At 63.0% G+C, this 51661-nt stretch carries 55 protein-coding genes and 1 tRNA gene; 50 read left to right on the top strand and 6 right to left on the bottom strand.

Annotated elements, in window-relative coordinates:
- Window positions 1–5: 5 nt before the first annotated feature.
- From QAT43_RS01535 to QAT43_RS01525, 3 genes are all read right to left on the bottom strand, one after another.
- Window positions 6–92, bottom strand: a tRNA-Leu gene (locus tag QAT43_RS01535).
- Between the two features lie 46 nt (window positions 93–138).
- A complete protein-coding gene (locus QAT43_RS01530; RefSeq protein ID WP_305041263.1) occupies window positions 139–987 on the bottom strand; it encodes an aminotransferase class IV in 849 nt (282 codons plus the stop codon).
- Between the two features lie 2 nt (window positions 988–989).
- A complete protein-coding gene (locus QAT43_RS01525; RefSeq protein WP_305041262.1) occupies window positions 990–2351 on the bottom strand; it encodes an anthranilate synthase component I family protein in 1362 nt (453 codons plus the stop codon).
- 165 nt (window positions 2352–2516) lie between these two features.
- Here QAT43_RS01525 and aroC point away from each other — a divergent pair, with 165 nt between their 5' ends.
- The 37 genes from aroC to ahcY all read left to right on the top strand — a co-directional run bounded on the left by aroC (window position 2517) and on the right by ahcY (window position 35993).
- Window positions 2517–3605, top strand: a complete 1089-nt coding sequence (gene aroC, locus QAT43_RS01520) for a chorismate synthase (RefSeq protein WP_305041261.1) — start codon at window positions 2517–2519, stop codon at window positions 3603–3605.
- Window positions 3602–4828 (top strand): MFS transporter, encoded by a 1227-nt coding sequence (locus QAT43_RS01515; protein WP_305041260.1) that lies wholly within the window; start codon window positions 3602–3604, stop codon window positions 4826–4828. Before aroC ends, QAT43_RS01515 begins: the two co-directional genes overlap by 4 nt.
- A gap of 93 nt (window positions 4829–4921) precedes the next feature.
- Window positions 4922–6376, top strand: coding sequence for a helicase HerA-like domain-containing protein (locus tag QAT43_RS01510; RefSeq protein WP_305041259.1), 1455 nt, complete (start codon window positions 4922–4924; stop codon window positions 6374–6376).
- Window positions 6376–7719 carry an MFS transporter gene (locus tag QAT43_RS01505; protein ID WP_305041258.1) on the top strand — a complete coding sequence of 448 codons (1344 nt, stop codon included), beginning with the start codon at window positions 6376–6378 and terminating at the stop codon, window positions 7717–7719. The genes QAT43_RS01510 and QAT43_RS01505 overlap by 1 nt, the downstream gene beginning before the upstream one ends.
- A gap of 35 nt (window positions 7720–7754) precedes the next feature.
- A complete protein-coding gene (locus tag QAT43_RS01500) occupies window positions 7755–8504 on the top strand; it encodes a class I SAM-dependent methyltransferase (protein ID WP_305041257.1) in 750 nt (249 codons plus the stop codon).
- A gap of 202 nt (window positions 8505–8706) precedes the next feature.
- Window positions 8707–8946: a hypothetical protein gene (locus QAT43_RS01495; RefSeq protein ID WP_305041256.1), complete on the top strand. Its 240-nt coding sequence runs from the start codon at window positions 8707–8709 to the stop codon at window positions 8944–8946.
- Between the two features lie 124 nt (window positions 8947–9070).
- Window positions 9071–10258, top strand: a complete 1188-nt coding sequence (locus QAT43_RS01490) for a YbfB/YjiJ family MFS transporter (RefSeq protein ID WP_305041255.1) — start codon at window positions 9071–9073, stop codon at window positions 10256–10258.
- Window positions 10259–10285: 27 nt separating this feature from the next.
- On the top strand, window positions 10286–10876 hold the full coding sequence (locus QAT43_RS01485; RefSeq protein ID WP_305041254.1) for a DUF2059 domain-containing protein: 591 nt from the start codon (window positions 10286–10288) through the stop codon (window positions 10874–10876).
- Between the two features lie 296 nt (window positions 10877–11172).
- Entirely contained in the window at window positions 11173–12015 is an 843-nt protein-coding gene (locus QAT43_RS01480; protein WP_305041253.1) for a cation transporter, read from the top strand.
- Window positions 12016–12086: 71 nt separating this feature from the next.
- On the top strand, window positions 12087–12599 hold the full coding sequence (locus QAT43_RS01475; protein ID WP_305041252.1) for a DUF2318 domain-containing protein: 513 nt from the start codon (window positions 12087–12089) through the stop codon (window positions 12597–12599).
- A gap of 11 nt (window positions 12600–12610) precedes the next feature.
- Window positions 12611–13768: an ABC transporter permease gene (locus QAT43_RS01470; protein WP_305041251.1), complete on the top strand. Its 1158-nt coding sequence runs from the start codon at window positions 12611–12613 to the stop codon at window positions 13766–13768.
- A gap of 194 nt (window positions 13769–13962) precedes the next feature.
- Complete coding sequence (locus QAT43_RS01465; protein WP_305041250.1) at window positions 13963–14670, top strand: ABC transporter ATP-binding protein; 708 nt, start codon at window positions 13963–13965, stop codon at window positions 14668–14670.
- Between the two features lie 13 nt (window positions 14671–14683).
- Window positions 14684–14947 (top strand): hypothetical protein, encoded by a 264-nt coding sequence (locus QAT43_RS01460; protein ID WP_305041249.1) that lies wholly within the window; start codon window positions 14684–14686, stop codon window positions 14945–14947.
- Window positions 14944–15225: a hypothetical protein gene (locus tag QAT43_RS01455; RefSeq protein ID WP_305041248.1), complete on the top strand. Its 282-nt coding sequence runs from the start codon at window positions 14944–14946 to the stop codon at window positions 15223–15225. The genes QAT43_RS01460 and QAT43_RS01455 overlap by 4 nt, the downstream gene beginning before the upstream one ends.
- Window positions 15226–15321: 96 nt before the next feature.
- Window positions 15322–16071, top strand: coding sequence for a 3-deoxy-manno-octulosonate cytidylyltransferase (gene kdsB / locus QAT43_RS01450; RefSeq protein WP_305041247.1), 750 nt, complete (start codon window positions 15322–15324; stop codon window positions 16069–16071).
- 189 nt (window positions 16072–16260) lie between these two features.
- Window positions 16261–17865, top strand: a complete 1605-nt coding sequence (locus tag QAT43_RS01445; RefSeq protein WP_305041246.1) for a CTP synthase — start codon at window positions 16261–16263, stop codon at window positions 17863–17865.
- Between the two features lies 1 nt (window position 17866).
- Complete coding sequence (gene kdsA / locus QAT43_RS01440; protein ID WP_305041245.1) at window positions 17867–18697, top strand: 3-deoxy-8-phosphooctulonate synthase; 831 nt, start codon at window positions 17867–17869, stop codon at window positions 18695–18697.
- A gap of 1 nt (window position 18698) precedes the next feature.
- Window positions 18699–19670, top strand: coding sequence for a KpsF/GutQ family sugar-phosphate isomerase (locus QAT43_RS01435; RefSeq protein ID WP_305041244.1), 972 nt, complete (start codon window positions 18699–18701; stop codon window positions 19668–19670).
- Entirely contained in the window at window positions 19670–20197 is a 528-nt protein-coding gene (locus tag QAT43_RS01430) for a KdsC family phosphatase (protein ID WP_305041243.1), read from the top strand. The genes QAT43_RS01435 and QAT43_RS01430 overlap by 1 nt, the downstream gene beginning before the upstream one ends.
- A gap of 86 nt (window positions 20198–20283) precedes the next feature.
- Window positions 20284–20868 (top strand): LPS export ABC transporter periplasmic protein LptC, encoded by a 585-nt coding sequence (gene lptC, locus QAT43_RS01425; RefSeq protein ID WP_305041242.1) that lies wholly within the window; start codon window positions 20284–20286, stop codon window positions 20866–20868.
- A complete protein-coding gene (lptA, locus tag QAT43_RS01420) occupies window positions 20865–21350 on the top strand; it encodes a lipopolysaccharide transport periplasmic protein LptA (RefSeq protein WP_305041241.1) in 486 nt (161 codons plus the stop codon). The genes lptC and lptA overlap by 4 nt, the downstream gene beginning before the upstream one ends.
- Window positions 21347–22072: an LPS export ABC transporter ATP-binding protein gene (gene lptB / locus QAT43_RS01415; RefSeq protein ID WP_305041240.1), complete on the top strand. Its 726-nt coding sequence runs from the start codon at window positions 21347–21349 to the stop codon at window positions 22070–22072. The genes lptA and lptB overlap by 4 nt, the downstream gene beginning before the upstream one ends.
- Window positions 22073–22174: 102 nt before the next feature.
- Window positions 22175–23632, top strand: coding sequence for an RNA polymerase factor sigma-54 (gene rpoN, locus QAT43_RS01410; protein WP_305041239.1), 1458 nt, complete (start codon window positions 22175–22177; stop codon window positions 23630–23632).
- A gap of 129 nt (window positions 23633–23761) precedes the next feature.
- Window positions 23762–24310, top strand: coding sequence for a ribosome hibernation-promoting factor, HPF/YfiA family (gene hpf / locus QAT43_RS01405; RefSeq protein ID WP_305041238.1), 549 nt, complete (start codon window positions 23762–23764; stop codon window positions 24308–24310).
- 91 nt (window positions 24311–24401) lie between these two features.
- Entirely contained in the window at window positions 24402–24863 is a 462-nt protein-coding gene (locus QAT43_RS01400) for a PTS sugar transporter subunit IIA (RefSeq protein ID WP_305041237.1), read from the top strand.
- Window positions 24864–24881: 18 nt separating this feature from the next.
- Window positions 24882–25856 (top strand): HPr(Ser) kinase/phosphatase, encoded by a 975-nt coding sequence (gene hprK, locus QAT43_RS01395; protein WP_305041236.1) that lies wholly within the window; start codon window positions 24882–24884, stop codon window positions 25854–25856.
- Window positions 25853–26719: an RNase adapter RapZ gene (gene rapZ / locus QAT43_RS01390; protein WP_305041235.1), complete on the top strand. Its 867-nt coding sequence runs from the start codon at window positions 25853–25855 to the stop codon at window positions 26717–26719. The genes hprK and rapZ overlap by 4 nt, the downstream gene beginning before the upstream one ends.
- A 3-nt stretch (window positions 26720–26722) precedes the next feature.
- Window positions 26723–27124: a PTS sugar transporter subunit IIA gene (locus QAT43_RS01385; protein ID WP_305041234.1), complete on the top strand. Its 402-nt coding sequence runs from the start codon at window positions 26723–26725 to the stop codon at window positions 27122–27124.
- Window positions 27125–27178: 54 nt separating this feature from the next.
- Window positions 27179–27667: a PTS system mannose/fructose/N-acetylgalactosamine-transporter subunit IIB gene (locus QAT43_RS01380; protein ID WP_305041233.1), complete on the top strand. Its 489-nt coding sequence runs from the start codon at window positions 27179–27181 to the stop codon at window positions 27665–27667.
- 1 nt (window position 27668) lies between these two features.
- Window positions 27669–28361: a PTS sugar transporter subunit IIC gene (locus QAT43_RS01375; RefSeq protein ID WP_305041232.1), complete on the top strand. Its 693-nt coding sequence runs from the start codon at window positions 27669–27671 to the stop codon at window positions 28359–28361.
- A 47-nt stretch (window positions 28362–28408) separates the two neighbouring features.
- A complete protein-coding gene (locus tag QAT43_RS01370) occupies window positions 28409–29122 on the top strand; it encodes a PTS system mannose/fructose/sorbose family transporter subunit IID (RefSeq protein WP_305041231.1) in 714 nt (237 codons plus the stop codon).
- Window positions 29123–29138: 16 nt separating this feature from the next.
- Window positions 29139–29405, top strand: a complete 267-nt coding sequence (locus tag QAT43_RS01365) for an HPr family phosphocarrier protein (RefSeq protein ID WP_305041230.1) — start codon at window positions 29139–29141, stop codon at window positions 29403–29405.
- The gene (gene ptsP, locus QAT43_RS01360; RefSeq protein WP_305041229.1) at window positions 29383–31170 is read left to right on the top strand and encodes a phosphoenolpyruvate--protein phosphotransferase; all 1788 of its coding nucleotides are present in this window, start codon (window positions 29383–29385) and stop codon (window positions 31168–31170) included. Before QAT43_RS01365 ends, ptsP begins: the two co-directional genes overlap by 23 nt.
- Before the next feature lie 93 nt (window positions 31171–31263).
- Entirely contained in the window at window positions 31264–32433 is a 1170-nt protein-coding gene (gene metK, locus QAT43_RS01355; protein WP_442900176.1) for a methionine adenosyltransferase, read from the top strand.
- Between the two features lie 114 nt (window positions 32434–32547).
- Complete coding sequence (locus QAT43_RS01350) at window positions 32548–33630, top strand: TIGR04283 family arsenosugar biosynthesis glycosyltransferase (protein WP_305041228.1); 1083 nt, start codon at window positions 32548–32550, stop codon at window positions 33628–33630.
- Window positions 33631–33675: 45 nt separating this feature from the next.
- Window positions 33676–34407: a hypothetical protein gene (locus QAT43_RS01345; protein WP_305041227.1), complete on the top strand. Its 732-nt coding sequence runs from the start codon at window positions 33676–33678 to the stop codon at window positions 34405–34407.
- A 173-nt stretch (window positions 34408–34580) separates the two neighbouring features.
- Window positions 34581–35993 carry an adenosylhomocysteinase gene (ahcY, locus tag QAT43_RS01340; protein WP_305041226.1) on the top strand — a complete coding sequence of 471 codons (1413 nt, stop codon included), beginning with the start codon at window positions 34581–34583 and terminating at the stop codon, window positions 35991–35993.
- 75 nt (window positions 35994–36068) lie between these two features.
- Here ahcY and QAT43_RS01335 read toward each other — a convergent pair whose 3' ends face one another.
- Genes QAT43_RS01335 through lptF form a run of 3 tightly spaced genes read right to left on the bottom strand, consistent with a single transcriptional unit; the run spans window position 36069 to window position 39278 of the window.
- Complete coding sequence (locus tag QAT43_RS01335) at window positions 36069–36953, bottom strand: IPT/TIG domain-containing protein (protein WP_305041225.1); 885 nt, start codon at window positions 36951–36953, stop codon at window positions 36069–36071.
- A 46-nt stretch (window positions 36954–36999) separates the two neighbouring features.
- Window positions 37000–38085, bottom strand: coding sequence for an LPS export ABC transporter permease LptG (gene lptG, locus QAT43_RS01330; RefSeq protein ID WP_305041224.1), 1086 nt, complete (start codon window positions 38083–38085; stop codon window positions 37000–37002).
- Entirely contained in the window at window positions 38082–39278 is a 1197-nt protein-coding gene (gene lptF, locus QAT43_RS01325) for an LPS export ABC transporter permease LptF (protein WP_305041223.1), read from the bottom strand. The genes lptG and lptF overlap by 4 nt, the downstream gene beginning before the upstream one ends.
- Window positions 39279–39471: 193 nt before the next feature.
- Between lptF and rpsB the strand changes: the two genes are divergently transcribed.
- The 13 genes from rpsB to ilvB form a co-directional block, all read left to right on the top strand.
- Complete coding sequence (gene rpsB / locus QAT43_RS01320) at window positions 39472–40266, top strand: 30S ribosomal protein S2 (RefSeq protein WP_305041222.1); 795 nt, start codon at window positions 39472–39474, stop codon at window positions 40264–40266.
- 127 nt (window positions 40267–40393) lie between these two features.
- Window positions 40394–41305: a translation elongation factor Ts gene (gene tsf / locus QAT43_RS01315; RefSeq protein WP_305041221.1), complete on the top strand. Its 912-nt coding sequence runs from the start codon at window positions 40394–40396 to the stop codon at window positions 41303–41305.
- Window positions 41306–41339: 34 nt separating this feature from the next.
- Window positions 41340–42065 (top strand): UMP kinase, encoded by a 726-nt coding sequence (pyrH, locus tag QAT43_RS01310; RefSeq protein ID WP_305041220.1) that lies wholly within the window; start codon window positions 41340–41342, stop codon window positions 42063–42065.
- 4 nt (window positions 42066–42069) lie between these two features.
- Window positions 42070–42627 carry a ribosome recycling factor gene (gene frr / locus QAT43_RS01305; RefSeq protein ID WP_305041219.1) on the top strand — a complete coding sequence of 186 codons (558 nt, stop codon included), beginning with the start codon at window positions 42070–42072 and terminating at the stop codon, window positions 42625–42627.
- Window positions 42628–42680: 53 nt separating this feature from the next.
- Complete coding sequence (locus QAT43_RS01300) at window positions 42681–42845, top strand: 4Fe-4S binding protein (protein ID WP_305041218.1); 165 nt, start codon at window positions 42681–42683, stop codon at window positions 42843–42845.
- A 146-nt stretch (window positions 42846–42991) separates the two neighbouring features.
- Window positions 42992–43735 (top strand): isoprenyl transferase, encoded by a 744-nt coding sequence (locus QAT43_RS01295; protein WP_305041217.1) that lies wholly within the window; start codon window positions 42992–42994, stop codon window positions 43733–43735.
- Entirely contained in the window at window positions 43731–44531 is an 801-nt protein-coding gene (locus QAT43_RS01290) for a phosphatidate cytidylyltransferase (RefSeq protein ID WP_331517194.1), read from the top strand. Before QAT43_RS01295 ends, QAT43_RS01290 begins: the two co-directional genes overlap by 5 nt.
- A gap of 13 nt (window positions 44532–44544) precedes the next feature.
- Window positions 44545–45702, top strand: a complete 1158-nt coding sequence (locus QAT43_RS01285; RefSeq protein ID WP_305041216.1) for a 1-deoxy-D-xylulose-5-phosphate reductoisomerase — start codon at window positions 44545–44547, stop codon at window positions 45700–45702.
- A gap of 11 nt (window positions 45703–45713) precedes the next feature.
- A complete protein-coding gene (gene rseP / locus QAT43_RS01280; protein WP_305041215.1) occupies window positions 45714–47042 on the top strand; it encodes an RIP metalloprotease RseP in 1329 nt (442 codons plus the stop codon).
- Window positions 47039–47761, top strand: coding sequence for a tRNA (adenosine(37)-N6)-threonylcarbamoyltransferase complex dimerization subunit type 1 TsaB (gene tsaB / locus QAT43_RS01275; protein WP_305041214.1), 723 nt, complete (start codon window positions 47039–47041; stop codon window positions 47759–47761). Before rseP ends, tsaB begins: the two co-directional genes overlap by 4 nt.
- A gap of 86 nt (window positions 47762–47847) precedes the next feature.
- Window positions 47848–48078 (top strand): YdcH family protein, encoded by a 231-nt coding sequence (locus tag QAT43_RS01270; RefSeq protein ID WP_305041213.1) that lies wholly within the window; start codon window positions 47848–47850, stop codon window positions 48076–48078.
- A 179-nt stretch (window positions 48079–48257) separates the two neighbouring features.
- A complete protein-coding gene (ilvD, locus tag QAT43_RS01265) occupies window positions 48258–49928 on the top strand; it encodes a dihydroxy-acid dehydratase (RefSeq protein WP_305041212.1) in 1671 nt (556 codons plus the stop codon).
- Between the two features lie 84 nt (window positions 49929–50012).
- Window positions 50013–51661 (top strand): biosynthetic-type acetolactate synthase large subunit (gene ilvB / locus QAT43_RS01260; RefSeq protein WP_305041211.1); only part of this gene is annotated, 1649 nt, incomplete at its 3' end.

Genomic DNA, 51661 nt, shown 5'->3' with positions numbered 1-51661 from the left:
TTAAGTGGTGGGGGCGGTCGGAGTCGAACCGACATGGGCTTGCGCCCGCTGGATTTTGAGTCCAGTGCGTCTACCAATTTCACCACGCCCCCTTTGGGTGCGGCAGGGAACGGATTATAAAGGCAAGGGCGGGCCTGGTCAAGCAGGAGTTTTGCCAGCAGGAGTTTTGCCGGAAATCTCCGCAAGCAGGCTGCGCCACAGGCCGCCGCCGCCCACGGGCTGGTTTTCGATGCGGGTGACGGGGAGAATGTCGATGAGGCAGTTGCTGAGAAAAACTTCTTCGGCCCGCAGCAGTTCGTCGCGGCGGATGGGGGTTTCGCGCACAGCGAGGCCCATTTTATGCGCCGCAGCCAGCACTTGGCGGCGCATGATGCCCGCCAGCACCAGTTCGCCGGCGGGGGGTGTGAGGAGTTCGCCGTCGTGCACGATGAACAGGTTGCTGGTGGCGCCTTCGAGAACCTCGTCCTGGGCGCTGAGGAACAGTGCCTCGCGCGCGCCTTTTTGCCGGGCATGGTTGGCGGCGTAGAGGCAATCGGCGTAGTTGCCGCGCTTCATCTGCGGCAGGTGGGAGAGGGGGTTGACGCGGCGGTTGGGAGCGAAGACGCAGGCCGCTCCGGTTTCGCGTTCCGGGTTGCCGGGCTCCTCGTAGGGAAAAGTGAGGATGACGAAGCGCGCCGCCTTGGTGGGCGGGTAGTCCAGGCCCTCGAAACTGCCGCGGGTCAGGGTGAGGCGGATGCGTGAAACCGGCGCGGTCAGGCGCGGCAGGGTGCGTTCCAGGGCGCTTTCGATGCGCTTGCGGTCGCAGGGAAAATCAAGCAGGCGGGCGGATAGCTCCAGGCGGTCGAGATGTTCGTTGACCAGCAGCAGTTTGCGCTCGCGGGCCTTGAGGGTTTCGAACAGGGTCTCGCCGTAGAGAAAGCCGCCGTCGTCCACCGGCAGGCGTGCTTCGCCGGGTTCGAGAAATCCGCCATCGATGTTGACGATCATTGCTACCCCTCCAGGGCCTTGCGCAGGGCCGCGCCTTTGGCGAGACATTCTTCCCATTCGCGGGCCGGGTCCGAATCGGCGACGATGCCCGCGCCCGTCTGGTAGCTGAGGTGTGCGCCGCAGCGCTGAAACGTGCGGATCAGGATGTTCCAGTCCATGTCGCCGGTGGCGCTGATGTAGCCGGCACTGCCCGTGTAGGTGCCGCGGCCGACGGGTTCGAGCTCCTCGATGATCTCCATGCAGCGTTTCTTGGGCACCCCGGTGATGGTGCCGCCGGGAAACATGGCGCGCAGCAGGGCGAAGGGACCGCAATCCTCGCGCACCAGGCCGCGCACGTTGGAGACGATATGGGTGACGTGGGAGTAGCGCTCGAGCACCATGAATTCATCCACTTCGACGCTGCCGGCGGTGCAAACCTTGCCGAGATCGTTGCGCTCGAGATCGAGAAGCATGACGTGCTCGGCGCGTTCCTTGGGATGGTCGAGCAACTCGCGGCCGAGCACCGCGTCTTCCGGAGGAGTATACCCGCGCGGACGGGTTCCCGCAATCGGGCGGGTTTCGGCGAGACGTCCGCGCAGCGAAACCAAACGCTCGGGGGAGGAGGAGATGATTTCCACCTCGGGCGTGCGCAGGTAGCAGGCAAAGGGCGAGGGATTGACCCGGCGCAGGCGGGCGTAGAGGTCGGTGCCCGGCTCGTCGCTCAAGCCGTCGAAGCGGCAGGAGAGATTGGCTTGATAGATGTCGCCCGCGGCGATGTACTCCTTGGCGCGCTCCACCCGCGCCATGAACGCCTCGCGGCTGAGCACCGGGGTGAGGCTGGGGGGCACGGCCGGTCGCGGCGCGGGCAGGGGAGAGGCGAGGGCCGCCTCGATCCTCGGCACCAGGGCGTCAAGGTCAAAGTCCGCGTCGAGGGACGCCAGGGTCATGCATCGCTCCGCGTGATCGTAGACCGCCACGGTGTCGACCCAGCTCAGCCACAGGGCGGGCAGGGGCAGGTCGCGCCGGGCGCGACGCGGCAGATCCTCGATCCACCAGGCGAGGTCATATCCCAGATAGCCGAAAAAGCCGCCGGGGAAGTGCGGCGTCGCGGCGTCGCGGGGGATGCGCCGCGCGGCGAGCACCTCCTCCAGACGCACGAAGGGATCGCCCGGCAGAGGCGTGGCTTGCCCGTCGGCGATCTGCATCAGCCCTCGCGCGTCGAGGCGAAACGCATCGCGCACCCGCAGGGGCAGGATGCTGAAGCGTCCGGTGCGCGGCGTGGGGTTGAGGCTTTCGAGAAAACCCGGACCCCGTGGGCAGAGATGCAGGTAGAGGGGCAGGGGGTCGAAAAAATCGAGGGGCAGAGTCAAAAAAGTCGGCGTCATGAACCGCTGGAATTCTCATGGATTGGGTGATGCAGCCGGCAAGATACCCGAAATTTTTGAGGATGCCAAGGAGACACCGGGCGGCGGGCGAAAAAAAGTTTTCGTTTGCCGCTCTTTTTCTTTTACCATTGGCCTTCCATCTTTTTTCCCAAGGAGCCGTACACCATGTCGAGTACCTTCGGTACGCTGTTCAGAGTTTCCACCTTCGGCGAATCCCACGGCGAGGGCGTCGGCGTGATCGTCGACGGCTGCCCGCCGGGTATGGAACTGCGCGCCGCGGACATCCAGGCGCAACTGGACCGTCGGCGTCCCGGTCAGAGCAAAATGGCCACGGACCGTCAGGAGGCCGACCGGGTGCGGATTCTCTCCGGCGTGGAATTCGACAAAACCCTGGGCACCCCCATCGGCCTGCTGGTCGCCAACAAGGATCAGCGGCCCGGCGATTACGGCGAGATGAGCCAGGTGCCGCGCCCCTCTCATGCCGATTACACCTATCAGATGAAGTACGGCATCCGCGCCTCCAGCGGCGGCGGACGTTCGAGCGCCCGCGAAACCATCGGCCGAGTGGCGGCGGGCGCGGTGGCGGAAAAATACCTGCGGGAAACTTTCGGGATCGAAATCGTCGCTTGGGTGAGCGCGGTGGGCGGCGTCGAGGCTCCGGACATCGACAGCACCCAGGTGAGCCGCATGGCGGTGGATGCCAACCCGGTGCGCTGCCCGGATGCGGCGGCCGCCGCGGCCATGGAGGCCGAGATTCTGCAGGTGCGCAAGGAACAGGATTCGGTGGGCGGCGTGGTCAGCTGCGTGTGTCGCAAGGTGCCGGCGGGACTGGGTGAGCCGGTGTTCGACAAGCTCGAAGCCCTGCTGGCCCAAGCGATGCTGTCGCTGCCGGCGAGCAAAGGGTTCGAGATCGGCTCGGGCTTTGCCGGGGCGCGCATGCGCGGCTCGGTGCACAACGATCCCTTCGTGCGCAAGGGCGAGCGCCTCGGCACCCTGACCAACTACAGCGGCGGGGTGCAGGGCGGCATCAGCAACGGCGAGGCGGTCCTGTTCCGCGTGGCGTTCAAGCCGGTGGCGACCATCGGCCTGGCGCAGACCACGGTGGACATGGACGGTCGCGAGGTGGTGCTGGAGGCCAAGGGGCGCCATGATCCCTGCGTGGTGCCGCGCGCGGTGCCCATCGTCGAGGCCATGACGGCGCTGGTGCTCATGGATCTGCTGCTGCGGCAGCGGGCGCGACGGGGCCCGATTTGAGTTCCCTGGCCGAGCGGCTTTCGCCGGCGCGGCTGGTGCTGCTGCTGTGCGTGGCGGAAATCCTCAGCATGACCGGTTTTGCCACCTATCCGGCGCTGCTGCCGGTGATGCAGGCGCACTGGAGTCTGAACAATTCCCAAGCGGGATTGGTCAGCGGGGTCTTTTTCGCCGGGTACATGGTCGCCACGCCCTTTCTCGTCGGCCTGACGGATCGCATCGACACCCGCCGCATCTATCTGCTCGCCACCTCGCTGGCCCTGGTCGGCAGCCTGGGGTTCGCCCTGCTGGCCGAGGGGCTGCTCTCCGCCATGTTCTTTCAGGCCCTGGTCGGCGCCGGACTGGCCGGCACCTACATGCCGGGCCTGCGGTTGCTGACGGAGCATTTTCGCGGCGCCACCCCCAGCCGGGGGGTGGCCTTTTATACCGCCACCTTCGGCCTGGGCACCACCGGCTCGCTGCTGCTCGCCGGGGCGCTGGAGCCCCTGGGCTGGCATTGGGCGTTCGCCGCCGCCGCGATTGGCCCCGCCATCGCCGGGCCCCTGGTGTTTTTGAGTTTTCCGGCGCGGCCGCCCCAGACCAGCGGTGCGCCGCCCGGTCTGTTGTTCGATTTTCGCCCGGTGCTACGCAACCGCGAGGCCATGGGCTATATTCTCGGCTATGCCGCTCACTGCTGGGAGTTGTTCGGTCTGCGCTCCTGGCTGCCGGCCTTTTTCGCCTTCAGCCTGGGACTGTCCGCCACCCAGGGCGGCTTCTGGTTCGGCGCCGCGGCGCTCGCCGCCTGGGTCAATCTCATCGGGCCGCTGGCCAGCATCTTCGGCAACGAAGTCGCCGTGCGCCGCGGCCGCAAGCCCGTGGTGTTGGCCACCATGGCCGCCTCGGGCACCCTGGCCTGTCTGGTCGGTTTTAGCGCGCCCCTGCCGATGCTCATCGTCTTTCCCCTGGTGACCCTGTATTTTCTGTTGGTCATGGGCGATTCGGCGGCCCTCACCGCCGGCCTGGTCGCCGCCGCCGAACCCGGGCGCAAGGGCGCGGCCATGGCCCTGCATTCCCTCATGGGTTTCGGCGCCGGTTTTCTCGCGCCCCTCGCCTTCGGTCTGGTGCTGGACTTGGCGGGCGGCAACGAATCGGTGACGGCCTGGGGGTTGGCCTACGCGGCGCTGGGCGTCTGGTCGCTGCTCGCGGTGGGCGCGGCCCTGTTGCGGCGGGCACGCCCCGTGCCGTGAAGGACAGGCCAATTCTCCTATCCCCTCGGTTTGACAATCGCTCCGCGTCAATTACAGTCACTTGCAGGCAACGCTTTTCCTGGGAGGTCTTTTATGATGGCATCGAACGATATTTGGTGGTTGGGTCGAGGTGAGGAGGAAATTTCGCTGTTGCCGGTCATGGCCAATCGCCACGGACTGGTGGCGGGGGCGACGGGGACCGGCAAGACCGTGACCCTGCGTGCCTTGGCCGAATCGTTCAGTGACGGCGGGGTGCCGGTGTTTCTGGCCGACGCCAAGGGCGATCTCACGGGTCTGGCCCTGCCGGGCGGCGACCATCCCAAGGTGCGCGAGCGCGTGCAAGGCATGGAATTGGGCGATTTTGCCTTTCGCGGCTACCCCGTGGCCTTCTGGGATCTCTACGGCAGCGCCGGGCATCCGGTGCGCGCCACGGTCTCCGAAATGGGCCCGCAGCTGCTGGGGCGCATCCTGGGGCTCAACGACACGCAGAGCGGCGTGCTCAATCTGATCTTCCGCGTGGCCGACGACCAGGGATTGCTGCTGCTCGATCTCAAGGATCTGCAAGCCATGGCCGCCTTTGTCGGTGAAAACGCCGCGCAGTTTCGCACCCGCTACGGCAATGTCTCGACGGCCAGCATCGGCGCCATCCAGCGTGCGCTGCTGGCCTTGGGCGACCAGGGCGGCGCGGGTTTTTTCGGCGAGCCGGCGCTGGATCTCGATGACCTGCTGAAAACCTCGGCCGATGGGCGCGGCATCATCAACATCCTTGCCGCCGAGCGGCTGATGCGCTCGCCGCAGCTCTACGCCACCTTCCTGCTGTGGCTTCTGGCGGAGCTCTTCGAGCGGCTGCCGGAGGTGGGCGACCCGCCCAAGCCCAAGCTGATTTTTGTTTTCGACGAGGCCCACCTGTTGTTCAACGACACGCCGCCCGCCCTGGTCAGTCAGATCGAGCAGGTGGTGCGCCTGATTCGCTCCAAGGGGGTGGGCGTTTATTTCGTGACGCAGAATCCCACGGATCTGCCCGACTCGGTCCTCGGCCAGCTCGGCCTGCGCATCCAGCACGCCCTGCGCGCCTTTACCCCGCGTGATCAGAAGGCGGTGCGGGTGGCCGCGCAGACGTTTCGCCCCAACCCGGCGCTCAATGTCGAACAGGCCATCACCGAGTTGGGCGTGGGCGAGGCGCTGGTTTCCCTGCTCGACGCACGCGGCACGCCGACGCCGGTGCAGCGGACCCTGATCCGCCCGCCGCGCAGCCGCATGCAACCCCTGAGCCCCACGGAACAAATCGCGGTGATTGCCGCCTCGCCCTTTGCCGGGCGCTACGAAAAAGCCATCGACCGCGAATCGGCCCACGAAGTGCTGCTGGCTCGCGCCTCCCAGCAACCGGTGCTGGAGAAGGCCGCGCCACGTGCCGCCGCGCCGCGCGCTCGGCAGGGTGACGACGTGGTGAGCGCCCTGGCCAAGAGCGCGGCGCGTTCCATCGGCAGCAACATCGGCCGCCAGGTGGTGCGCGGCGTGCTCGGGGCGCTGTTCGGCGGAAAGCGTTGATGAAAGCATCCGTTTCCGCGCCCGGAGCCTCGAAAAAGGAGATCTTCGGCTGGGCGATGTTCGATTTCGCCAACCAAGCCTACACCCTGCTCATCATCACCGTGATCTACGGTGATCTGTTTACCCGCATCATCGTCGGCGATGCCGAAAGCGGCTACCGTTTGGGCAATCTGCTGTGGAGCCTGGCCCTGTCCCTGAGCTACCTGCTGGTGGTGCTCACCGGTCCGGTGTGCGGGGCGATCATGGATTTCTCCGCGACGCGCAAGCGCTTTCTCTTTGCCAGTTACCTGGTGACGGTGATCGCTACCTCCCTGCTGTACTTCGTGGCGCCGGGCTATGTGTTGCTCGGCGTGCTGTTGCTGATTGTGTCCAACTACGCCTATGCCATCGGCGAATCCTTCATCGCCAGCTTTCTCCCCGATCTGGGCCGCCCCGAGGATCTGGGCAAGATTTCCGGTTTCGGCTGGGCCCTGGGCTATGTCGGGGGGCTGGTGGCGACGGCCTTCGCCCTGCTGTTTCTCGGCGCGGTGAGCGAGGAAAATTTCGCGCGCATCCGCTGGGTCGGACCCTTCGCCGGAGCGTTTTTCCTGTTGGCGGCCATCCCCACTTTTCTCTGGCTCAAGGAGCGCGGGCGCCCGCGCCGCCTGAAAAATTCGCGCAACTATCTGGCCCTGGGGATGCGCCGGGTGTGGCGCACCTGCAAAAGTCTTGCGGACTATCGCGACCTGGCGATTCTCATGGGCTCGATTTTCTTCGCCATGTGCGGCATCTCCATCATCATCGCCTTTACCTTCATCTACGGCGCCCAGGTGATCCGCTGGGATGAACCGGTACGGGTGCTGATGTTCGTGGTGGTGCAGATCACCGCCACCCTGGGCGCGCTGATCTTCGGTTTTATTCAGGATCACGTCGGGGCCAAATTGACCTACGCCCTGACGTTGGGGCTCTGGATGCTGGCCATCACCCTGATCTATCTGACGCCGCAACTGGCGGTTTGGGCGCGGGAGAGTCTGGGGCTGAACTGGCAGGCGCAGTACATCTTTCTGGTGGTGGGGGTGCTGGCCGGCACCTGCCTGGGCTCGACCCAGTCGGCGGGGCGCGCCCTGGTGGGGCTCTTCTCGCCCCGGAGCAAGGCGGCCGAGCTGTTCGGTTTCTGGGGGCTGGTGAGCAAGGCCGCGGCCATTGTCGGTCTGTTGGGCCTGGGTTTGTTGCAGATGGCCTTCGGCCTGCAGGCCTCGATTTTGTTCTGCATCCTGCTCTTCGGCCTGGCGCTGCTGGTGGTGCTGAGGGTCGATGAAGGGCGTGGGCGAGGTCGCGCAAGACCCTATCGGCCGGGACGTTGAATGGGGCACGGATTCTATCACGGAAAGGGCAGGGCATGAGTTCATTCAAGGATCATTTTTCCGCGACCGCCGACCAATACCGGGTCTTTCGTCCGACCTATCCCGCCGCCTTGTTCGAGTGGCTGGCGCGGATCGCCCCGGCGCGCGAGACGGCCCTCGATTGCGGGTGCGGCAACGGGCAGGCGGCCGTGCTCCTCGCGCCGCACTTCAAGACCGTATTCGCCGTCGATCCAAGCCGCGAGCAGATTCTCAACGCCATGCCCCGGGACAATGTCGACTACCGCGTCGCGCCGGCGGAAGTCACCGGGCTGGCGGACGGCAGCATCGACCTGGCGGTGGCGGGGCAGGCCCTGCACTGGTTCGACTTCGAGCGCTTCTATGCCGAGTTGCGTCGGGTGACGCGGCCCACGGGGGGAATCTTCGCCGCCTTTACCTATGGCCTCATCCAGTTGGGTGGGGCGGTCGACGAGGTCATCGGCCAATTTTATCACGACCTGCTGGCGGACTACTGGCCGCCGGAGCGCCGTCACGTGGACAGCGGCTACCAGTCCCTGCCCTTTCCCTTCCCCGAGATGGCCGCCCCCTCCTTCGCGCTGGTTGAAACCTGGGATGTGGAGCGTTTGGTCGGCTATCTGACCACTTGGTCCGCCGTCAAGGAGTACCGGCAACGCACGGGCACCGATCCGGTGCCGGCGGTTGCCGAGGACCTGTTTCGCGCCTGGGGCGAGGGGCCGGAGCGAGAAGTGCGCTGGCCCCTGGCGCTGCGGGTGGGGCGGGTGAATTGATCCGGCGGGCGCTTTTTGTCCTGCGCGGCAAGTTGGAATCCCCCGCGGCTCGGCTAGACTAATCGCTGTTGAGGCATTGGTGGTCATGGGGCGTCCTCATGACCTTTTTCTCTCGTACCGTTGCGCATCACCGAAAGTCTGGCAAATTTATAGAAAATCGTTCTATTTTCTTTTGCGTTTGTCCAGGGGTTTTCTCAATTCCATGACCCGCCGCGACATCATTCTGCAGATTCTTGTTGAAGCGTCCGGAAAAGATCCCGAGACCGCCGAAACTTTGTTCAGCGCCATGCTGGCCGAGGACCTGATCAGCAATGTCGATCTGACGGAAGAGTTCGCCGACGCCGAGGCGCAGCGCATGTTGGGCGATTTTCGCGCGGAATTGCCCGGCATTCGCCGCTGGCTGTGCGAGGCGGGTCTTCTGGATAATTGCGGGCACGCCTGACAACGCCCCCTTCCCGGCCTCCCTCGGGTTTCCTCTGCCGAACCTTCCCCTTAGCCCTGTGCCTTTCCCGACCCATTGCTTTGCCGTCGTGCCTCTGGCATAGTCCATCCGCGGGAGGACCGACATGAACAGGACTCTGGACCTACGTTCCTTGCTGGCGGGCGGATTCCTGGTGCTGCTGCTGGCCATGGGCATCGGGCGCTTTGCCTATACGCCGCTATTGCCGCCAATGATGAGTCAGTATGGCTTCGGCGCGGAGGAGGTGGGGCTGCTGGCCTCGCTGAACTATCTCGGCTATCTGGTCGGCGCCTTCCTGGCGGCGGCCCTGTGTCGCGCCCTGGGCGAGCGCAACCTGCTGGCGTTGGGGCTGGCGCTATCGGCGGCAACCACGGCGGCGGCCGGGCTGTCCCTGGATTTTTCTTGGGTGGGCGCGGCACGCTTGCTGTCAGGGCTGGCCAGTGCCTTTTGTTTTGTCGCCGCTTCGGGGGTCGTGCTCACCGCCTTGGCGCGCGAAGGGCGCGACGGCTTGGCCGGGCTGTTTTATGGCGGAGTGGGGTGCGGCATCGTATTGTCCGGTTTGTTGGCCGTGCCCCTGGTGGAGCGCTTCGGCGCCGCCGGTTCCTGGCTTGTGCTGGGACTGTTGAGCGCCCTGCTGGCCGCCTGCGCCTGGCGGTTGCTGAGCGCGGGCTGCGCCGAGCGGCGGCCCCAGGGCGGCGGGGCGTCTTTCCCCTTGCCGCGCCACGGCCGGTTCGTGCGCCTGGTGGCCGCCTATGGACTGGAAGGGTTCGGCTATATCATCACCGGCACCTTTTTGGTGGCCGCCGCCCGCACCACCTTTGATTCCGGAGGCGCCGCCAGCGTGTGGATTCTGGCCGGCTGCGCCGCGGTTCCCTCGGCCTATCTCTGGTCGCTGGCGGCACGCCGCCACGGGGCCTTGCGTCCGCTGATCCTGGCCCACGGAATGCAAGCCGTCGGCATTGCCTTGCCGGTGTTTTTTCCGCAACCCGCCGGTGTGATCCTCGGCGCGCTCCTCTTCGGTGCCACCTTCATGGGCATCGTCGGCCTGTCCCTGTCCCTGGGCGGCAACCTGCTGCCCGCCGCCCGCGGCCGGGTCATCGGCCTGATGACCGGGGTCTACGGCATCGGCCAGATCATCGGTCCCTCGCTTGCCGGCATGCTGGCCGCGCGCACCGGCAGTTTCGACCTGTCCCTGCTCATTGCCGCGGCGGCGGTCTGCGCGGGCGGCTTGTTGCTAATGCCCGACGCCCTGTCTGCCCGGAGCGAATCTTCTAGCAGGGCCGGTGGTTTATGATGGCAAAAAGAACCCTGTGGCATTAGAATGACCGCGCTTTTCACCACGGGTTCCGGCGTCGCCGAGGGGCGCTTCGTGGCGCTGACCCAACTCTTATCCCCAAAGGAGATTCGCATGCGGCACATCGTCATCCTCGCCCTGTCTGTATTTTTTTACACAACCACCGCGGGTGCCCAGGCCCAACCCGAGCCGCGCGCCCTGGCGGCGGAACTGTTGACCATCAACAACGTGCAGCAGAATGTCGAGCGCGTGTTCGCGCAGGTCAAGCAGATTCAGATCCAACAATTGGAGAGCCTCGAATTGCCGCCGGAGCGTGCCGAGGAGGCCGAGCAACTGCAGGAGAAGCTTCTGGCGGTGCTGGGTGAGGAACTGAGCTGGGAGAGCATGAAGGAGGAGTACATCGCGGCCTATACCGAGGTGTTCACGCCCGAGGAATTGCAGGCCCTGCTTGATTTCAGCCGCAGCGAGGCGGGACGCGGCATCAATGCCAAGATGCCGCGGCTCATGGAAAAAACCATGCAGATCGGGCAACGGCGCGCCCAACAGGCGTTGCCGCGCATGCAGGAGATCCTGAACGATTTCTTTGCCGACGAATCCGCCGACCAAGACCAACGCTGACCTTCCTGCGGGAGCCGGCGGTTCGTTGCCGGCTCCCGTCCTTCGCCCTTTATCTCGCCCGTCTGTTTGAAGAATATTCCACAGCACCTACAGGATTTTCCACACTTTCCGCGTTCCGCCGGATTTCTTCCCTAAACTGAAGTTCGAGTGATTTTCAGGTCTTGAGCGAATCGGGACGGATTGGCACAAAAACTGATAGGAATAGTTCCGCGCGGGCTGGTCCGTGATTGTTCATCCCTTCCCGCCGCAAGATCAAATCCTGATCCCTGACGTTGATGAAGAAAGGCTGTGGCTGCATGAAATCGCGCATGATCGTATCGGCTCTGGTTCTGGTGGCGGCGGTGGCCGTGGGAAGTACCCTGTTTGGGCAGCGTGCCCCGGACGCGGCGGCGGTGGCCGAACTCAAGGTGGACAACCTGACCTGCGGCGCCTGCGTCGGGCGGGTGCGAACGGCCGCCGGCGCCTTGGACGGCGTGGCCTCCGTCGAGGTCGATGTGGCGACGGGCAGCAGCCGGGTGGCGTTTGACCCCACGCGCGTCGATGGCGGGCGGATCGCCGCGGCCGTGACCGCGGCCGGTTACCCCGCGCAGTTGGTCAATGTCCTGGATCGCGGGGAAATCCAGGCGCGAGAGCAGGCGCACAATGAACTGGCCCTGCGCTACGTCGGCCAGATCGGTGAGCGGCTGGTGTCGCGCGAGGAATTTGCCGAACATCTCGCCCGGCTCTCCAACGGCTACCCGCAGGGCCTGGTCCCGGCGGGACTCGATGCCTGGGCCTGGCAGGAGCTGGTGCAGCGCGAACTGCTGCTGGGTGATGCCGCTGCGCACCAGGTCGATGTGGGCGATGAAGACCTGGCGCGGGAGTTGGAAAAAATGCGCCAGGCCATGCCTGGCTTCGATGCCCTGGTCGCGGCGCGTTTCGGCAGCGTGGCAGCCTACGAGCAGCGCCTCAGGGCCGATCTGGTGATCGCCCGTCACGTGGAACAGAACCTGGCCAAGGGCGAGGCCGATGCGCGCCAACGCCAACAACTGGTCGAGCGCCGTTTGCGGGACGTGGCGACCCGGGTTCCGGTGACGGTATTCGACGCGGGGCTTAAGGCGCGCCTGAGCGGGCAGGGCGGCTGCGGCGGGTGTTGCTGAGACAGGTTGCGCCCTACAGGGTTTTTCGGCAGGCAAGAAATTTAACTCGCACATAAACAGGAGTTGCAAGGATGACCGATCGTCAGGAAAAGAAAGCCCAGTTTGAACATCAGACAAGCAGCAAGCGGCCGCTGATCCTGGGTGTCGCCCTGGTTTTGGCCGTGGCGCTGGCCGCCGCGGCCTGGGGACTGTTCGGCGGCGCGGGCGGGTATCCCGCCGTCAGCGCCAAGGATGGCGTGGTCGCCATCCCCGCATCCCAGGTCAGCGACGGCAAGGCGCATTTCTTCAGTTATCGCGACGGCGCCACCACCATCAATTTTTTCGTGCTCAAGAGCAATGACGGCGTGATTCGCGCGGCGTTCGACACCTGCGACGTCTGTTACCGGGACAAGAAGGGCTATCGCCAGGAAGGCGATGTGATGGTGTGCAACGCCTGCGACCAGCGCTTCGCCTCGGACCGGATCAACGAAGTCAAGGGTGGCTGCAATCCGGCGCCCCTGGAGCGGGTGGTGCGCGACGGGCAGGTGCTGATTCCTGTGGCGGCCCTGCAATCCGGTTCCTGGTATTTCGCCGCGGCACGCTGAACGGATGACCCATGACTCTTAAAACCATTGCCCTGAATAATCTGCGCCGGCGCAAGGCGCGCATGGCCTTTCTCGTCATCGGCCTGCTGGTCGGCATCGCCACGGTGGTGACCCTGGTGTCCCTCACCGAGGCCCTGACCATGGAAACCGAGCACAAACTCGACCAGTTCGGCGCCAACATTCTCATCACGCCGCGCAGCGACGATCTGGCCATCTCCTACGGCGGCATTACCGTGGGCGATGTCGCCATGCAGTACGAACCGATCCGCGAGGCGGACTTGCCCCTGATCCGTACCATTCCCGAGCGGCGCAACATCGCCGCCGTGGCGCCCAAGGTGCTGGGCGCGGTGCGGGTCGGCGAGCAGCGCGTGGTGCTCATGGGCGTGGATCGCGAGGTGGAATTCGCTCTCAAGCGCTGGTGGGTGATCGACGGCCGGCCCGTGGCCGCCGACGACGAACTGGTCGCCGGCAGCGAGGTGGCCGCCGCCCTGGATCTGCGCATGGGACAACAGCTTGAAATCAACGGCCGCACCTTTACCCTGGTCGGCCTGCTGCAGCCCACCGGAGCGCAGGACGACCGCATGCTCATCGGATCCCTGGGGATGGCGCAGCAACTGCTCGGCAAGCAGGACAATATCTCCCTGGTGGAAGTGGCCGCCCTGTGCGCCGACTGCCCGGTGGAGGAGATCGTCGAGCAGATTGCCCAGGTGCTGCCCTACACGCGGGTCATCGCCATGCAGCAGGTGGTCAAGAGCCGCATGCACGCCCTCGATCAGTTCCGCCTGCTGTCTCTGAGCGTCGCCGGGGTGGTGGTGTTCATCGGCGCCCTGGTGGTGTTCGTCACCATGATGGGCTCGGTCAACGAGCGCACCCGCGAGATCGGCATCTTTCGCGCCCTGGGCTTTCGCCGCGGCCACGTGGTCGGCCTGATCCTGCTTGAAGCCTTCATTGTAAGTCTCGTGGCGGGCATCCTCGGCTACCTCTCGGGAATCGGGGCGACCCGTGCCCTGTTGCCGTTTCTCGCCACGGAGCACCCGCACTTCGAATGGAGCGCCCTGCTCATGGGCGGCTCGATCCTGCTGGCGGTGGCGGTAGGCGCCCTGGCCTCCCTCTACCCGGCCCTGCACGCCAGCCGCATGGACCCGACGGAAGCTTTGCGGGCTCTTTGAGCGACGAAGGCCGGGAATACCCTTTGGGGACGCAGATCACATCTGATCAAACGGATCACAGCGGATCGGGCGGAAAATGCCGAATTTATCGGTATTGATTCTAATCCGCGTTCATCCTGAAAATCCGCGTCCCCTGCCTGGGTTTGTCGGGTTTTGACCAATGACCAAGGACCAATGACAAAGGACAGCCTTTCATGCCTTTTATCGAAATTACCGGTTTGACCAAGATTTACGAAAGCGATGCCGATCGCGTCGAGGCCCTGCGCGGTGTTGATCTGCGGGTTGAGGAAGGGGCGTTTCTCGGCGTGATGGGGCAGTCGGGCTCGGGGAAGAGCACCTTTCTCAGCATCCTCGGCGGCTTGGCGCATCCCACCGCCGGCAAGGTGAGCGTCGACGGCATCGACCTCTACGCCCTCTCCGGCGAGAAGCTGGCGGATTTTCGGCGCGAGTACCTGGGGTTCGTGTTTCAGTCCTTCAATCTGATTCCCTATCTGACCGCCCTGGAAAACGTCATGCTGCCCCTGGCGGTGAAGAAGATGCCCGCTGCGCAAAAGCGCGCCCAAGCCCTGGAGGTGCTCGAGCGGGTGGGGCTGGGCGGCCGTGCGGCGCATCTGCCCTCGCAGCTTTCGGGCGGCGAGCAGGAACGCGTCGCCGTGGCGCGCGCCCTGGTCAACCGTCCGCCGCTGCTGCTCGCCGACGAGCCGACGGGCAGCCTCGATACCGCCACCAGCGAGGAAATCATGGAACTGCTCACCCGCCTCAACCAGGAGGGGCAGACCATCGTCATGGTGACTCACAACGAGGAAAACCGCCGCTATTTCCATCGCATGGTGCAACTGCGCGACGGCCTGGTGGTGGCGGACGAGAGCCTGCGCCGCGTCGCGACCTCGAGCGCGGCCTGAGAAGGGAGCATCCGTGGTTCTGCTGTTTCTGCTGACTCTGGCCGGTGTCTCTTACCTGATTTTGGGGGAGATGGAAAAGCGCGAGCAGACGCGCCTGGCGGGCGCCGACGCCCAGTGTCGCTGCGGTTGCGGGCAAGCGGTGTCGCGCGACTGGCTGGTGTGTCCTTCCTGCGCCCAGCTGCTGCGGGTCAGCTGCGCTTTCTGCGGGCGGCTCAAGGCGCGCCTGCTGCGGTACTGTCCCCATTGCGGCAGTGACAGTGGGGAGGGCTGGGCATGAAACGGCTGACGGGCATGCTGGTTTTCGGCGGGGTGGTGGTGGCGGTGGTTTTGGCCTATAACACCTGGCTGTTCTGCTGGGGCCGCTGCACCCTGGAAAACCTCACGCGCCTGAGCCTGCCGGGGGGACTGCTGCTGGCGGGCAACGGCATCGCCCTCGCGGTGCTGCTGTTTCTCAAGGCGCGCCCGCCAGTGCTGCCGCGCTGTCGCTGCGGAGCCTTCATCGAGGCGGACTGGCGCTTCTGCGGCCATTGCGGCAGCAACCTCGACAAATCCTGAAAATCACCGAAATTCGCCCTGTTTTCTCGGCTTGACAGGTCGGCGGCGGTTTGATTAGGCTAGGGCAACTTTCCCTCGACAGGATGCCCGCGCCCCATGACCGTTGCCGCCCTGATACCCGCTCGTTACGCCTCCACCCGTTTTCCCGGCAAACCCCTCGTCGACATCCTCGGCAAGCCCATGATCCAGCGCGTTTACGAGCGCGTCGCGCTGGCCGCGGGCATCGACCAGGTGATCGTCGCCACCGATGACCGGCGCATTTTCGATGCCGTGCGTGGGTTCGGCGGCGAAGTCGCCATGACGCGCGAGGACCATCCCACCGGCACCGATCGCCTGGCCGAGGTGGCGGCGCGCATCGACGCGGAGCTGGTGGTCAATGTGCAGGGCGACGAGCCGCTCATCGATCCGCGCATGATCGAACTGGCCGTTGAGCCGCTGCGGCGCGATCCGAGCATCCTCATGGGCACTCTCAAGACGCCCATCGCCTCGCTGGAGGAATTCCTCAATCCCAACGTGGTCAAGGTGGTGACCGATCGCGAGGGCTTCGCCCTGTACTTCTCCCGCGCGCCCATCCCCCATCCCCGGGATTTTTCCGCCGATCTGGCCGCGCATTTGGTCGAGGTCGCCCCCTGCAAACACGTTGGGCTCTACGTCTACCGTCGTGAATTTCTTCTGCGTTATCCGCACCTGCCCGCGACGCCCCTGGAAAATCTGGAAAAGCTTGAGCAGTTGCGCGCCCTGGAGCACGGCTTTCGCATTCGCGTGGTCGAAACCGCCTTGACGTCCCTGGGAGTGGATACGCCCGAGGATCTGGAACGGGTGCGCCGGACCCTGCAAGATGCCTGAGCGCGTGCTTCGCGCCGTCCTCGTCGCCCCCGCTGAAATGGGGGTTTTCTTTTTGCGTTGCGCCGTGTAGAATCACCCCTTTGAGCCGTTCCGGACGGGGTGGCTGCTGAGGTTAACTTATTGAATTGACAACAAAGGGTGGGGCCGTTTCGGCTCCGCTCCATTCGCTCTAGGGTTAAAGGATTGTCCATGAAGACCAAGTTCCTGTTCATCACCGGCGGCGTTGTGTCGAGTCTCGGCAAGGGGCTGGCGGCGGCCTCCATCGGTTCGCTCATGGAGGCGCGCGGTCTGCAGGTCTCCATGCAGAAGATGGACCCCTACATCAACGTCGATCCCGGTACCATGAGCCCCTTTCAGCACGGCGAGGTGTTCGTTACCGACGACGGGGCGGAAACCGATCTCGACCTTGGTCACTACGAGCGCTTCACCACCGCCAATCTCAGCCGCAAATCGAACTTCACCACCGGTCAGGTGTACGATTCGGTGATCCGCAAGGAGCGCCGCGGCGACTACCTCGGCGGCACGGTGCAGGTCATTCCCCATATCACCAACGAGATCAAGCAGAAGATTCTCGAGAACGCCAAGGGCGCCGATGTCGCCATCGTCGAGGTCGGCGGTACCGTGGGCGATATCGAGTCGCTGCCCTTTCTTGAGGCGATTCGCCAGTTTCGCGCCGATCGCGGCGCGGACAACGTGCTCTACATTCACCTGACCCTGGTGCCCTACATCCCCACCGCCGGCGAGCTCAAGACCAAGCCGACCCAGCACAGCGTCAAGGAACTGCGCGAAATCGGCATTCAGCCCGATATCCTGCTGTGCCGCTGCGATCGCGAGATTCCTCGCGACATGAAGGCCAAGATCGCACTATTCTGCAACGTGCGCGAGGAGGCGGTCATCACCGCGCGCGACGTGGAAACCATCTACGAGGTGCCCATCGCCTATCATGAGCAGGGCCTCGACGAGCGCATCATCGAATGCCTCAACATCTGGACCAAGGCCCCCGATCTCTCGGCCTGGCAGCGTATCGTCAAGCGCATCAAGGAGCCGGCGCAGGAGACCTGCATCGCCATCGTCGGCAAGTACGTGGAACTCAAGGAGAGCTACAAGTCCCTCTCCGAGGCGCTGATTCACGGGGGCATCGCCAACGACTGCCGGGTGCTGCTCAAATACGTCGATTCCGAGGCGCTGGAGCGCCACGGCGTGGGCGAGGTGTTCGACGGCGTGGACGGCATCCTGGTCCCCGGCGGTTTCGGCGAGCGCGGCAGCGAGGGCAAGATCGCCGCCATCCGCCATGCCCGCGAGCACAGTATTCCGTTTTTCGGCATCTGCCTGGGAATGCAGATGGCGGTGGTGGAGTTTGCGCGCCACGTCTGCGGGTTGGAGGATGCCTACTCCACCGAGTTCCGCGAGGAAGCCAAAAACCCCATCATCCACATCATGGAGTTGCAGAAGAAAATCACCCGCAAGGGCGGCACCATGCGCCTGGGCGCTTACGACTGCGTGCTCGGCGAGGGCACGCTGGCGCAGCGCATCTACGGCAAGAAAGAGATCAGCGAGCGCCACCGCCACCGCTTCGAATTCAACAACGCCTATCGCCAGAAACTCGAAAAGTGCGGCCTGGTGCTCTCCGGCAACAATCCCGATGCCGATCTGGTGGAAATCATCGAGCTGAGCGGCCATCCCTGGTTTCTGGCCTGCCAGTTTCATCCCGAATTCCGCTCGCGCCCCATGGACCCCCATCCCCTGTTCGAGTCCTTTGTCGGCGCCTGCCTGAAGCAGCGCGAGGTATCCTGAGATGAAGGTGCGTGAGATTTCCGTCGGCAATGTGACCTTCGGCGGCAACCGGCCCCTGGTGCTCATCGCCGGGCCCTGTGTCATCGAGGAGCAGGGTCTGACCCTGCGCATCGCCGAATATCTGAAGAAATTGACCACCGAGTTGGGCATCGGCCTGGTGTTCAAGGCCTCCTTCGACAAGGCCAACCGCACTTCCATCGGCTCCTTTCGCGGCCCGGGCATGGAGGAAGGATTGGAAATCCTGGCCAAGGTCAAGCGCGAGCTGGATGTGCCCGTGGTTTCCGACGTCCACGACCTCAGCCAGATCCCGGCGGCGGCCGAGGTGCTCGACATTCTGCAGATTCCCGCCTTTCTCTCGCGCCAGACCGATCTGCTGCTCGCCGCCGCGTGCACCGGCAAGGTGGTCAACGTCAAGAAGGGCCAGTTCCTCGCGCCCTGGGACATGGCCAACGCCGTGAAAAAGATCGAGCAGGCCGGCAATTCCCAAGTATTGCTCACCGAGCGCGGCGCAAGCTTCGGCTACAACAATCTGGTGGTCGACATGCGCTCCCTGGTGATCATGCGCGAGACCGGCTGTCCGGTGGTCTTTGATGCAACCCACGCGGTGCAGTTGCCGGGCGGTGCCGGGACCAGCTCCGGCGGCCAGCGCCAGTATGTCGGAGCCCTGTCACGGGCGGCGGTGGCGGTGGGCATCGACGCCCTGTTCTGGGAGGTTCACGAAAATCCCGACCTGGCGCTGTGCGACGGCCCCAACAGCCTGCGCCTCGACCAACTGCCGGCCATGCTGCGTGAGATTCTGGTCATCGACCGCCTGATCAAGGAGCGCAACTGATATGTCTTCGATTCTCGCTACGGCACGCCAGGTGCTCGCCGTCGAGGCCGACGCCGTCCGGGCGCTGATGGAGCGCCTCGACGAGCGCTTCGAACGGGCGGTGGAAATGGTTTTGGCCTGCCAGGGGAGGGTGGTGATCACCGGCATGGGCAAGTCGGGCCTGATCTGCCAGAAGATCGCCTCCACCATGGCCTCCACCGGGACTCCGGCCCTGTTTCTGCACCCTGCCGAAGGGATTCACGGCGATCTCGGCATGCTCATGAAGGGCGATGTGGTCATCGCCATTTCCAATTCGGGGGAAACCGAGGAGATTGCCCGTATCCTGCCGGTCATCAAACGCATGGGCCTGCCGCTCATCGCCATGACCGGCAATATCCGCAGCACCCTGGGGCGCGCCGGCGACGTGACCCTGGATATTTCCGTTAAGGAAGAAGCCTGTCCCCTGGGGTTGGCGCCTACCGCCAGCACCACGGCGACGCTGGCCATGGGCGATGCCCTGGCGGTGGCGCTGCTCGAACGGCGCGGCTTTCGCGAGGAGGATTTCGCCCTGTTTCACCCGGGCGGCGCCCTGGGCAAGAAGCTGCTGTTGCGCGTCGAGGACATGATGCATAGCGGCTCGGCCATTCCCCTGGTGGGCGAAAACACTCTGCTCAAGGAAGCGCTCTTCGAGATCACCAGCAAGAAGCTCGGCGTGACCGGGGTGGTGGATGGGCAGGGTAATCTGGTGGGCGTGTTCACCGACGGCGACCTGCGGCGACGCATCGAAGGCGGTTTCGACATCCTCAACGCGCCCATCGGCACCATCATGAGCGCCAACCCCAAGCGCATCCTGCGCTCCAATCTGGCCGCCAAGGCCCTGCAGCGCATGGAGGAGCACTCCATCACCTCGCTGTTCGTGTTTGAGTCCGACGAAAGCCGGGTGCCGGTCGGGATCATTCACATCCACGATCTGCTCAAGGCGGGAGTGGCCTGATGCAGGAGCGCTGCCGCAAGATTCGCCTGCTGCTTCTCGATGTGGACGGTGTGCTCACCGACGGCCGCATCATCTATGACAACCAAGGCGTGGAAACCAAGGCCTTCGACGTCAAGGACGGCCATGGCCTCAAGCTGGTGCAGCGCGCCGGCATTCAGGTGGGCATCATTACCGGGCGTAGCTCCCAGGTGGTGGCCCATCGTGCCGCCGAACTCGACATCGCCATCGTCCACCAGGGGGCCAAGGACAAGCTCCTGCCCTATGAGAGGATTCTGGCCGATTTGGGCCTGCGCGACGAGGAAGTGGCCTACGTCGGCGATGACGTGATCGACCTGCCCGTTTTGCGCCGGGTCGGCCTGGCCGTGACGGTGGCGGACGCCGTCGAGGACATCAAGCCCTATGTGCATTACGTGACCCGCCGCCCCGGCGGACGCGGCGCGGTGCGAGAAGTCTGCGATCTCATCCTCAAGCAATCCGACCGTTGGGACGGGGTGACGTCGCGCTATTTTCCGGCGGCGGCAGGTTGATCCGGATTGGTTTACAAATTCCGTGCCAAGCTGAAGATTCCTTCTTTACAGTCCCCAAAGGCCGGTGCTAGACTGGTCAGCGCTGTATGATTAAGGGTTTCCAAACGCGCCGTGTGTTGGTGCTGGCCATCATCCTGCTGCTGGTGCTGCTGGCGGTGTTGGTTCTGCGTAATCTGCCGCGTGGCCGGGCCCTGCAAGAGGTGGTCGAGACCTTGCGCGAGGCCGATCTCGCCTTGCAGGCCTTCGAGTACACCGAAACCCGCGACGGGCGGCGTCAGTGGACCGTCGAGGGGGATTCCGCCGGCTTTCATCAGCAGCGCAACGAGGCCCTCATCGAAATGCCCAGGGTCTTTTTTTACGACGAGAGCGGCGAGCGCGCCGAGCTGACCCTGACCGCGCAGCACGGGCGCATCGACGTGGATGCCCGCCGCCTGTGGGTGTGGGGCGAGGTGGTGGTGAAGGGTGCGGACGCGTATACCCTTTTCACGCAAAGTCTTGAGTACGATGACGCCGGCAAGCTTGCCCGCACCGACGAGCCGGTGCGGATTCTGTCCGACGCTTTCGAGATCCACGGGCACGGCCTGCGTCTGGATGTCACATCCCGGCGGGTCGAAATCCCGGCCGACGTTCGGGCAACCCTGAGTTCCGGAGCCGCGCAGGTCAAGCCATGAATCGCATTTTTCTGATTTTTCTGGGACTGCTTGGGTCCTTGGCGCTGTTGTTGGAGCCGGTCTGGGCGGCAACGGCGAACCAGGCGCCCATCCAGGTCACCTCCGAGCGCATGGAAGGATTGAGTGCGCCGCGGCGCGTCCTGTTCAGCGGCAACGTGGTGGCGACCCAAGACGATGTCGTGATCTATGCCGACCAGATGACGGTCTTTTTCGCCGAGGGCACTCAGGAGGTCTCGCGCATCCTGGCCCAGGGCCGCGTGCGCATCGTGCAGGGCGACCGGGTCGCCACGGGAGAGCAGGGTGTGTTTCACCGTGACCAGGAGATGGTCGTGCTGACCGGAAACCCGCGCGTTCACCAAGGCAAGGACTCCGTCGAGGGCGATGAAATCACGGTTTACCTGCGCGAGGAGCGCAGCCTGGTGAAAAGCCGCGAAGGCGCGCCGGTGCGGGCCATTTTCCATCCGCGGGAGAGCAGCCCGTGAGCCATGTGCTGCGGGCGCAGGGGCTGTGCAAGGCCTACAAGGGCCGCCAGGTGGTGCGCGAGGTGGACCTGGAACTGAGTTCAGGCCAGGTCATCGGGTTGCTCGGACCCAACGGCGCCGGAAAAACCACCTCCTTTTACATGGTGGTCGGACTGACCCGCCCGGATCAGGGGCGAATTTTTTTCGACGAGCGCGACATCACCGACTGGCCCATGTACCAACGCGCCCGATCGGGGATTTCCTATTTGCCCCAGGAACCGTCGATTTTTCGCAAACTGACCGTCGAGGACAACCTGCTGGCGATTCTTGAAACCCTCGGCCTGAGTCCGGCTGAGCGCCGCGGTCGCTGCGATCAGCTGCTGGAAGAGTTCGGTGTCACGCATATTGCCCGCAGCATGGGCTATGCCCTGTCGGGGGGCGAGCGGCGCCGGGTTGAAATCGCCCGCGCCCTGGTGCTCGATCCGGCGTTCATTCTTCTGGATGAGCCCTTCGCCGGCATCGATCCCATCGCGGTGCTCGACATTCAGAAAACCATCGCCCAACTCTTGGCGCGCGGCATCGGCATCCTGATTTCGGACCATAATGTGCGTGAAACGCTGGGCGTCTGCGATCTGGCCTACATCCTGAGCGAAGGACGCATTCTCGAAAAAGGCTCGCCGGCGCAAATCGCCGCCAGTCCGCTGGCGCGGGAAGTCTATCTGGGAGATAAGTTTTCCCTCTGAGCGGCCCAAACATGCCGTTGGGGATTCAGATTTTTTCTGGTCTTTGTCGGCGAAACAGGTTTAAATGGCTCTAAAAATCAAGGAAGTCGTCGGGTAGCAATTATGGCTCTGGAAATCCGCCAACAACTGAAACTGAGCCAGCAACTGGTGATGACGCCCCAGTTGCAACAGGCCATCAAGCTCCTGCAACTCTCACGCATGGAACTGATCGACCTAGTGCAGCAGGAGCTGGAGGAAAACCCCATTCTCGACGAGGGCCAGGAAATCGTCGAGGAGCGGGACGGTGCCGAGGAACCCACCGTCGCCACCCAGGAGAGCGGCGAGAGCGAGAGCTTCGACGAGATCCAGGAGGTCAAGGGCGACAAGGAAGGGCTCAACGACATTGACTGGCAGACCTACCTGGAGGGCTACAATCTTGGCGGCTCGGTGGCCGATGCCTACGAAGAGGATGACGATCGCCCCTCCTATGAAAATCTGCTGACCAAGAAAGGCACCCTTACCGATCATCTCATGTGGCAGCTCAACCTGTCGCGTCTCGACGATCAGACCCGGCGGGCGGCCGCCGAGATCATCGGCAATCTGGATGAGGATGGATTCTTCAAGGCGACTTTCGAGGAGGTCGCCGCCGCCACCGGCACCACGGTCGGGCAGGTTGGGAAAGCTCTGTCGTTGGTGCAGGAATTCGATCCCACCGGCGTCGCCGCGCGCAATCTCCAGGAATGCCTGCTGGTGCAGGTGCGGATGTTGGGCATGGGCGGAACCCTGGTGGAAGCCCTGCTGCGCGATCACATTCAGGATTTGGAAAACCGCCGCTACCCGGCCATTGCCAAGGCTCTCGGCGTGAGCCTCGACGAGGTGCTGGAGGCCACGCGCATCATCTCCAACCTCGATCCCCGGCCCGGTCGCCAGTACAATCAGGAAGACGTCCAGTACATCACCGCCGACATTTTCGTCTACAAGATCGGCGATGAGTTCGTCGTCGTGCTCAACGACGAGGGGCTGCCTAGCCTGCGCATCAATGCCTTCTATCGCCAGGCCATGACCAACGAGTCGCTGGTCGACGCCAAGGCGGGCGAGTACATCCAGGAAAAACTGCGCAGCGCGGTCTGGCTGATCAAGAGCATCCATCAGCGTCAGCGCACCATTTACAAGGTCACCAAGAGCATCGTCAAGTTTCAGCGCGAGTTCTTCGAGAAGGGCATCGACTATCTCAAGCCCCTGGTGTTGCGCGATGTCGCCGAGGACATCGAGATGCATGAATCGACCATCAGCCGCGTGACCACCAACAAATACGTGCAGACTCCGCAGGGTCTCTACGAGCTGAAGTTTTTCTTCAACAGCGGCATCAATACCACCGGCGGCGACGCCATCGCCTCGGAAAGCGTCAAGAGCCGCATTCGTGACCTGATCGCCGGGGAAAATCCCAAAAAGCCCTACTCGGATCGCAAGATCGTCGAGATCCTGGAGAAGGACAACATAAACATCGCCCGACGCACCGTGACCAAATATCGTGAAATGCTCGGCATCGGCTCATCCACCGAGCGCAAGCGGCTTTTTTGATCCTCGTGGACCATCGGTGCCTTGTTGAGCGCGGCATCGTTTTGATGAACCCGCTCAAGCGCGCTATACTTGAATTCAAGCGATATCCCGGCAGTGACCGGGATAGTTTATAAAATCAGGAGGTATTGTATGCAGATTGCCGTGACCTTCAGGCATATGGAAGCCAGTGACCCCCTTCGTGCTTATGCCGAGGAGAAACTGGAGCGGGTGAAAAAGTACATCGATGAACCCATCGATGCCCAGGTTGTGCTGAGCGTGGAGAAAAAAATCCGTCACCGTGCCGAGGTGGCGCTGGTCGCCAAGGGCATCACCATCAAGGGCACGGAAGAGACCAACGACATGTACGCCGCCGTCGACGCCGTGGTCGACAAGATCGAGCGTCAGCTCAAGCGCTACAAGGAAAAGATCAAGAACCACAAGCCCGCCGCCGGTCGCGAGCGTCAGGTGCAAAAGACCGTGTTCGCCGCCGAGAGCATCGACGAGGGCCGCGGCGAGCCGTCCATCATCCGCAGCCACAGCTTTCCCGTGAAACCCATGTCCGTCGAGGAAGCGGTGATGCAGATGGACCTGCTCAACAAGGAGTTCCTGGTCTTCACCGATGACGAGTCTGAAGCGATCAACGTGGTTTACCGGCGCAAGGACGGCAACTACGGTCTGATCATTCCGCAAACATCCTGATCGCGACAACTTTTCCGCACATGGAGGGGGGAGGAACCTCAAGCTTCTTCCCCCCTCCTATTTTCCCAAAGACGGGGAAGCTCTGGTACCTATGAAAATCTCCGAATTGCTTGATCCCGGCGCGGTCGTCGCCGAACTCAGAGCAACCGACAAGAATGCCCTGCTCGAAGAACTGACGGTCGCCTTGGCCAACGTGGAAACAGGATTGGACCGCGCCCTGGTCGTGGACGTGCTCAAGGAGCGTGAACGCCTTGGCAGCACTGGCATCGGCGAGGGCGTGGCGATTCCCCACGGCAAGCTCAAGAACATCGACCATCTTATGCTGTCTTTTGGGCGCAGCCGCTCGGGCATTGATTTCGATGCCATGGACGGCCGGCCGGCCCATCTGTTTTTTCTCCTGATCGCTCCGGAAGATTCCGTGGGGGTGCATCTCAAAACCCTGGCGCGCATTTCCAAGCTGCTGAAAAACGCCCAGGTGCGCCAACGGTTGCTCCAGGCCGCGGATGCGGGGGATTTGTTCCGGATCATCAGCGAAGAGGAAGATCAACTCTGATTTCGAGATCCCAAATTCATGGCGGAAATCAGTATCCAAGAACTGCTCGGCGAGGAGGAAGCCGGTCTTGACCTGGAACTGCTCGCCGGCGAAGCCGGGCTGGGCAAGAAGGTCAGCGTGCCGCGCATTCAGAAGCCCGGCCTGGCGCTGGCGGGTTACACGACCAATCTTCATCCTGACCGCATCCAGGTTCTGGGCTCCACCGAACTGACCTATCTCGCGCAACTGCCGCTGGACAAGGCGCGGCTCAATCTGGAGCAGCTCTGCGCCCTCGACATGTCCTGCATGATCATCACCAAGGGTCAGAATCCGCCCGAGTTGTTGATTCAGGAGGCGGCGCTTCGCGGCATTCCCCTGCTGCGCACCCATCATCAGAGTTCTGTTTTCATTTCCCTCATCACCAAATTTCTTGAGGAGCGGCTGCTGCCCTCCACCATCGTTCACGGCGTGTTGGTGGATGTGTTGGGCGTCGGCGTTCTGCTGACCGGCAAGAGCGGCATCGGCAAGAGCGAATGCGCCCTGGATCTGATTCTGCGCGGGCACCGCCTGGTGGCCGACGATGTGGTGCGGGTGAGATCCAAGCTGCCCGCGGTGCTGTTCGGCGAGGGCATGGATCTGCTGCATCATCACATGGAAATCCGCGGATTGGGCATCATCAACATCAAGCATCTATTCGGCGTCGCCGCCATTCGCGAACGCAAGAAGATCGACCTGGTGATTGAACTGGTGCAATGGCAGGATGGCCAGGAGTATGATCGCCTGGGGCTGGAGGAGGAGACCACCAGCCTGCTGGGCATGGAACTGCCGCTGCAACGGGTGCCGGTGCGGCCTGGGCGCAATATCACCACCCTGGTCGAGGTGGCGGCGCGCAATCGCCTGCTCAAGGAAATGGGCTATCACAGCGCCCGGGAGTTTCAGGACCGCCTGGAACAGCGCATGGCGGAAACCGCCCGGCTGCATTCGCACACCATTATCGGAGACAATCTCGAATGAGCCGCAAACGGGTGCTGATCCTCACCGGACTCTCGGGCTCGGGCAAATCCAGCGCGGCCCGCGTTCTGGAGGATGAGGGTTTCTTCGTGGTGGACAATCTGCCCCTGGCGCTGCTGCCGCGTTTTTTGCAGCTGACCGAGCAGGGGGTGCGCTTCACGCCTGACGTTGCGGTGGTTATCGACATCCGCAATCGCGATTTTCTCGCCGATTACGAAACGACCCTCCAGCAGGTGCGCGAGGAGGGCTATCCCGTCGAAATTCTCTTCTTCGAAGCCAATGACGAGGCGCTGATCCGCCGCTATTCGGAAACCCGCCGCCGCCATCCCCTGGCGCGCCAGGAGGGCGTGCCCGAGGGGATTGCCCGCGAACGCCAGCTGATGGCCGGTTTCAAGCGGCTGGCGACGGTGGTCTTCGACACCTCGGGACTGACCGTGCATGGCCTGCGCGATCAGGTGCTGGAAACGGTGCTGGGGCGCAGCAGCAAAATGCCGCTGGTCGTCAAGGTGCAGTCTTTTGGCTTTCGCTACGGGCTGCCCATCGAGTCGGATCTGGTCTTTGATGTGCGCTTCTTGCCCAATCCCCATTTCATCGAGGAATTGCGGCCGCTCACCGGGCTTAATTCCGAGGTGCGTGAATATGTGGTCCAGCAACCGGCCTGCCGCGATTTTCTCGCCAAATTTCAAGATATGCTCAAATTTCTTCTGCCCTATTACCGGCAGGAGGGGAAAAGCTACCTGACGCTTTCCATCGGTTGCACCGGCGGGCGTCATCGCAGCGTGTCCCTGGCGGAAGAGTTGCGGCCGTTTCTGGCCGGTCAGGGGTTCGTCGTTGAAATCAGTCATCGGGACATCGACAAGGGGTAAATCATGATCGGACTGGTGATCGCCAGCCATGCGGGGTTGGCGCGCGAATTGTTGCTGGCCGCGGAAATGATCGTCGGCCCCATCGAGCAGGCCCAGGCGGTGGGCATCGAGCGTGACGACAGCGTCGAGAAAGTCCGTGGCGCCATTGCCGAGGCCATCGCGGCGGTCAAGGACGGCGAGGACGGCGTGCTGATCCTGACCGACCTATTCGGCGGCACTCCGGCCAATCTCAGCATTTCCTTTCTCGACCCGCCGCGCGTGGAAGTGCTCACCGGGGTAAATCTGCCCATGGTGCTGAAATTTTTCAACAGTCGCGACGATCTCAACGTGACGGAACTGGCCGGCATGATCAAGGCCTACGGCCAGCAGAGCATGGCGCTCGCCAGCGAGTTTCTCGAGCGCTGACCAACGGTTTTGCTTGATATTCCATGACCCCGATGACATCAGGATTGCAAGGCGATGGGCATAGTTCTGGCGCGGATCGATAATCGATTGATTCACGGACAGGTGCTGGAGGCGTGGATTCCCTTCACCCATGCCAATTGCATCGTGGTGGCCAACGACGAACTGGCCCGTCCGTCCCTGCGGCGCGCCATGATGGAGGCGGCGGTCCCGCGCAGCATCAAGGTGGTCATCGGCAACGTCGAGGAAATCAGCCGCCTTTTTGCGAATCCGGCGTTTGACAAGGAGCGGGTGCTGCTGCTTTTCGCCACCTCCGCCGACGCCTTGCGTGCCCATCGCCGCGGGATCGGGTTCAAGGAATTGAACCTCGGCAACATGCATGAGGGGCAGGGCAAGTATCAGCTGTCCTGCACCATTCATCTGGATGAGGAAGACGTCAAAAACCTCAGCTGTCTTGAACTCGAGGGGGTCGAGATCGTTTCGCGCTGCATTCCGGCCGATCGGGGGCAGCATTGGAAGAAGCTGATTCGCAACATGCCCGGTTGACATGACCCTGAGTGTTTTCTTCATGGGCGGCCTGGCGGGGTTGCTGCTGGGCCTGGATCGCACCGCGGCCGGCCAGTTCATGCTGGCCCGTCCGGTGGTGGCCGGACCGTTGACCGGGTGGCTGGTCGGCGATCCCCTCGTCGGTCTGCAGGTCGGCGCGCTGGTCGAGCTGCTCTGGCTCGGCCGCCTGCCGGTGGGAGCGGCGATTCCGCCCGACGATACGCAGGTTGCCGTGGCGGGAACGGTGCTCGCCGTGGCGGCCGGCCACTACTATGCCCTGGAAGGAATGCTGCTGATTCTCCTGAGTGTCCTGGTGGCCATGCCCCTGGGCAAGATCGGGCAGATTTTCGACCGTTTGGCGCGCAGCCGCAATTCGCGCCTGGTGCGGCAGGCCGAGGCCGACGTGACAGCGGGGCGCACGGCGGCGCTGGAGCGCCGGCATCTGCGAGGTCTGATCCATTTTGCCGCGGCGGCGCTGGGAACCTACGTCCTCATCGTTGTTCCCGGCTGGCTGGTGGTGAGATTCGCCGGCGAGCGCCTCCTGCCGGCTCTCGACGGCATGGACGGCTGGCTGCTGCTGGCTTTTCCCCTGGTCGGTACGGCGACCCTGCTAGGAACCATCAATGTCAGCCGGTCCCTGACCCTCTTCGCCGCATCCTTTACCACGGTGCTGCTGTTGTTGTGGCTGCTATGAAGGCGGGGACGGCTCGTCGCAAACTGCCTTTCCGGGTGCTTGCGCGCATGCTTGGGCGCTCCTTTTTTCTGCAAGCCAGCTGGAGTTTCGAGCGCATGCAGAGCCTGGGCGCCCTCTACGTCCTGGCGCCCGCCCTGCGTTTTCTGTATCGGGGCCAGGATCTCGAAGAAGCGTTTCGTCGTCACCTAGTCTATTTCAATACCCATCCCTACATGGCGCCGCCGCTGCTCGGCGCCGTGACGGCCCTGGAGGAAGAGCAGGCGCAGGGCGCAGACTGCGCCATCAGCGCCGTGGAATTTCGCGACATGGTCATGGCACCCCTTGCCGCTATTGGCGATGCGCTGTTCTGGGGAGGGCTGCGACCCCTGGCGGCGGTCATCGCCCTGTTTTTTGCCTTCAAGGGATCCTTGTTGGCACCGCTGGTGTTTCTGGTGTTGTTCAATCTGCCGCATCTCTGGTTTCGCTGCGCCGGACTCTGGCGCGGCTATTCCAGGGGCCTGCGCCTGGTCGAGACCCTTCAGCGGCTGCGGTTGCCCGACTGGGCGCTGCGTGCCAAGGAAGCAACGGTGGTGCTGCTCGGCGGGCTGTGCGCCTATCTGACCCTGGTCTGCCTGAAGCAAGAGGAAATTGCCGCCGGCTGGGGACTGCTGTTTTTTCCCCTGGTGGTGCTGCTCGGCTGGCTGGCGCGCAAGGGGGTGTCCAACCTGCTGTTGATTCTCGCGACCCTGGCCGTGTTGCTGCTGGCCGGGCTCATTGTATGAAGACGAAGGGAGATCCATGATCAGCAAGGATTTCATCATCCGCAACCGGCTGGGGCTGCACGCCCGCGCCGCGGCGCAACTGGTGCAGACGGCCAACCGCTTTCGTGCCGACGTGACGGTGAGCAAGGACGGCATGGACGTCAACGGCAAGAGCATCATGGGTATCTTGATGCTGGCGGCGGCCCAGGGAACCTCGATCAAGGTGAGTGTTGACGGCGAGGATGCCGACGAGGCCATGGAGACGATCGGAAGGCTTATCGATGACGGATTCGGAGAAAAGTAACCTCGCTCCCGATACCTTTCTGGTGGGGCTCGGCGTTTCGCCCGGGATCGCGATCGGCGAGGTTTTTCTCTATAACCGCGCGCGCCAGACGCTTGCCGACTGGTATGTTCCGCAGGAACTGGTCGACGGCGAGGTGCGGCGGTTCCACGAGGCTCTCGACGAGTCCCGTCGCCAATTGCGCGAGGTCAAGGAGCGGGCCAGTTCGCCCGAACTGCGCGAGCACCTCTATATCATCGATACCCATCTGCTCATCCTCGAGGATGACATGCTGGTGCGGGACACCCTGGCGCTCATCGAGCAGGAACGGCTCAACGCCGAGAGCGCCCTGCGCCGCACCCTCGATACGTTCCGCCAGTTTTTCAACGCCATCGAGGATGAATATCTGCGCGAGCGGCGCAGCGATATCGATTCCGTCGGCGAGCGCCTGATGCGCAACCTGCTGGGGGAATGCCAGCGCAGCCTTGCGGAAATCGAACGCAAGGCGGTGGTGGTGGCCCATCAGGTTTCCCCGGCCGACACCATGCAGATGGATCGCAACAAGGTCATCGGCTTTGTCACCGATGTCGGCGGGCGCACCTCCCATACCGCCATTCTGGCCCGCTCCCTGGAAATTCCCGCCGTGGTCGGCCTGGAAAACATTAGCGCCCTGGCGCGTTCGCGCATGCCGATCATCATCGACGGCGGCGCCGGCACGGTGATTCTCAATCCGTCCGCGGAAACCTTCCGGGAGTACCTGCAAAAAAAACAGGCCTACGAATACCTGGAAAAGGAACTGCGCGCCTATCGGGACTTGCCGGCGCAAACCCTCGACGGCTTTTCCCTGACTTTGCGGGGCAACGTGGAGCTTGCCCGGGAAGTCCCCGCAGTCCTCGCGCAGGGCGGCGCCGGCGTCGGTCTGTTCCGCACCGAGTTTCTCTTTCTCAATCAGTCCCGGCCGCCTTCGGAAGAGGAGCAATTTCAGGTTTATCGCGACATTGTCCAGAAAATGATCCCCGAGCCCGTGACCATTCGCACGCTGGATGTGGGTGGAGACAAATTCGTGCCGGAGATCAGTCTGGCCGAGGAGGAAAATCCCGCCTTGGGGCTGCGCGCCGTGCGCTTTTCCCTCAAGGAACGCCGGTTGTTCAAGGAGCAGCTGCGCGCCATTCTGCGGGCCTCGGCCTACGGGCAGGTGCGTCTGATGTTTCCCATGATCAGCGGCGTGGGCGAGATCCGGGCGTGCAAGGAGTTGCTGGCGGAAGTGCGCGCCGAACTCGACCAGCGCGGTCAGACCCATGATCCGGACATGCCCGTCGGCATCATGATCGAGACGCCCTCGGCCGCCCTGATCGCCGACCTGCTGGCGCCAGAGGTGGACTTTTTCTCCGTCGGCACCAATGATCTCATTCAATACTGCCTGGCCGTTGATCGCGGCAACGAGCACGTGGCCTATCTCTATGAGCCTCTGCATCCGGCCATTTTGCGGGCGCTGAAAATGATCAGCGATGCGGGTCGCAAGGCCGGCATCGCGGTCGGCATGTGCGGCGAGATGGCCGCGGAGCCCATCTATACGCTGATTCTGCTCGGCTTGGGATTCAACGAACTTTCCATGAATGCCGCCTGCATCCCACGGGTCAAGCGGGTGATTCGTCAGGTGCGCCGCGCGGACGGCGAGGATTTGCTGCGCGAATTGCTCGGTCTGCCCACCGCCCAGGACGTGACCCGCTTTGTCGAGGCGCACCTGGCCCAACGGTTTCCCGAACTGTTCGCGCCCCTGCAGATCTAGAAAAACGCGAGCCTTCATTGACTTTTCCGGGCGATTTGCCTATTAATCTAGCTTCACCTCACATTGACCTCTTGCGCGTAAGGAGAGCGCTCCATGCCCATGACCGATTTTCTCTTCACCTCCGAGTCGGTGACGGAAGGCCACCCCGACAAGGTCGCCGATCAGGTTTCCGACAGCATTCTCGATGCCATTCTCACTCAGGATCCCAGGGCGCGCGTAGCCTGCGAGACCCTGGTGACCACCGGCATGGCGGTGATCGCCGGCGAAATCACCACCAGTGCCCGCATCGATTATCCCGACATCGTGCGTCAGGCGATTCGCGACATCGGCTATAACGATTCCGCCATGGGTTTTGACTGGGAAACCTGTGCCGTGCTGACCAGCATCGACCGTCAGTCGCCGGATATTTCCATGGGCGTCACCGAGGGCGAGGGGATGTACAAGGAGCAGGGCGCCGGCGATCAGGGCCTGATGTTCGGCTATGCCTGCAACGATACGCCTGAACTCATGCCCATGCCGATCATTTTCGCCCACCGCCTGACCAAGCGTCTGGCTGAAGTACGCAAGTCCGGGTTGCTGACCTTTCTGCGCCCTGACGGCAAGTCCCAGGTCTCCATCCAGTACATCAACGACAAGCCCATTCGCGTGGATGCCGTGGTGGTTTCCTCGCAGCATGCCCCCGAGGTCACCTATGAGACCCTGCGCGAGGGCATCATCGAAGAGGTCGTCAAGAAGGTGATTCCCGCCGAGTTGCTCGACGAGAAAACCAAGTATTTCATCAATCCCACCGGACGTTTCGTGGTCGGTGGGCCCATGGGGGATTGCGGCCTGACCGGGCGCAAAATCATCGTCGATACCTATGGCGGCCAGGGGTCGCACGGCGGCGGCGCCTTCTCCGGCAAGGACCCGTCCAAGGTCGACCGCAGCGCCTCCTACATGGCCCGCTATATCGCCAAGAATGTGGTGGCCGCGGGCCTGGCGGACAAGTGCGAGGTCCAGCTTGCCTATGCCATCGGTGTCGCCGAACCCGTGTCGATCATGATCAATGCCTTCGGCACCGGCAGGATTGCCTCCAACGACATCGCCCGCGTGGTGCGCGAGGAATTCGACATGCGGCCGCGCGCCATCATCGAAGCCCTCGACCTGCTGCGTCCCATCTATCGCAAAACGGCCGCTTACGGTCACTTCGGCCGCAACGAGCCCGAATTCTCCTGGGAACGCACCGATCGCATCGACTCCCTGCGGCAGCGCGCGCGTCTTTAAGCCGTTTTCTTGCCGTGTCCCCCGTTGGCTTTGCTTCTGCCCGTTTCGGTTTGCCGAGACGGGCAGAAGCGTCAAGGAATCGCGTCGTGATCGAGGCGAGAGGGTGCTTCGAGCTTGACCTGTGAATTATCCGTCGTCATCCCCTTGCTTAACGAGGAGCAGGTGGTGCCCGCCCTGCTCGCGACCCTGGCCGCTCAGCAGGGGTGTGGTTTCGAGGTGATTTGCTGCGACGGAGGATCCCAGGATCAAACCCTCGGGTTGCTCGCGGCTGCCGCGCCGAACCAGCCCTTCGCCTTGCGGATTCTGCGCAGCGCCGCCGGACGGGGTCGACAGTTGAATGTCGGCGCGGCACAGGCGCGCGGCGAATATCTTCTGTTTCTTCACGTCGACAGTGTTTTTCTCGATCCCCATGCCTTCGCCCGGGGGCTGGCCGAATTGCGCGCCGCCATGGCGCGGCGGGGGAGCCATCGCGTCGCGGCCCGTTTTGCCTTGCGCTTCAGGCGCGAGCAAAGCGCGGGAGGCTGGGGGTATTACTTTTACGAGGAAAAAGCGCGCCTCAATCTGCCGGGTTGCATCCACGGCGACCAGGGGATGCTTCTGCCGCGGGTTTTTTTCGAGGAGATCGGCCCCTTCGACGACAGCCTCCCGCTTTTCGAGGACACAAGGCTTGCCGCGAGGGTGGCCGAGGTTGGCACCTGGCTGCTTTTGCCCGTGGATATTCATACCTCGGCGCGCCGCTTCGAGAAGGAGGGCTTGCGCGAGCGTCAGGTGCTCAATGCCTTGCTGATGAATTTTCACTCCATCGGCTGGAACGAGTTTCTGCACCGTGCTCCTGGAATCTATCGCTGCCAGGCGGTGACGCAGCGCCTTGACCTTCTGCCTTTTTTTCAATGCATCGCCGCGCTTTTGAACGAACTTGATTTCAAGGAACAAGATCGACTGTGGTTGGCCACCGGGCGCTACGTGCGCTCGCAGGCCTGGCAGGTACCCTTCGCCTTGGTTTCCCTGGTACGCTATGGTTTGCGTCGTTCTTCCCGGCTGAGCGGTTGGGGGGAGAATTTTTTTGATCTGTGGGAGCGCTGCACCGACCGTGGCTGGATAAACCGATTGAGCGCCACCCTGGTGCGCTGGTGGTTTCTGACCACCCTGGTCTTTCTGCGGCGGGGCCGAAGGCCGGTGGACGCCCCCGGCGGCTGATGATAGAATCAAAGTTGAAATAATTCGTACTTTAAGGAGGTTCCCATGCACGGCACGCTTAAATCGCTGGCGCTTTTGTTGGCGGTTCTGTTGACGGTTTCGGGGTGCACAACCTACAAGCGCCAGGAAGTCGGTTTCAGGATTCCGGCGGCCTATCCGAACATGCAGGTGATCGCCGGCGCCCAGATCGCGGCGGCGGCCTATGCGGATCAGAGGGCGGCGCGCGATGCCTTTGGCTTCGACATTGTCAGTGCCGGAATCCAGCCGGTTCAGGTGGTCATTGACAACCAGGGCCAAAGCGCCCTGCGCATCGTGCCCGAGCAGACCTTCCTGATTGATGATACGGGGCACTTGTGGAACATCCTGGACAGCCGCACGGCCTATGAGCGTGTGGAAAAAAGTTCCGAATATTCGCGCATTGCCCGCGGAGCCGGACGCGGCGGCATGCTTGGCGCGGCCGGTGGCGCCCTGGTGGGCGCGGCCATCGGTGTGCTCACGGGCGAAAACGTGGCCGCCGCGGCAGGCAAGGGCGCGGCGGTCGGCGGCGCCGGCGGCGCGGTTATCGGCGGCGGGCAGGAACTGGGCAGTGATGAAGCCGGGCGGGAGATCGCCCGCGATCTCGGCAACAAGGAATTGCGCAATCAACCCGTCGGGCCGGGCTTTCTCGGACGCGGCTTTCTGTTTTTCCCGGCCGAGGCCGGCAAGCCGACCCAGTTGCGGTTGCAGGTACGCGATGTCGACACCGGTGCCGTCTACACCGCCTCCTTCGGTCTTTAGGATCTTTCAAGTTTGGCTGAACTGTTGAACTTTTGAGAATAACCAGGTTGCAAATCATCTTCGCTTCGGCCTTGATTGGCATTCATCTGTTCGCGATGTCTGCCAATTGAGGCCTTCTTTTGGGATCGATCGTCCGACGTGCTTTCGGTTCGACACACAAGGAGTTTTCTGACATGAATAATGCCACCCCGTCCAACCAGGATTACCTCGTCAAAGACCTCGGCCTTGCCGCCTGGGGGCGCAAGGAAATGAATATCGCCGAAACGGAAATGCCCGGATTAATGGCGATCCGCGAGAAATTCGCCGCCGACCGCCCGTTGAAGGGAGCGCGCATCGCCGGCTCGCTGCACATGACCATCCAGACGGCGGTGCTCATCGAGACCCTCACGGCCTTGGGCGCCGAGGTGCGCTGGGCCTCGTGCAACATCTTCTCCACCCAGGACCACGCCGCGGCCGCCATCGCCGCAAGCGGCGTACCCGTGTTCGCCTACAAGGGTGAAACGCTCGAGGAATACTGGGATTACACACACCGCATCTTCGAGTGGGCGGATGGCGGCAGCGCCAACATGATTCTCGATGACGGCGGCGATGCCACACTGCTGCTGCACTTGGGCAGCCGCGCGGCGAACGATCCCTCCCTCATCGCCAATCCCACCTGTGAAGAGGAGGAATACCTCTTCGCCGCCATCCGCAAGCGCCTGGCCGCCGATGCCGGCTGGTACGCGCGGGTGGCGGCCAACATCCGCGGTGTCACCGAGGAAACCACCACTGGGGTGCATCGCCTCTACCAGATGCACAAGGAAGGGCGCCTCAAGTTTCCCGCCATCAACGTCAACGACTCGGTGACCAAGTCCAAGTTCGACAACATCTACGGCTGCCGTGAGTCGTTGGTGGACGGCATCAAGCGCGCCACCGACGTCATGATCGCCGGCAAGGTCGCGGTGATTTGTGGCTACGGCGAGGTCGGCAAGGGCTGCGCCCAGGCGATGCGCGGCCTGCAAGCCCAGGTGTGGGTGACGGAAATCGATCCCATTTGCGCCCTGCAAGCCGCCATGGAAGGCTACAAGGTGGTGACCATGGAATATGCCTGCGATAAGGCCGATATTTTCGTGACCACCACGGGCAACATCAACGTCATCACCCATGACCACATGGCGCGGATGAAGAACAATGCCATCGTTTGCAACATCGGCCATTTCGACAATGAAATCGAAGTGGCCGCCCTGCGTCGCTATACCTGGGAAAACATCAAGCCCCAGGTCGATCACATCATCTTTCCCGACGGCAAGCGCATCATCCTGCTCGCCGAGGGGCGCCTGGTCAACCTGGGCTGCGCGACCGGGCATCCCAGCTATGTGATGAGTTCCTCCTTCGCCAATCAGGTTCTGGCCCAGATCGAGCTGTGGACGCAACCCGAGAACTATCCCGTGGGCGTCTACATCCTGCCCAAGCACCTCGACGAGATGGTGGCGCGCCTGCAATTGACCAAGCTCGGCGCCATGCTCACCGAACTGACCGACGAGCAGGCCGCCTACATCGGCGTGCCCAAGCAAGGCCCCTACAAAAGCGATCACTACCGCTATTGATGTTTTCCGGCCAGGCAAATGCAAAAAGCCCCGTCGCTGCCGACGGGGCTTTTTGCATTTAGTCGTTAACAAAACTCAGGGTGCCGTGACGCGAAAGATCGCGCTTTGCTCACCGTCGGGGTTGACCACCTGCAATTCCAGGGAACGCGGCTCGCGGGTGACCGGATAGCGCAGGTAGCGCAGGGTGCGGCAGTCGAGGACCTGAACGAATTCGGTGCTGGGGCGCACGCCGGCTACCCCGCGGATGACCTCGCCGTTGACCAGCAGGCGCGAATTGAACTGGAAGTTGCGGCCGCTGATGATCAGTTCGTAGGAGTTGACCTGATCACTGCCCAGGGTGGCGGAATGGATTTCCGGCAGGCCGCTGACCTGCACGCCATGGGCGAGGGAGGACTTGCCGCCGGGATTGACCACCTGCACGCTGTGCATGCCGCTTTTGAGCGGCGGAAAGCTGAAAACGATCTGCTCGGCCGTGACCGAGGAGCTCGGCACCGCCGCCTGGTTGACCAGCACCTGGGCGTCGGACTGAAAGGCGCGTCCGCTGATGCGGATCTGGCGCTCATTCTCGTAAGAGCATTCATCCAGGCGGGTGGGGCTGAGGCCGCTGATCCAAGGCGGTGGCTCCACGAGGCGAAACAGCAGGCCGCGCGGCGAGGTGCCGACGCTGCCACGCACCAGCAGAAGGTAATCGCCTTCGGCAAGGGGCGGAACCCGCACCACCAGGCGCTGGTCCTCGCGCAATTCGGGCAGCAGGGTTTCGCTGCCGAACAGCACCTCCGCGTCGGCGGGAAAGGGGCCGCCGGTCAGGGTCAGCAAGGCTCCGGCTTCGGCGGTGGAAGGAGAAATGGAGCGGATTTCCAGGGCCGAAGCGCTAGGCGCGCACCAGACCAAAGGGGCGAGGCAAGCGATCAGCAGCAGGGTCGGGCGCAGGAATTTGGTCAGTGCGATTGCAGCTCTCATGCGTTTAAGTAAACCAGATTCGCCCACCAACTCAAGGAGCCGTGGATCAGTCCGCCTGTTCCCGCAGCAGCAGCCAGAGGCCAAGAAGCAAGAAGAGCAGGTTGACGCTCCAGGCGGCGAGAATCGGCGGCAGCAGGCCCGCATAACCCAGGGCCATGCTGACGGCGTGCAGGATGTGATAGCCGAAACCGATGACGAGGGTGACGGCGATGCCCAGGGCGATGCGTCCGCCGCGGCCCTTTTGCAGCGCGAAGGGAATGCCGATGAAGGCCATGATGAAGGTGGCCACCGGAGCGGCGAGGCGATTGTGCATATCGACGATCAGACGCCGGGGATTGTAGCCTTCCGCAGCGAGTTTCGTCGCGAGCCGCCGCAGTTGGCCGAAATTGAGCTCTTCGGCATCGTTGCGGGTGAGGCGAAAGTCCTCGGGTTTTTTATCCAACGCCAGCGCGCTGTCGGAAAGTTTCTGGCTGTCGAGCATCTGCCCGTCCTTGGCGGAAAAGTGGAAACGTTGAGCGGATTCGGCGGTCCACCGGCCCTCGCGGTAGACAGCGCGCGGTGCCTCCAGGCGCTCGACCAGGGAAAAATCCTCGCTGAAGCGAAAGACCGAAAGCCCTTGGAGTTCACCGGCATCGGGGTCGGCGAGGCGCACGTTGAGAATTTGGTCGCCTTCCCGCAACCAGAGGCGGTCTAGCTTGAAGACCACGGCCGCGCGGCCCTGCACGCGGGTGGCCCAGATTTCGTTGGTGGCCCTGACGCTCGGCGGCACCAGATTCTCGCTGATCAGCAGCATGGCCAGCGCGATCAGTCCCGCCGTGCCGAGCAAGGGGGCGGCGATGCGGATCAGGCTGACGCCGCCTGCCCACAAGGCCGTCAGTTCGCTGGTGCGCGAGAGTCCGCCGATGGTCATGAACACCGCCATGAGCATCGCCAGGGGACAGACCTGCACCAGGATCAGCGGCACCTTGGCGGCGAAATAGGTGAAGTAGACCTCCAGGGCGACGCGATTTTCCAGAAGGTCGTCGACTTTCTCAAAAAAATCCACCAGCAGATAGAGCCCCACGAAGGCGGCCAGGGCCAGGGCGAACACCTGGAAGAATTTGCCGAGGATGTAGCTGTTGATACGTTTCACCGCGGTCTCCTGCGGCGCAGCCAGAGGATCAGACGGCGACCCATGTCATCGAGGCGCTCGAACAGAGCCAGTTTCCTTTCCTGGGCCGTCATGCGCAGCAGCAAAATGCCCGCTACAAGAAACAGCAGGTTGGGCAGCCACATGGCCAGGGCCGGCGGCACCAGGCCTTCGCTGCCGAGGGTTTCGGCCAGGGAGAAGGTCAGATAGTAGGCGAGAAACACCGCCAACGCCAGGGCGAAGCCGCCCCCGCGACTGGAGCGCTGGGACTGGATGCCGAGGGGGATGCCGACCAGGGCGAACAGCAGGGGAGCCAGGGGCATGACCAGGCGCTGATGCTTCTCAACTTCATATTTGAGGCGCTGCCCGGCTTCGCTTCCGGCGATGGCTTGCTTCAGTTCGGCCAGGGACATTTCGCTCTCGCGCTTCTGGCGCTCGCGAAAACCGCGCAATTCCTTGCCGAGATCGAGCTGAATGTCATAGGTGTCGAAATCGATGATCTGGTAGATACTCTCACCACGGCGTTCCGCCTGGCGATGGATGGCGCCCTGTCGCAGGCGCAGGGTGAGGGTCAGGTTTTCCGCGTCGGAGATGGCGCGGCCGCTGCGCGCGACGATGACCGAGGGATCCTTGCCCACCCGCTCGTCGGAGATGAACAACCCCTGCATGGCGCCGCTGCGTTCGTCGATGGCGTTGGCGTAAAGCACCAACCCATCGAATTCATCGTTGAACACGCGCGGCGTCATGCCGACGGTGGCCCGGCCGTGGGCGATTTCGAACACCTGGTCACGAAAGGCCCGTTTGCCCTGCGGCTGGGCGTAGAAGGTCAGGGCGGCGGTGGCCGCGGAAACAACCAGGGCGAGAATGGCCACCGGGCGGGCCATGTCGTAGAGACTCACCCCCGAGGACTTGAGGGCGACGATTTCAGCATCGGCGGACAGCCGCCCAAAACCGAGCAGAACCCCGAGCAGAAAGGCAAGCGGCAGGGTCAGAACCAGAAAGGACGGCAGCAGGAAGGCAAAAAGCTTGAGGATGTCGAGCAGGGGCACACCCTTGTTGAGTACCAGCTCAACCAGCCGCAGCAAGCGGCCCATGAGCAGGACAAAGGTAAAGACCACCACTCCCAGCAGAAAGGGGGCGAGGGTTTCCCGGAAAAGATACTGATGGCGGCGGGCGAAGAGCATGGCGCGGGCCATCTTAGTCGAGTTGCCGGGGGTTGTAAACCGGCAAATGGGGCATTTTTCCCTTGCTCCGCGCCTTGAGCGCGTGCTATAGACTCGTGGTTATTCAAAACGCACGCCCCTGGAGATCTCCCTGGGTGCCGGTTCGTCCGGTCAGGGAGGGCAAGGAAGGGGGCGGAGGCCGACAACCCCACAAGGAGATGGAACCATGGCACAGATCAGCATGAAGCAACTGTTGGAAGCCGGCGTGCATTTCGGGCATCAGACCCGCCGCTGGAATCCCAAGATGAAGCCCTATATTTTCGGGGCGCGCAACGGCATCTACATCATCGACCTGCAGAAAACGGTGCGCTATTTCAAAAATGCCTATGCCTTTCTCAGCGAAACGGTGAAGAACGGCGACAAGGTTCTGTTCGTCGGGACCAAAAAGCAGGCCCAGGACGCCATTCAAGAAGAAGCGCTGCGCTGCGGCCAGTACTACGTGAATAACCGTTGGCTGGGAGGCATGCTCACCAACTTCGTCACCATCAAGGGCAGCATCGACCGTCTCAAGAAAATCGAAACCATGGCCGAGGACGGCACCTATGACCTGCTGACCAAGAAGGAAGTCCTTCAGCTTGAGCGTGAAAAAGACAAGCTGGAAAAAAGCCTGGGCGGCATCAAGCACATGACCAAGCTGCCCGGCGCCCTGTTCGTCATCGATCCCAAGAAAGAGTACATTGCCGTCAAGGAAGCACGCAAGCTTGGGATTCCCGTGGTTGCCGTCGTCGACACCAACTGCGATCCCGACGATATCGATTACATCATTCCCGGCAACGACGACGCGATTCGCGCCATTCGTCTGTTCGCCGCGCGCATGGCCGATGCCTGCGCCGACGGCCTGCAGGCGCGCGAAACCCAACTGCGTTCCGATGCCGAAGGCGGCGAGATTCAGACCGGCGAGGAGGCGGACGTCGCCGGATCCGCCGACGTTGACGCGGTTGAGCCGGCCGCCCAGGCCTGAGAGCTTTCTTTTTGGGTAAGGCATGAGGCGGTTTCTGTCCGGAAACCGCCTTTTGCCCGTCAAGACCTTTAAAAATATTCACAAAAATTCCGACGGCCGCGGCCGTCCATGAGTGGGAGGTAGACCCGTGAGTATTACTGCTTCGATGGTTTCCGAACTGCGCGAGAAAACCGGCGCGGGCATGATGGACTGCAAAAAGGCGCTGACCGAAGCGGCCGGCAACATGGAAGAGGCCATCGACATCCTGCGCAAGAAGGGTTTGTCCGCCGCCGCCAAGAAATCCGGCCGGGTGGCCGCCGAGGGTCTGGTGGTGGCCGCCGGCGAGGGTGAATGTGCCGCGCTGGTGGAAGTCAATGCCGAAACCGACTTCGTCGCCAAGAACGAAGCGTTCCAGAAATTCACCGCCGCGGTCGCCGAGGTGGTGCTGCGCGAGGCGCCCGCGGATGTCGAGGCCCTCAAGGCCCTGGCCTTTCCCGGCACCGGCCGCACCGTGGGCGAGGAACTGACCCATCAGATCGCCACCATCGGCGAGAACATGAACATTCGCCGTTTCGCGCGCTTTGCAGCCAAACCCGGCACCGTGGCCGCCTACATCCACGGCGCGGGCAAGATCGGCACCCTGGTGGAACTGCAAACCGAGAAGGGCGCCGCCGAGGACGTCAAGGCCCTGGCGCGTCAACTGGCCATGCACGTCGCCGCCGCCAGCCCCCAGTACCTGGTGCGTGCCGAGGTGCCCGCCGATGTGCTGGAGCGCGAGCGCGACATCATGAGCGTCAAGGCCAAGGAAAGCGGCAAGCCCGACAATATCATCCCCAAGATTGTCGAGGGCCAGCTCAACAAGTTCTACGGCGAAGTCTGCCTGACCGAGCAGGCCTATGTCATCGATCCCGACCAGAAAGTCGAGCAAGTGGTCAAGAACCTGGCCAAAACCCTCGGCACCGAGATCAAACTGACTCGTTTCGCCCGTTTCCAACTGGGCGAGGGTCTGGAGAAAAAAGCCGATGACTTCGCCGCCGAAGTGGCTGCCCTGACTAAGTAATCGTCGCTTGAACCCCCTGCCGAAAGGTGTGCGCATGGCTGCGTCAGACCCCACTTACCGTCGCGTTCTGCTGAAACTCAGCGGAGAAGCCCTGGCCGGAAGCCAGGGCTACGGGATCGATCCCGAGGTGCTGGCCGGTATCGCCGCCGAGGTGCGCGAGGTCATTGATCTCGGCATCCAGGTGGCTTTGGTGATCGGCGGCGGCAACATTTTTCGTGGCGTCGCCGCCGCCTCGCGCGGGATGGATCGCGCCAGCGCCGATTACATGGGGATGCTGGCCACGGTCATGAACAGCCTGGCCCTTCAGGATGCCCTGGAGCAGGCGGGGGTGGTGACGCGGGTGCTCTCGGCCATCGAAATGCGCGAAGTCGCCGAGCCGTACATCCGGCGGCGGGCCATTCGTCATCTGGAAAAGGGGCGGGTGGTGATTTTCGGCGCCGGAACCGGCAATCCCTATTTCACCACCGACACCGCGGCGAGCCTGCGCGCCATGGAAATCAACGCCCAGATCATTCTCAAGGCGACCAAGGTCGACGGCATCTACGATGTCGATCCGACCAAGAACAAGGATGCCGTCAAATTCTCCAGCCTGACCTATCTCGATGTCCTCAAGAAGGGTTTGCAGGTCATGGACGCGACGGCCACGTCGCTTTGCATGGATAACGATCTGCCCATCATGGTCTTTAACCTGACGGTGCCCGGCAACATCAAACGCGCCATCATGGGCGAAAACATCGGCACCATAGTCAAGGGAGGTTGACCCCATGTACGACGATATCATCAAGAAAACCCGCTCCGGCATGGAGAAGGCCATCGAGGCGCTCAAGGCCGACTTTGTCAAGGTGCGTACCGGCCGCGCCTCCACGGCTTTGCTTGACGACATCCGGGTCGATTACTACGGCAATCCGACCCCACTGAATCAGGTGGCGTCCCTCACCGTGCCCGAACCGCGCATGATCGCCATCCAGCCTTGGGAAAAAAACCTGATTTCCGCCATCGAAAAGGCCATCCTCAAATCGGATTTGGGGCTCAATCCCAGTTCCGACGGCCAGTTGGTGCGCATCGTCTTTCCGCCCCTCACCGAGGAGCGGCGCAAGGAGATGGTCAAGACGACCAAACGCATGGGCGAGGAGGCGAAGATCGCCATCCGCAACGCCCGGCGCGATGCCAACGAGGCATTGAAGAAGCTTGAAAAGAGCAAGGAGATTTCCGAGGATCAGCTCAAGCGCGGGGAAAAGGACGTGCAGGAATTTACCGATCAGTTCGTCAAGAAGGTCGACGATCTGGTTGCCGCCAAGGAAGCCGAGGTCATGGAAATCTAGACGGAACGGCGCACTTTTCGCCCGTTCCATTTATTCGCAAAGGAGACATGCACATGGCGTTCAAGATTACTCAGGATTGTATTGCCTGCGGCACCTGCGTGGACAGCTGTCCCGTCGGGGCCATCGTGGAAAAGGGCGAGAGCTTCGCCATCAGCGCCGATTGCACCGAGTGCGGCGCCTGCACGGACAGCTGCCCGGTCAACGCGATTGTGCAGTAAGCTTCGCCGCGGGACGCCCCTCTCGGGCGTCCCGCGGTCTTTATCCTCTCCCCAAAGCTCGCCGTGGTTCTTGTCTCCCGCCGCTTTTCATGCTAGCTTGTTAAACTCATTTCCATTGAAATCATTTTCTTTTTAGAGTTTTTCGGATGTCCCTACCCCGGCACCTGGCGATCATCATGGACGGAAATGGCCGATGGGCCCAGCAACGTGCCTTGCCGCGCATCCTGGGACACCGCCAAGGCGTCGAGGTGGTGCGCGACATCGTCGAGGAATGCTCGCGACTCGGTATCGGCTGGCTGACGCTCTACGCCTTCAGCCATGAAAACTGGGGGCGGCCAGAGGATGAGGTGGGCGCCCTCATGGATCTGCTTGCCACCTATCTGGGCAAGGAACTCGAATCCATGTTGCGCCATGGCATTCGCCTCCATGTCATCGGCGATATCGCCCGCATGCCCTCCTCGGTGCGGGCCATGCTGCTCGAAACCGTGGAGCGCACCCGGGATCAGCAGGGCATGGTGCTTACCCTGGCCCTCTCTTACGGTTCGCGGGACGAACTGGTTCGGGCCGTGCGCTCCCTGGCCGGGGCCATTGCCGCCGGGGAACTCAATCCGGCGGACATCGACGAACAGGCCCTGGCTTCCCGCCTGGATACCGCCGGGCTGCCCGATCCCGATCTGCTGATTCGCACCAGTGGCGAAATGCGGATCAGCAATTTTCTGCTGTGGCAATTGGCCTACACCGAGTTGTATTTCACCGAAACCCTATGGCCCGATTTCAAGCCGGCCCACCTGCATGAGGCGCTTCAGGTCTACGCCCAGCGGGAAAGGCGCTTCGGCTTGACCGGCGAGCAGTTGCGCGAGGGCCCCAAAGAGCGGGGAGACTGCCATTAAACAGCGAATCCTCACGGGAATCATCCTGCTTCCGGCGCTGATTCTCTATATTGCCTACGCCAATACCTTTTTCTTTCGGCTGCTGGTGCTGGTCGTCGCCGGCCTGGCGCTGTTCGAATTCCTTCGCATGGCGTTGCCCGACGAGCGCCATGTCGAGCGCCGGCTCGGCACCGCCGCGGGCGCTCTTCTGGTCCTGCTGCTGGCGGGGGGAAATGCTCGCCTCGCGTTGGGGGGGCTGAGCCTGTTGTTGATTTTTTGGCTTTGCTGGTTTCTTCTTCGCTTTCGTGAACTCTCCAGCGTCATCCATCACCTGGCCCTGCTTTTCCTCGGTCTGATTTATCTCGCCTTGCCTCTGGGCCTGCTCGCAGCGTTGGGCGATCTTGCCTGGGGTCGCCAATGGGTGTTTCTCATCCTGCTGCTGACCATGGCCAGCGACACGGCGGCCTATTTCGTCGGCATCAATTTCGGGCGCCGCAAGCTCTATCCGGCCATCAGTCCCAACAAGAGCGTCGAGGGCGCCCTGGGGGGACTGGCAGGGGCACTGGTGGGCGTGTTGGTGGCCAAGTATTGGTTTTTTCCCGTGCTGAACCTCGCCGAGTGCCTGCTGTTGGCCTTGATTCTCGGGCCGCTGGCGCAAGCGGGCGATCTGGTGGAGTCCATGCTCAAGCGCAGTTTCGGAGTCAAGGATTCGGGAACCCTCATCCCCGGGCATGGCGGCATTCTCGATCGTCTGGACAGTCTATTGCTGGTGTTCCCGCCGGTTTATTTCTACGCTCTGCTGAGGGGCTTCGGGTGAGGCCATCCCTGTCATGAAGAACCTGGTGATTCTGGGTTCCACCGGCTCCATCGGTGTGAACACCCTGGATATTGTTGCCGCTCATCCTGATCGCTACCGGGTGCTGGCCTTGACCGCCGGCAACAACATCGAGCGCCTGGAGGAGCAGATCCGCGCCTTTCGACCCGAGGTCGTCGCGGTGGTGTCGGAGTCCCAGGCCAGCCTGCTGCGTAACCGCTTGGGCGGCGCGCCACCGGACATTCTTTGGGGCGTTCAAGGCCTGATGGCCTGCGCCTCTCATTCGTCGGCGCACATGGTGGTGTCGGCCATTGTCGGGGCGGCGGGGTTGGTGCCGACCATGGCGGCCATCGAAGCGGGTCACGACATCGCCTTGGCCAACAAGGAAACCCTGGTGACCGCCGGGCCGCTGGTCATGGCGCGCGCCGCGGCGCGCGGCGTGCGGCTGGTACCCGTGGACAGCGAGCATTCCGCCATTTTTCAGTCCCTGGAGGGGCATCGCCGGGGCGACGTGCGCCGCATGATCCTGACCGCCTCGGGCGGACCCTTTCGCGAGCGTTCCCTGGCCGAATTGAGCCAGGTCACCCCCGCCGATGCCCTGAATCATCCCAACTGGAGCATGGGGCGCAAGATCAGCATCGACTCGGCGACCATGATGAACAAGGGGCTGGAGGTCATCGAGGCGCGCTGGCTCTTCGATCTGCCCGCCGAGCGCATCGATGTTCATGTGCATCCGCAGAGCATCGTGCACTCCATGGTCGAATACATCGACGGTTCGGTCATTGCTCAGCTCGGGCTTCCCGACATGCGCACGCCCATCGCCTATGCCCTGTCCTATCCGGAGCGCATTGCCCTCAATATTCCGCAACTCGACCTCTGCCAGATCGGTCGCCTGACCTTCGAGCGTCCCGATCTGCAAAAATTTGCCTGCCTGAAGCTGGCCTACGAGGCTTTGCGCGAGGGCGGCACGGCGCCGACGGTGCTCAATGCGGCCAATGAGGTGGCTGTCGACGCCTTTTTGCACGGGGAAATCAGTTTCCTCAACATCAGCCGGGTCATCGCCGCGGTGCTGGAGCAACCCTGGGATCATCGGCTGGATCACATCGACGACGTTCTTCGGGCTGATCGCCGCGCGCGCAGCCGCGCGCGCAAGACGATCGAGGCGATTGCCTGATTGGAGGGATTATGGTGACCATTGTTGCCGGAATCATCATGCTGGGGATTCTGGTGTTCATTCATGAGTTGGGCCATTTCTGCGTGGCGAAAATGGCCGGCGTCAAGGTGTTGAAGTTTTCCCTGGGCTTCGGGCCGCGGCTGGTGTCGCGCAAATGGGGAGAAACGGAATACATGATCTGCGCGGTGCCCTTGGGCGGCTACGTGCAGATGCTCGGCGAGGGCAGCGGCGAAAACGGCGAAACCGGCGAGCTGACGGCCGAGGAACGCGAGCGCTCCTACGCCGCCAAATCTCCCGCCAAGCGGGTGGCCATCGTAGCCGCCGGCCCTCTGATGAATCTGGCCCTGCCGTTTCTCGTCTTGCCCCTGGCCTTTCTGGTCGGCGTCAACATGCCGGCGTTTCTCGACGAGCGGCCCTGCATCGGCTACGTGGTGGCCGACAGCAGCGGCGCGCAGGCCGGCTTCGCGTCGGGCGATTGCATCGAGACGATCAACGGCGAGGCGGTTCCCAATTGGAGCGAGGCCAATAAAAAGCTCATCGCCTTTGCCGGCGCGCCCCTGGAGTTTGAGGTACTGCGCAATGGCGAACGCCTGCGCCTGCGCGTTGCCGCCGACGCCGGACATCTGGAAACCCAGGGACTGGGGCTGTTTCCCGACCAGGAGGCGCGCATCGGCGGCCTCGCCCTGGGCATGCCCGCGGAAGCCGCCGGCTTGCGCAAAGGCGATCTGATCAAGCAGGTGGGGGAGGAACCCATCCGTTCCTGGTACGACCTGCGCATCGCCATTCAGAAAGGTCAGGGCGAAGCGCAAATCGTGGTGGTGGAGCGCGAGGGCGAGCTTCTGGAATTCACCCTGACCGCCCAGCGCGGCCAGCGCGATGATGACTATCTGATCGGCATTGCGCCGGCGCAAGACCTGGTGACCAAGCGCTACGGCCTTGTCGCGTCGGTGAAGGCCGGCGCCGAGCGAACTATCGAGCTCATCGAGCTGACCATCGTCTTTATTCAGAAACTGTTCAGCGGCAATGTTTCTGCGAAAAACATCGGCGGCCCCATCACCGTGGTGCAGATCGCCGGACAGGCCGCCCAGACCGATCTGGCGGCCATTCTCTCGGTGCTGGCCTTTCTCAGCATTCAGTTGGGGATTCTCAATCTGCTACCGATCCCGATTCTGGATGGCGGGCACATCATCTTTAATCTTTTCGAGTTGATTTTTCGCCGGCCCCTATCGCCGCGCACCCGTGAAATTGCCCAGCAGATCGGTTTGATGCTGCTCATCCTGCTCATGGTGCTGGCCTTCTACAACGACATCATGCGTCTGTTCGGCGGAATCAAGGGATGACCCGCACACTTCTGGCCATCGATACCGCTACCTCTGCCGGCAGCGTGGCGCTGTGCCGGGATGAAACGCTGCTTGGCGAAATCCTCTTCAATGTGCGCGGTACCCATTCCGAGCGCCTCATGGCGACGGTGCGGCAGCTTCTTGTCGAAACCGGTTTGAGTCTGGCCGAGGTCGACGCCTTTGCCGTGGTTCACGGCCCCGGCTCCTTTACCGGTTTGCGGGTGGGGATGGCCAGTGCTCAGGGGCTGGCGCTGGCCACGGGCCGACCGGTCATCGGGGTGTCCTCCCTGCAGGTTCTCGCCATGAACCTGGGCGAGGCGCAAATGCCGGTCTGCGCACTGCTCGATGCGCGCAAGCAAGAGGTTTATGCCGGCCTGTTCCGCATGCGCCGCCAACACCCTCAGCCGCTGGGGCCGGAGCAGGTGATTGCACCGGCGAAACTTCTGCCGCGTCTGGAGGGGCCGTTGCTGTTTGTCGGCGAAGGCGCGCGGGTCTATCGCGTACTCATCGAGGCTCACTTCGGTGCCCAAGCTCATTTCGCCCCCTGGCCGCTGAACCTGCCGCGGGCGTCCATGGCGGCCGCCCTGGCCCTGGAGCGCTTGCGGCTTGCCGAAGACACCGGCCCGCATGCCCTCAAACCCGCGTACATTCGCGCTTCCGAGGCGGAAATTTCGCTGAATCTGAAGCAGCTCAAGGAGATTCCCAACTCCAATTCTTAGCGGTTGACAAGGCCCCTGGCATTCGCTATGTTCAAAAAGTGTTTCTCCAAACTCTTTCAACCCTCTAACCTTGCAGGAGGTGTTCCATGGAGGAAATGGACATGCAGTTGGTTGAGCGACTGGTGGGCGAAAATCCGAAATTTCGCATGCTTTTCGAAGAACACCAGTTGCTGGAGAAAGAGCTGAACGAATTTGAAAAAAAACGCTATTTGACCGCTGAAGAAGAGATGGAGCGCAAGAAAATCCAAAAAATCAAGCTGGCCGGAAAGGACGAAATGGCTCGCATCCTTCGCGACTTCAGCGCGACGGTCAACTGATCTAAAAATTCTTCGGAGGGTTCGGGCCGGGTCCTGAACCCTCCGTTCCGTCTCAGCCGACCCTTCGGCCATGACCGCACCGGCCGCAGGGCTAAATTCAAGGGCAGGGGTCTTCGCAGGACCCCTGTCGTCGTTTTGAGAAACGCCACCGATATTATTTGCAGAGGTAATGAGCGACCATGACCAAACGCAGTGACGTCATCACCAAAGGCTTCGAACGTACGCCCCACCGCGCGCTTCTCAAGGCGACCGGGGTGCCCGGCGAGCAGATGGACAAACCCTTCATCGGTATCGCCAGCTCCTTCACCGATCTGATTCCCGGCCACATCGGCATGCGTGATCTGGAACGCTTCATCGAAAAAGGGATTCATACCGGCGGCGGCTTTTCTTTTATTTTCGGCATCCCCGGGGTCTGCGACGGCATTTCCATGGGCCACAAGGGCATGCACTACTCGCTGCCGACGCGCGAGTTGATCGCGGACATGATCGAATCCATCGCCGAGGCCCACCGGCTTGATGGTCTGGTGCTGTTGACCAACTGCGACAAGATCACCCCGGGCATGCTCATGGCGGCGGCGCGTCTCGACATTCCCTGCATCGTCGTCACCGCCGGCCCCATGCTGGCGGGCCGCGGCCGCGAGGGGCGAGCCTATTCCTTCGTCACCGATACCTTCGAGGCCATGGCGCAGTTCAAGGCCGGCGTCATCGACGAGCAGCAGCTGCAGGTGTGCGAGGACAAGGCGTGCCCCGGCGCCGGTTCCTGCCAGGGGCTGTTCACCGCCAACACCATGGCGATTCTGACGGAAACCCTCGGCATGAGTCTCATGCAATGCGCCACGACCCCGGCGGTGTCGGCCTACAAGCGCCGGCTGGCCTTTGCCTCGGGGCAGCGCATCGTGCAGCTGGTGCGCGACAACATCACGCCGCGCCAGATTTTGACCAAGGATGCTTTTGAAAACGCCATTCGCGTCGATTTGGCCCTGGGCGGTTCCAGCAATACCGTTCTTCATCTGCTGGCGATTGCCCGTGAGGCGGGTGTCGACCTGCCCCTGGAGGAATTCGACCGCTTGAGCCGCAACACTCCGCAACTGGCGTCGATGAATCCGGGAGGCAAGTATTTCATGGAGGATCTCGATGCCGCCGGCGGGGTTTCCGGGGTGCTCTATCAGCTGCGCGACCGTATTCTCGACAACCCCACCCTGAGCGGTCTCACCGTCAAGCAGATCATCTCCCAGGTGCGCGAGGTCGATGAAGAGGTCATACATCCCCTAAGCTCGCCCGTGCGCCCCGAGGGCGGCATCGCCATCCTGAGCGGCAGCCTCGCGCCCAAGGGGGCGGTGGTCAAGCAGTCGGGCGTCTCCGAGAAGATGATGCGTTTTGAGGGACGCGCTCGCTGCTTCGACTCCGAGGAGGCCGCCATGGCGGCGCTCATGGGCGGCCAGGTGGTTGCCGGCGACGTGGTGGTGATCCGCTACGAGGGCCCCAAGGGCGGCCCCGGCATGCGCGAAATGCTCGCCCCCACCGCCACTCTCATGGGGCTGGGCCTGGGCGACAGCGTGGCGCTGATTACCGACGGGCGTTTTTCCGGCGGCACCCGCGGCCCCTGCATCGGTCATATCAGCCCCGAGGCCGCGGAGGGCGGCCCCATCGCCCTGGTGGCGGATGGCGACCCCATCGTGCTCGACATCCCGGCACGGAGCCTTGAGCTCAAGGTTGATGACGCGATCCTGGAGGAGCGGCGCCGGGCCTGGCAAAAGCCCGAGCCGAAAATCAAGGGCGGCTGGCTGGCGCGCTACGCCAAGGTGGTGACTTCGGCCTACACCGGCGCCGTAACCCGCGCCGAGGATTGAGCTGGATTCCTGGCCGTGCGGCGGCGGGGAGGCCGCCGCACGCGCCTCTATTCTGAGCATGTTCGTTGAAGGAGGAGACAAGCCTTGAAGCTGACTGGTTCCCAGATTCTGCTGGAATGTCTGCAACGCGAGGGCGTCGATACGATTTTCGGTTATCCCGGCGGCGCCGTCATCAATATCTACGATGATCTTTTCGATTCCCCCATCCGCCATATTCTGACGCGCCATGAGCAGGCGGCGGTTCATGCCGCCGACGGCTACGCCCGCGCCACGGGCAAGGTCGGAGTCGCCCTGGCCACCAGCGGACCCGGCGCGACCAACACCGTGACCGGCATCGCCACCGCCTACATGGATTCGATTCCCCTGGTGGTGATCACCGGCCAGGTGCCCACCCCGCTCATCGGCAACGATGCTTTTCAGGAAGCCGACATGGTCGGCATCACCCGGCCCATCACCAAGCACAATTACCTGGTTAAGAACGTCAAGGACCTGGCGCGCATCGTCAAGCAGGCCTTTTTCATCGCCCGCACCGGTCGTCCCGGACCGGTGCTCATCGATTTGCCCAAGGACGTGCAGGTCGACAGCACCCGCTTTGTTTATCCGGAAAAGGTGGAAATTGCCGGCTACAAGCCGACCTTCGGGCCCAACGCGCGCCAGGTGGAAAAGGCTGCCGCCATGATGCTCGAGGCACGCCGGCCGGTGCTCTACGTCGGAGGTGGTGCGGTGCTCTCCGATGGCGCCGCCGAGCTCAGAACCCTGGCCGAGCTGCTGCAGGTTCCGGTGACCACCACCCTCATGGCCAAATCGGCTTTTCCCACGCGTCATCCGCTGAGCCTCGGCCTGCTGGGCATGCACGGCACCTACTGCGCCAATATGGCGGTGACCAACGCCGATCTGCTGATTGCCGCGGGTGCGCGCTTCGATGACCGGGTGACGGGGCGCATCGCCAGTTTCGCTCCCGATGCGAAAATCATCCACATCGATATCGATCCCACCTCCATCAAGAAAAACGTGCGCGTCGATCTGCCCATCGTCGGGCATCTGCCCGAGGTGCTGAAGAATTTGGCGACGCGCCTGGGCGAGGATCGCGCGGCCCTCGACGGGAGCGTTGAGAGCACCGCCGCCTGGCGGCGCCAGGTCGACGAGTGGAAACAGACCCATCCCCTGACCTACCAGAAGTCCGAAAGCATCATCAAACCCCAGTTCGTCATCGAGCAGATTCGCGAGTTGACGCGCGAGGATGCCATCATCACCACCGAAGTCGGCCAGCATCAGATGTGGACGGCGCAGTTCTTCGATTTTTTCCAGCCGCGCACCTTTTTGACCTCGGGCGGGCTCGGCACCATGGGCTTCGGTCTGCCGGCGGCGCTGGGCGCCCAGGTCGCCTTTCCCGAGCGGCAGGTGATCGACATTTCCGGCGACGGCTCCTTTCAGATGAATTCCCAGGAGATGGCGACCCTGGTGCAGTACCGCCTGCCGGTAAAAATCGCCATCCTCAACAACAACTTTCTCGGCATGGTGCGCCAGTGGCAGCAGATGTTCTTCCAGCGCCGCTACAGCCACACCTGCATGGAACTGCCCATCGACTTCGTCAAGCTCGCCGAGGCCTATGGCGCCGTCGGCCTGCGCGCCGAGAAACCCGAGGAGGTGGCGCCGCTGATCCGCCGCGCCCTAGAGATTCCCGGTCCGGTGATCATGGAGTTCAAGGTGTCGCGGGAGGAAAACGTGCTGCC

Origin of the sequence: Geoalkalibacter sp., from assembly GCF_030604225.1 — a bacterium.
Lineage (GTDB): Bacteria > Desulfobacterota > Desulfuromonadia > Desulfuromonadales > Geoalkalibacteraceae > Geoalkalibacter.
Note: the sequence above shows the minus strand (reverse complement) of the source record. Positions and strands in the feature narration are given on the sequence as shown.

Coding starts and splice junctions, on each gene's coding strand:
- QAT43_RS01495 (WP_305041256.1), top strand. CDS start 8,707: ATGACCCGCCGCGACATCATTCTGCAGATTCTTGTTGAAGCGTCCGGA.
- QAT43_RS01465 (WP_305041250.1), top strand. CDS start 13,963: ATGCCTTTTATCGAAATTACCGGTTTGACCAAGATTTACGAAAGCGAT.
- QAT43_RS01480 (WP_305041253.1), top strand. CDS start 11,173: ATGAAATCGCGCATGATCGTATCGGCTCTGGTTCTGGTGGCGGCGGTG.
- QAT43_RS01485 (WP_305041254.1), top strand. CDS start 10,286: ATGACCGCGCTTTTCACCACGGGTTCCGGCGTCGCCGAGGGGCGCTTC.
- QAT43_RS01345 (WP_305041227.1), top strand. CDS start 33,676: ATGCACGGCACGCTTAAATCGCTGGCGCTTTTGTTGGCGGTTCTGTTG.
- lptC (WP_305041242.1), top strand. CDS start 20,284: ATGATTAAGGGTTTCCAAACGCGCCGTGTGTTGGTGCTGGCCATCATC.
- QAT43_RS01445 (WP_305041246.1), top strand. CDS start 16,261: ATGAAGACCAAGTTCCTGTTCATCACCGGCGGCGTTGTGTCGAGTCTC.
- QAT43_RS01475 (WP_305041252.1), top strand. CDS start 12,087: ATGACCGATCGTCAGGAAAAGAAAGCCCAGTTTGAACATCAGACAAGC.
- QAT43_RS01380 (WP_305041233.1), top strand. CDS start 27,179: ATGGGCATAGTTCTGGCGCGGATCGATAATCGATTGATTCACGGACAG.
- rseP (WP_305041215.1), top strand. CDS start 45,714: ATGGTGACCATTGTTGCCGGAATCATCATGCTGGGGATTCTGGTGTTC.
- frr (WP_305041219.1), top strand. CDS start 42,070: ATGTACGACGATATCATCAAGAAAACCCGCTCCGGCATGGAGAAGGCC.
- QAT43_RS01510 (WP_305041259.1), top strand. CDS start 4,922: ATGATGGCATCGAACGATATTTGGTGGTTGGGTCGAGGTGAGGAGGAA.
- lptF (WP_305041223.1), bottom strand. CDS start 39,278: ATGGCCCGCGCCATGCTCTTCGCCCGCCGCCATCAGTATCTTTTCCGG.
- QAT43_RS01455 (WP_305041248.1), top strand. CDS start 14,944: ATGAAACGGCTGACGGGCATGCTGGTTTTCGGCGGGGTGGTGGTGGCG.
- ahcY (WP_305041226.1), top strand. CDS start 34,581: ATGAATAATGCCACCCCGTCCAACCAGGATTACCTCGTCAAAGACCTC.
- rapZ (WP_305041235.1), top strand. CDS start 25,853: ATGAGCCGCAAACGGGTGCTGATCCTCACCGGACTCTCGGGCTCGGGC.
- QAT43_RS01530 (WP_305041263.1), bottom strand. CDS start 987: ATGATCGTCAACATCGATGGCGGATTTCTCGAACCCGGCGAAGCACGC.
- ptsP (WP_305041229.1), top strand. CDS start 29,383: ATGACGGATTCGGAGAAAAGTAACCTCGCTCCCGATACCTTTCTGGTG.
- QAT43_RS01385 (WP_305041234.1), top strand. CDS start 26,723: ATGATCGGACTGGTGATCGCCAGCCATGCGGGGTTGGCGCGCGAATTG.
- QAT43_RS01270 (WP_305041213.1), top strand. CDS start 47,848: ATGGAGGAAATGGACATGCAGTTGGTTGAGCGACTGGTGGGCGAAAAT.
- QAT43_RS01500 (WP_305041257.1), top strand. CDS start 7,755: ATGAGTTCATTCAAGGATCATTTTTCCGCGACCGCCGACCAATACCGG.
- QAT43_RS01505 (WP_305041258.1), top strand. CDS start 6,376: ATGAAAGCATCCGTTTCCGCGCCCGGAGCCTCGAAAAAGGAGATCTTC.
- QAT43_RS01365 (WP_305041230.1), top strand. CDS start 29,139: ATGATCAGCAAGGATTTCATCATCCGCAACCGGCTGGGGCTGCACGCC.
- QAT43_RS01525 (WP_305041262.1), bottom strand. CDS start 2,351: ATGACGCCGACTTTTTTGACTCTGCCCCTCGATTTTTTCGACCCCCTG.
- kdsB (WP_305041247.1), top strand. CDS start 15,322: ATGACCGTTGCCGCCCTGATACCCGCTCGTTACGCCTCCACCCGTTTT.
- tsaB (WP_305041214.1), top strand. CDS start 47,039: ATGACCCGCACACTTCTGGCCATCGATACCGCTACCTCTGCCGGCAGC.
- QAT43_RS01375 (WP_305041232.1), top strand. CDS start 27,669: ATGACCCTGAGTGTTTTCTTCATGGGCGGCCTGGCGGGGTTGCTGCTG.
- rpsB (WP_305041222.1), top strand. CDS start 39,472: ATGGCACAGATCAGCATGAAGCAACTGTTGGAAGCCGGCGTGCATTTC.
- hpf (WP_305041238.1), top strand. CDS start 23,762: ATGCAGATTGCCGTGACCTTCAGGCATATGGAAGCCAGTGACCCCCTT.
- QAT43_RS01300 (WP_305041218.1), top strand. CDS start 42,681: ATGGCGTTCAAGATTACTCAGGATTGTATTGCCTGCGGCACCTGCGTG.
- hprK (WP_305041236.1), top strand. CDS start 24,882: ATGGCGGAAATCAGTATCCAAGAACTGCTCGGCGAGGAGGAAGCCGGT.
- QAT43_RS01490 (WP_305041255.1), top strand. CDS start 9,071: ATGAACAGGACTCTGGACCTACGTTCCTTGCTGGCGGGCGGATTCCTG.
- QAT43_RS01295 (WP_305041217.1), top strand. CDS start 42,992: ATGTCCCTACCCCGGCACCTGGCGATCATCATGGACGGAAATGGCCGA.
- aroC (WP_305041261.1), top strand. CDS start 2,517: ATGTCGAGTACCTTCGGTACGCTGTTCAGAGTTTCCACCTTCGGCGAA.
- QAT43_RS01400 (WP_305041237.1), top strand. CDS start 24,402: ATGAAAATCTCCGAATTGCTTGATCCCGGCGCGGTCGTCGCCGAACTC.
- QAT43_RS01470 (WP_305041251.1), top strand. CDS start 12,611: ATGACTCTTAAAACCATTGCCCTGAATAATCTGCGCCGGCGCAAGGCG.
- QAT43_RS01335 (WP_305041225.1), bottom strand. CDS start 36,953: ATGAGAGCTGCAATCGCACTGACCAAATTCCTGCGCCCGACCCTGCTG.
- lptA (WP_305041241.1), top strand. CDS start 20,865: ATGAATCGCATTTTTCTGATTTTTCTGGGACTGCTTGGGTCCTTGGCG.
- QAT43_RS01430 (WP_305041243.1), top strand. CDS start 19,670: ATGCAGGAGCGCTGCCGCAAGATTCGCCTGCTGCTTCTCGATGTGGAC.
- pyrH (WP_305041220.1), top strand. CDS start 41,340: ATGGCTGCGTCAGACCCCACTTACCGTCGCGTTCTGCTGAAACTCAGC.
- ilvD (WP_305041212.1), top strand. CDS start 48,258: ATGACCAAACGCAGTGACGTCATCACCAAAGGCTTCGAACGTACGCCC.
- metK (WP_442900176.1), top strand. CDS start 31,264: ATGCCCATGACCGATTTTCTCTTCACCTCCGAGTCGGTGACGGAAGGC.
- QAT43_RS01370 (WP_305041231.1), top strand. CDS start 28,409: ATGCTTGGGCGCTCCTTTTTTCTGCAAGCCAGCTGGAGTTTCGAGCGC.
- kdsA (WP_305041245.1), top strand. CDS start 17,867: ATGAAGGTGCGTGAGATTTCCGTCGGCAATGTGACCTTCGGCGGCAAC.
- QAT43_RS01435 (WP_305041244.1), top strand. CDS start 18,699: ATGTCTTCGATTCTCGCTACGGCACGCCAGGTGCTCGCCGTCGAGGCC.
- rpoN (WP_305041239.1), top strand. CDS start 22,175: ATGGCTCTGGAAATCCGCCAACAACTGAAACTGAGCCAGCAACTGGTG.
- QAT43_RS01285 (WP_305041216.1), top strand. CDS start 44,545: ATGAAGAACCTGGTGATTCTGGGTTCCACCGGCTCCATCGGTGTGAAC.